The following is a 55,474-nucleotide window of genomic DNA, read 5'->3' as shown; positions in this document are numbered from 1 at the left end:
ATGGTGTCGAGGCCGGGTACCGGCTCGTCGAGCGAGTTCATCGCGATCAGCGAGCCCAGGACCGGAATGTCGATCGCACCGACGACCTCCCCGTCGACCAAGACGCCGCCGAGCCGTAGTGGTGAGGGGCTCTCTGTGGTCTCCGCGAGCTCGAACGCCGCCAGCTTCGCTGGTTGCCGCTCGTCGAGGCCGGCGCCGAGCACGTGCCCGACAAACGGCTGAGTGAGCGCGGCGACGGAGGCGAACACGAACGGCACCATGAATCCCAGCCGGTGGTGGGCGTCTCGACGCCCGCGCAGCATCCCGACGGCGTAGACACCGGCGATGGTGAACCCGGCCACCATGTAGGCGCCGACCCACATGTGGGCGAACTGCAGGAACGCGTGCTGGTTGAACAGCACCGTCCACGGCTGGACGTCGGTGACCTCGCCGCCGACGATGCGGAAGCCGGTCGGCACGTTCATCCAGGCGTTGACGGCGACGACGCAGTAGGTCCCGACGATGCCGGTGACGGCCATCGGCAGCACCATCAGGACGTGCCGCTTGGGTGGCATGCGACCCCAGCCGTAGAGGTAGATGCCCAGGAAGATCGCCTCGAGGAAGAAGGCCAGCCCTTCGAAGGCGAAGGGAAGGCCGAGCACGTCGCCGTAGGTCCCCATCAGGCCCGGCCACAGCACGCCCATCTCGAAGCTGAGGACGGTCCCCGAGACCGCGCCGATCGCGAACAGGACTGCCGACACCTTCGCCCACCTCTGGGCCAAGGTGAGCGCGACCGGATCCTGGCGCCGGATCCCCCGCAGGTGAATCACGAAGATCATCGCCGGGAAGGCGACGCCGAAGCACGCCAGCACGATGTGCCACCCCAGTGACAGCGCCATTTGCTGACGGGCCGGGAGCAGGCCCGCTGGTTCGGCTCCCAAAGTGGCCTGCACGACGGCATCGAGGACGATCTCCGGAGTCAGCACGTCACCAACGCTACGGACTGGCGTTTGCCGCACCAGACTTTGTGAATGATTTCACGAACGTCTGTCAGAGGTCTCTCGATCACGCGCCCCGAAGGTCACCAGGTCGCTTCGTGACACTCGCGGGCGGGGTCGACCTCGACCTGGAGGGTCGCGTGCTCGATGCCGTGTCCGTCGCGCAGAGCCGCCTGGGCGCCGCTCAGCACGGTCTGGGTGTCGGCGCCGTCCTTCACCACGAGGTGGGCCGTGGCGACGTTCATTCCCGAGGTGAGCGTCCAAGCGTGGAGGTCGTGAATCTCGGCCACGCCTGGCAGAGCCTCGAGGTCGCGCACGACGGCCGCGAGGTCGACATCGTGCGGCGCGTGCTGGCCGAGGACGGCCACGACCTCGCGTCCGAGGATCACGGCACGAACGGCGACGAACACGCCGATCGCCACGGCAACCAGGGTGTCCCACAGGCCGGCGCCAGTGAGGCCGACGAGCACGCCGGCCACGAGGACGCCCACGCTGCCGGCCGCGTCAGCCATGACTTCGAGGTAGGCGCCCTTGACGTTGATCGACTCCTGGGCGCCGCCCCGCAGCAGCACGAGGCAGACGAGATTGATCGCCAAGCCGGTAGCGCCGACGACCATCATCGGACCAAAGGCCGGCTCGACGGTCTCGCCGATACGAGTGATCGCCTCCACCACGACGTAGACGGAAACCCCCAGCATGATCAGGACGGTCAGACCGGACGCGAAGACCTCAGCCCTGTAGGAGCCGTAGGTACGACGTCCCGACGCATCCGGCCGAGTGGCGATCTTGGTCGCCACCAATGCCGCACCCAGCGCGACCACGTCCGCGGCCATGTGACCCGCGTCCGAGATCAGCGCCAGCGAGCCGCTGAGGAGTCCCACGACCAGCTCGACCACGAAGAAGCTCGCGACCAGACCGAAGGCCAGAGCAAGGCGCCACCGATGACGACCGCCCGCGTGCCCGTGACCATGACCGGCGCCCATCAGCGATGACCCCCGGCCGTCGGGCAGTCCGTGACGGCCGCACCGGTCGCCACGAGCACTCGTTCCGCCGCCGTCAGCACGTCTCGCACGGGGACCCCCAGGGTCAGCGAGAACACGGACGCGCGCCCCTGAGGCTGCGACTGCACCAGCCCGCAGTCGCGCAGACATGCCAGGTGCTTGGAAACCGTGGACTGCGCGAGCCCGAGATGGTCCACGAGGTCGCCCACCCGATGAGGGCCCAGGTGGAGGTGAGCCAGGATCGCCAGCCGCGACGGATCGCCGAGGGCGCGGAACAGGGCGGCTGACGCCTGCGCGCCCTGCTGTCCCGTGATTCGCGCATCATCATCGCCTACTGTCGACATCATCGTCATACTGCGATGCTAGCGGTCCTGCGTTGCCAACGTCCATCCACCCCGAGTCCATCCACCCCGACGCGATTGCTACTATCTCGCATAGTAGACGAGCGAGAGGTGGAGACCAGTGCGGAAGCAGACCAAAGGGGCCCTCGGGGCCGCCGCGATCGTCGTGGCGGTGCTGGCAACCCTGCTGCTCGTGGGCCAGGCCCGTGACGACGACGGCGGCGCAGCCGCGGTGGAGACGCCGGCCCAGGAGAGCGCCGTGGTCCGCACCGATAGCCGCATTCTCGGCGAGGAAGGATCCAGCGACGTCACCTTTGTGGAGTTCCTCGACTTCGAGTGCGAGGCGTGCCGTGCCGCGTACCCGATCGTCGAAGACCTCCGTGACAAGTACGCGGGCGAAGTGACCTTCGTGATCCGCTACTTCCCCCTGCCGGGCCACTTCAACTCCGAGCGGGCCGCGCGTGCCGTGGAGTCTGCTGCTCGGCAGGGCGAGCTCGAGGCGATGTACAGCAAGATGTACGAGACGCAGGAGAGCTGGGGTGAATCCCAGGAGCCGCAGGACGACCTCTTCCGGAGCTTCGCCGAAGAAATCGGTCTCGACATGGAGCAGTACGACGCTGACTACGCCTCGGACGAGGTAGCGGACCGGGTGGCGCGTGACCTCGAGGACGGCACCACCCTCGGCGTCCAGGGGACCCCGACGTTCTACGTCGACGGCGAGCTGTTCCAGCCCGAGACCGTGGACGACTTCTCGACCGCCCTCGACGAGGCGCTCGCGGAGTGAGGCAGGAGCGGAGGCTCGCCGCGGGTCTCGTCGTCGCCGGGCTGGTGGGTCTGGTGGCCTCCGCGGTGCTGTTGATCGAACGGATCCGGTTGGCCGAGGACAGCGAATACGTCCCCACCTGCAGCATCAATCCGATCATCAGCTGCGGTTCGATCATGGAGTCGGCGCAAGCCGCGCTGCTCGGCTTCCCGAACCCCTTGATCGGCGTGGCCGCCTTCCCGGTGGTGGTGGCCACCGGCGCTGCGCTGCTGGCCGGCGGACGACTTGCCCGCTGGTACTGGCTCGGCCTCCAGGCCGGCGTGACCGCGGCGCTCGGTCTGGTGGCGTGGCTGGTGTTCCAGAGCCTGTACCGGATCGGGGCATTGTGCCCCTACTGCATGGTCGTGTGGGTGGTGGTGATCCCGACGTTCTGGTACGTGACGCTGCGCAACCTCGCCAACGGAGCGTTCGGTCAGAAGGCAGCGTCAGCCCGGGCGACCACCATGGCCCGCGAGTGGCATGCGCCGGTCTTGCTGTCGGCGTACGTGCTGGTGATCGCCCTCGTCGCCGTCCGGTTCTGGACCTACTGGTCCACCCTGCTGTGACGGCTGAGGACTGATCATGATCGGCGATCTCCAAGGGACGGTCCTCGACGGCTCCCTGCTGGCCGCCCTGCCCATCGCACTCGCCGCGGGGCTCCTGTCCTTCTTCACTCCCTGCTCCCTGCCGCTGGTGCCGGGCTACCTCTCCTACGTCGCGGGGATGGCCGGCGTGGAGTCCGAGGTGACCCGCGAGCTGCGGGGGGGCCGTCCGGCGCGCCGTTCCCGGACGGTTCTGGGGGCGGCCCTGTTCGTGCTGGGGTTCGCCGTGGTGTTCACCGGCTACGGGGTGGCGTTCGGCTCACTCGGGTCGCTGCTCCTGATCCACCAGGAAACCATCTGGCGCGTCGCAGGAGGCTTCACCATCGTGTTGGGCCTGCTGTTCGCCGGCGCCGCGGATCGGCTCCCACTGCTCGGCCGCACCGTGCGGCCGCGACTGACCCCGCGGCTCGGCCTGGCCGGCGCGCCACTGCTGGGTGCGGTGTTCGCGGTCGGCTGGACGCCGTGCATCGGTCCCGCCCTGGCCGCCGTGCTGACCCTCTCCACGACATCGGCCACCGCCGAGAGGGGAGCCGTCCTGTCGCTCGCCTATGCCCTGGGTCTCGGGCTGCCCTTCCTGCTCGCCGCCGTCTCACTGACGCGGGCGATGAGCGTGTTCGCCTGGGTGCGGCACCGCTCCCTGTGGATCACCCGCGGCGGCGGTCTGCTGCTGGTCGCCGTCGGGCTGTTGCAGGTCTCCGGCGTCTGGTCTGAGATCGTGGCCGCCGCGCAGACCCTGGTTGCTGGTTGGCAGGCCCCGTTGTGAGGGCGGTAACGAGGTTCGCGGTCTTTCTGGCCGCCATCGGCCTGACTCTCGCCGCAGTGGCGTGGTGGACCTCAATGTCTCGGTCGGGCACGTCCACCCCCGGCTCCACCAGTGGGAGCTTCGACGGCACTGACGTGGTGCAGCAGTATGAGCCGGAGGACCGGCGCCCGCTAGCGCGCTTCACCGCGTCGCTGCTGGACGGGACCCAGCTCGACAGCGACGACCTGCGCGGTCGACCGGCGGTGGTCAACGTATGGGGCTCGTGGTGCGGGCCGTGTCGGGCCGAGGCGCCGGCCCTCGCCCGGGTCGCACGCGACTTCGAGGGCCAAGTCCGCTTCCTTGGGCTCAATGTCCGCGACAGTCCCGACGCAGCGCGTGCGTTCGAGCGGGCCTTCGAGGTCCCCTACCCGAGCGTGCACCCGGACGACAGCGCCCGCGCGATCCTCGCCTTCGGAGGCGCTCTCACCGCCACGGCCGTGCCGACGACCGTCGTGCTCGACAGCGACGGCCGAATCGCCGCCCGAGTGGTGGGCCAGGTGGACTTCTCCACCTTGAGCGGTCTCGTCACCGACGTGCTCCAGCAACCCACCGACCCTGCGGACGGGTCGAAGAACTGACGCCCCCGGCGACAGGCCAACGGGCTCCAGGTCTTTCCCGCACCACGTGACCCACGGTCGTCTGTATGCGCCGGTGGAGTCTGTCAGCTCCGAGCGGGAGGTGCCGCCAAGGAGCAGCAGTCCCTCGTGGCCGCTTCGATCGCCGGGGCCAGGGCGAGTCCCACAGGGAGAGAGAAAGCAGCGACCGCTGCCACACCCACCACAAGACCCATCCCGTGGCGCCGCGGCTCGGACGGGGCGGTCAACCGCTTGACACGCAATAGCGCGGCCGTGTCGCTGGCCGCCAGGGCGGCCTGCGGGCGCACGCCCGTGCTGAGTGCTACTAACGCCGTGGCCAGGGATCGGCGGTCGGCGACCCCGCACGCCGCATCGTCTGCTGTCATCTCCAGGAGCACGCTCACCTGCTCGTGGGCCTCGGCGAACAGCGGGACCCAACGGAACGTCCGCCGTAGGGCATCGGCGTAGGCGAGCGCGAGATGGTGCCGGGCACGCAGGTGCCGGTGCTCGTGGCCGAGCACCAGCTCGCGCTCACGATCGGTCAGGATCTCCAGGGCCCCCGTCGACAGCACGACGGTGCCCGATCCTCCGGGCAGGCAGTAGGCCACAGGAACGGCGTGGTCGACCACGGTGAAACCCTCGGGATGGCGGCTGCCCACCAGGCGCAACGCCGCGCGCTGCGATCGACGCAGACGGGCCGTCGTGCCGAAAGCACGCGTTGTCGTGACCGTCAGCAGTCCGGCCCAGACAGCGACCACGCCCAGGCCGGCGACCCCCGGCCAGATCCCGAGTGGGGTCTCGTAGTGCTCGACCACGGTGATCGTGTGTGCGTCGAGCAGGTAGGCCACCGAGAACCGCATCGGAAGGAATGGCAGGGCGAGCGCTACCGCGGCAAGCAGGATCGCCAGGAGCACGGAGCTGGACAATGCCTGCCACCCCACGATGGCGGCGCGGGGCGCACGGGAGGACCAAGGTCGTCGGAGAAGGCTCGCACCGATGGCACCGACGCTGGAGGCGTAGAAGAGCAGAAGCAGCGCCGCGATCACGAGGGTCCGTCCGCCCGTTCGGTCAGGGCCGCGAGCAGCTCGGCCGCTTCCTCGGACTCCATCCGACCGACCAGGTGCATGAGCGCTGCCGTGCGGTCCTGGCTGTCGGCCAGCACCTCTTGCAGCATCTCCGCGGTGTGCTCGGCACGCGAGGACACCGGCGCGTAGGCGTAGGCCTTGCCTACCTTCTCCCGCTGGACCAAGCCCTTGGAGTGAAGGTTGTCCAGGACCGTCATCACCGTGGTGTAGGCCAACGGTCGGTCGTGGCTGATCTTCTCGAGCACCTCGCGCACCAGGGCAGGGCGGTCCAGCCCCCACAGGTGCTGCATGACCGCTGCCTCGAGCTGGCCCAGCTGCTTCACGAGCGCCCTCCCGATTCTCCACTGTCTGCGTCACTGTTGGTGTGGCTATGAGGGACCATCGTAGGCGGCGTCGGTCGTCGCGCAGGATCGGCGCTGCCGAGGTCCCTGAGGTACGCGTTGTACGCCGTCAGCTGTCGATCATGCTCTCGATCCTCCCGACGGTCGAACCGACGCCGCTCCCGACGATCTGCCTGCACCCACGAGACCAGCAGGGCCGCTGCCATGACGGCCAGCGGGTACTCCCCCAGGGCCCAGCCCAGTGAGGCTCCGAGGTACTGGTCGTCGAGCAGGGAGGCCCCGTTCCTGTTCAGGAGTCCGAACCACTCCTCGGCCAGGACGGTGTCGCTGGCCATCAGGCTGACGGCGAAGAGGGCGTGGAACCCAAAGGTCACCATCAGGAGCAAGGCCCGCAATGGATAGGGCGGACGCGGCAGCCCGGGGTCGGCGCCCACGACGACTTCGGCGAAGAGGTAACCCGAGAACAGGAAGTGCATCGTCATCAGGACATGGGCGGTATGGGACTCCAGCGACGACTCGAACAGCGAGGAGTAGTAGAACGCCACCATGCTCACCACGAACATCCCCGCTGCCACGATCGGGTGACCGAGCAGCTGGACAGGCAGGGAGTGGACCAGCCGGAGCAACCACTCGCGGGGGCCGTCGGAGCCATCGACGCGCCGCCGGAGCGTGCGCAGCGCGAGGGTCACAGGAGTGCCCAGGACGAGGAAGACGGGCACGGCGGTGGCGATGGTCATGTGCTGGACCATGTGCATGCTGAACAGCACCCGGCCGTAAGCGCCCGGGGCGCCGTTGGTGGCCCACAGGAACAGGAGGCATCCGAGGACCCAGCACGCGGTGCGCAGCCACGGCCACGCCACCCCGCGCCGTCGCAACCGCCGGACCGACCAGAGGTACCACCCGAGACCAGCGAGCCCGAGCGGCAGGAACAGGGTGTCGATCTCGAGGGACGTGAACCAAGCGCTGGCGTCCAGTGGGCCTGGCAGCGGGCGTCCGAGCAACGACTCCGCCGTGGAAAGCGGACGAGGACTCCCCTGCGGAGCGGGAGTGGCCGTCCTGCTCAGCGCCACGCCCAACCCCGCCGCACCGAACAGCACGGCCAACTCGACGCCGACGAGCCGCCAGAAAGCGCCCGGCGCACCGGCCTCGAGGTTCCGCAGCGTCCTGCGGCGGTGCCACCACCCCGCCCCAGCGAGAGCGACCATGGCGGCGATCTTGAGCCCCAGGAGCAGTCCGTACGACGAGGCCACGGAGTTCAGTGAGGGCAACCGCAGCCAGGCGCCCACCAGACCCGAGGCAGCCACCACGACCAGGCACCATCCGGCCAGAGTCGAGTACCGCCCGACGGTGGACCCCAGTTGCTGGCCCACGTGCCGTCGTACGACGACCAGCGCCAGCAGCCCGCCTGCCCACACGGCGATGCCGAGCAGGTGGAACATCTGGAGGTTGACTGCCGCGTCGTGGTCGAGCGTGCCAGCCGCGTGACCTGTGAGAGCGATCGGCCACAGGGCAGCCACGGAGAGGAGAGTGGTGACCCCGAGTCCGAACGGGCGTCTGCTGAGGGCACCGCTGAGCGCCACCAGCGCGGCGAGACCGGCTCCCCAAAGCGAGTACCGGCCGATCTCGAAGCTGGTGCCGAAGTAGGTGGCCTGCTCGAGGAAGCCCGAGGAGCCCAGGGCAGCGCCGGAGGCGTCGGAGTAGACCAGGGCCACGAGCGCGCCGCTGGTGACGGCCCAGAGGGCGGCCGCGAGCTGAGCCACCGCCACGAGTCGCAGGCGAGCACCCGTGAGCCTCTTCTCGTCGCTGCCCGGCGACGGCGCGACGCAGGTCGCCGCAAGGACGAGAGCTCCGACGGTCGCCATGGCCGAGACGTCCCGCAGTGCCTGAACGAGCGGCAGCCCCACGCGAGTCGCGGTCCCGGGATCAGGCAGCCCGTCGACGCCCAGCGGCGCCAGGGCACCGGTCAGTCCGGCGGCGAGAAGCGCGACGCCGACGGCCCACGCCGGAGCGGCCAGCGCCACCAACGAGGTCGCTCGTGACCAACGGTCCGCTTCCGCGGTGCTCACGCCACCTCGTCCCGGCCGAGCAGCCGCATCACGGCCACCACGACGAGGGCGAGCACACCGAGCACGGCGACGGGGGTCGCGATCAGCAGCCAAGGGACGCCGTCCTCGTCCTTGTCCGGCTCCGGGCTCGACGTCGCCGTCTGGGTCTCTGGATCCTGCGGCGCTGGCCTGACTCCCTGCCCGTCGGGGTCGTCGGGCAAGCTCACGATGAACGACGTCTTCCCTGCCACCGGATGTCCGTCGGCAGAGACCACCCGAAACGCTGCGCGCCAGCGCGAGGTGTCCCCCGGCTCCGCTGCCGGGGGGGCCGGTACCGTCGCCACCAGCGTGCTGGGCGAGCGGCCCTGGTCCACCTCCAAGCGCGTGGAGTCGCCACCGTCGATAGTCAGCGTCACGGTGCTGAGCCCGGGGTTCATCTCCTCCGAGAACTCCAGGACGAGCTGGCCCGGCGCCCCGTCGAGCCGCGAGCCGTCGGCGGGGTCCACCGAGATCAGGTCGGTGTGGGCTGACGCGGGCGCACCGAGGAGGAGGACGCCCGTCACACCGCAGGCCATCGCCAGCCTCACGGGCCACGCCGTCCATTTGCGGCTCACCAGCGGGCCCTCGAGATCAGGTAGAGCGCCAGCAGAGTCGCAACCAAGGTGAAGAGCGCGATCACGATCGTCGAGAGACCCGAGAGATCCATCCGTCACACCCCTGCGTACGAGTGAAGGCCCGGGATCCACAGGTTGACCCCGAAGAAGTTGAACACGAAGGCCAGGAAACCGGCCACCGCGAGCAACGACGCCCCACGACGCCACCCGACCGTCGACAACGCATGGAGGTGGGCGGCGTAAAGGACCCAGGTGATGAAGGCCCACGTCTCCTTGGGATCCCACCCCCAGTAGCGTCCCCAAGCGTTCTCGGCCCACACCGCGCCCGCGATCACTGCGAAGGTCCAGATCGGGAAGGCGACCAAGTGCACCGTGTGGGCCAGGTCGGCGAACCGGTCATCGTCGCCGGCACCGCGCCGGCGGCGCACCAGATGGGCGACCGTGGCGACGGCCCCGACCGTGAAGAGGGCTCCGGAGACGATCGCCGCCGCCACGTGGACGACCAACCAGCGAGAGTTCAACACGGGCACCAGGTCGTCCACCGGGGTGTAGAGGGACGTGATCGACACACCCAGCAGCACCAGCACGACGGCGACCAGCCACGCCGCGATCCCGCCCACGTCGCGACCGCGAATGAAAAGGAGGAAGACGACGGCGACGGCCGCCGAGCCTGTTAGCCCGAACTCGTACATGTTGCCCCAAGGCGCCCGTCCCGCGGCGAGTCCGCGCGCCACGACCGCGAGACACACCAGGACGGTGCCGAGCACCACCAGGGCCGTACCCGCACGACCGATGCGGGCAGCGCGACCCGAGGGCATGCTGACCTGGTCCCCCACGTGATCGGCGCCGCTTGCCCAGCCGCCGACCGGAGCCAGGACACGTAACCCCGGGGCGCCGACAGTTCGTGCCAGGGCCGCCGCCGCGGCGTAGAGGACGAGCGCCAGGGAGAACACCGCCAGCGCGGAGGTGACCAGGACATCGGAAGCACCTGCCAGGTCGAGTTGCTGCGTCATCGCTCCTCTTCTCGTCGTCCGTGTGTGTCGCCTCGCAGGCCAACGGCGCTCGCCAGTGTGGTCAGGTCCTCGGGGGGAAGCGGCCGGCGAGACAGCGAGCGACCGGCCAGCTCGAGCGAACCGTCGTCGGCGCGCCGCACCCAGACCCGCCTTCGGCGTACCGCCAACGACGTCGTCAGGCCGAGGAGCAGCAGGACCGCCGCCGCCAGCGAGATCTCCTTGCCCGGATCGCGGGCGACCTGGAAGTTCGCGAACTGGGACACTCCGTCGAACGTCACCGAACCCAGTCCATCAGGCAGCCGGACGGTCTGCCCCGGCGCGAGCGACGCCCGCCACGGCTCGCCGTCGTCGCGCGCGACCCGGTCGAGATCGGTGAAATCGAGGGTGAAGACAGATTGTGGGCTGCCGTCGTCGAGACCCAGGTCGCCGGTGTAGGCGCTGAGCTGGACGATCGGGTTCGCCAGCCCCGGGTATGCCGAGACACCCATCCCCTCTGGTCCCTCGACGCCCGTGGGGAGGAACAGTCCCTGCAGGGCAAGCGACGTCGGCCGCGCGTCCGGAACCTTCACCACGCCGTCGGAGGTGAAGGTCTGGTCCACGGGAAGAAAAATCGTCGGTCCCGATGCCGCCACGTCGCCGTTGCCGTCACGCACGGTCAGCTCCGGGGCGTAGCCGTGGCCGGTCAGGAAGAACTTCGTCCCGTCGATGTCGAGCGGCCGGTTGGGGCGGACGGCGAGGGTGCCCTCACCTTCGTCATCGCTGCGGTAGGACACGGTCGCGTCGAAATCACGAGGCTCCCCGAACCTGGGGCCCTCGGTCTCGAACTCGGCGGTGAAGTCCTCGAGCGTCAGCTCCAGTGGTTCGAGTGCCGCCAGGTCGGCCCACGGCGCGGGGGTCAGCGCGTCGTACGACGAGGCGACGTTGGCGAAGGTGGACCCCTCGACCACCGCGACGCGCCCCTCGTAGCCGAAGAGCCGGCCGCCGGCGACGCCGACCAGGAGCACGAGCAGGGACAAGTGGAAGGCCAGGTTGCCCAGCTCGCGGACCTGCCCCTTCTCGGCCCGGACCTCGTCGCCGTGGCGCACCACTCGGAACCGCCGACGACGCAGGTGGCGGACCGCCGTCTCGAGGGCGTCCTCGACCTCGTCCACCTCTCCGCGCGCGTACTGGTCCTCCTTGCTGAGGCGGCGGGGCGCCGCCGGCGGGAGCGAGCGGGCTTCCCGCCAGAGTTGAGCGCACCGGGGGACAACGCAGCCGGTCATGGAGATCAGGAGCAGCACGTAGATGGCGGCGAACCACGGTGCGCTGTAGACGTCGAAGAGTGAGAGCCGATCCAGCCACGGCGCCACGTCGGGGTGCTCGCGATAGTAGGTGGGCACGGCGGAGGGATCGCTGGCGACTCCGCGCTGCGGCAGCAACGAACCGGGGATCGAGGCGGCGGCAAGCAGGATCAGCAGCACGACTGCCGTGCGCATGGCGGTGAGCCGGCGCCAAGCCCATCGGGCCCAGGCGGCCAGCTCGGACGGCCGCTTCGAGTGGGTATCGCGGTCGACGTCCGGCAGGGGACGCTGCGCGACCCCCTGAGCGCCCGGTGCGCGCGATTCTCGCGATTCCACTCCGACATACTATCCGGCATAGTAGATGTCGGGGTCAGGAGGTCGGATGGTCACGCGGGGCGAGGCGATGGCTGCAGCTGTGGTCGGTGGGCTCACCCTCGCAGCGGCCTTCCCACCCTGGTCGGTCCCCCTGGTGGCGCCGCTGGGAGTGGGCGCCTTCTTCCTGGCGGTGAGCCGACGCGGCGTTCGCAGTGGAGGGGTGACCGGGGCTGTCTTCGGCGTGGCGTTCTTCGGCCCGACCTTGTGGTGGTTGAGCCCGTCGATCGCACCTGCAGCGTGGGTCGCGCTCGTACTGCTGCAGGCGGGCTGGCTCGCCGCGTTGGGGGCCGTGACAGCGTTGGTTCGACGCTTGGCGTACTGGCCCGTGTGGGTAGCAGCGCTCTGGACCACGGTCGAAGGCGCCCGGTCGACCGTCCCCTGGGGTGGCCTGCCGTGGGGCCGCCTCGGCTACACGGCCGTGGACACCCCTTGGGCCATCCTGCTCGCCCTGGTGGGCGTGGCCGGGACCAGCGCCGTCGTGGCTCTGGCAGGCGCCGCAGTGGCGGGAACCGTCGAGGCCGTCCGTGCGCGACGTCCCGTCGTGGTTGCGACGCGGCCGGTGCTCGTCGGGTGCGCCGTCGGCGGGGTCCTGCTGCTGGTCCCGGTGGCCTGGCTCCCGGAGGAGCGCGCCGAGGCCGCTGCATCTCGGCTGAAGTCGGTCAACATCGCCGTCGTCCAGGCAGAGGTGCCCGGTGATGGCACCGACGTCGCCGCCCATCACCGGGAGGTCACCAGCACACTGCTCCTCGAGACGCGGCGGCTGGCTCGCACGTGGGGCGCCGCCGGTCCGGCCCCGGACCTGGTCGTGTGGCCAGAGAACGCCACAGCCGTGGACCCCGCCACGGACGGCACCGCGCGGGACACGCTCACGACCGCGGCCGCCGTCTCTGGCGCCCCGGTGCTGGCCGGCTCGATCCTCGACGGTCCGACGACCTCGACGGCGCTCAACCAGGCCGTCGCGTGGACCACCGAAGGTCCCGCAGGTCGCTACACCAAGCAGCACCTCGTGCCGTTCGGGGAGTACGTGCCGCTGCGTCCGCTCGCGGAGCGGATCTCTACCCGCGTTGCCGACATCGGGCGGGACATGGTGCCCGGCACTGCGCCCGCGCCGCTCCTGGTCGACGACCTGGCGCTGGCCATGGCCCTGTGCTTCGACGTCGCCTACGACGACGTCTTGCGCGAGCAGGTGGCCCAGGGCGCCCAGCTGGCCGTCGTCCAGACCAGCAACGCCATGTTCTTGGGAACCGCGCAGCAGGAGCAGCAGTGGATGCTCACCCGGGCCCGCGCCATCGAGTTGGGCCGTTCGGTCGTCGTGTCGTCGATGAACGGGATCTCCGGGGCGATCGCGCCCGACGGCAGTGTGATCGCTCGGCTTCCCGCGGCGCGGTCCGGGGCCACGGTCGTCTCCGTGTCCGCCGAGACGGGCACCACGCTCGCCGTCCGGCTGGGGGCGTGGCCCGCCCGCGCCGCCTACGCCCTCGCGGTCGCGGGCTTGCTCGCGGCCTGCTGGCGTACTCGCCGCGAGCGGGCTACCGGAGTGTGATCAGCCAGCGTGGCACCCGCGACGCATAGGCCTCGAAGTCGGCGCCGAACCGCGATCGCAACGCCGACTCCTCGCCTGGGATCTGGACCCGGTCGATCCACGCCACGAACCCGACCAGCGGAAGGACGGTACGAGCTCGCCCCAGCCACAGCGCGTGGGCGATCAGGACACCGGCCATCCCGAGGTACATCGGGTTGCGGGTGTGACCGTTCAGCCCGCCGGTGACCAGTGCGGAGGGTGCAGCCCCCGGGCGCGGGTCGACGGTCGTCCGCCGGGCGCGGAACCGCAGCACAGGTGCGACAAGCACGACTGCAGACGCTGCGGCGGTGGCGGCCGCCGCAACCGGTCGCCCCGCCTTGCGTCGCCTGCGGGACGGCCGTCCGAGCAGGTGTTGCGCCAGCGCCGCCGCCAGGCACAACCCCAGCGGTGGCACGCCCGCTCCGGCGTCAGTTCGGCTCATCGTCGCGGCGCACTGAGCGACGCGGGTTGCGGGACTCCGGGTGATGGCGTCGCCGGGTGGGTCTGAGCAGCGTCGCGACTCAACCGGGCCGCGCGCAGCCCGTTGAGGATGACGAGCACCTCCGCCAGCTCGTGGACCAGCACGACCTCCGCCAGCCCGAGGGTTCCCGTCAGCGCCAGCGGGACCAGGACGACGATGATCGCGACAGCGAGGCCGATGTTGCCGGTCATGATCCGGCGTCCGCGGCGGGCGTGGTCCAGGGCGAGTGGAATCTGTCGTAGGTCGTGACCGGTGAACGCCACGTCGGCCGACTCGACCGCCGCTGCGGAGCCGGTTGCGCCCATCGCGATACCCACGGTGGCAGCGGCGAGTGCGGGTGCGTCGTTGATGCCGTCGCCGATCATCGCGATCGGTGAACGGCTCGCGCGTGAGGCCACCTCGTCCGCCTTGTCCGCGGGAAGCTGCTCCGCGCGCACGTCGGTGATGCCGGCCTCGTGCGCGAGTGCCTCCGCGGTCCGCTGGTTGTCGCCGGTGAGCATGAGCACCTCGATGCCGCGCTCACGCAGCATGGAGACCGCCGCTGCGGCCTCCGGTCGCAGCTCGTCGCGGACGCCGATGACGCCCGCCACCTTCTCCTCGACCCCCACGACGACGATGCTCATTCCCTGCGCAGCCATGCCGTCCGCGTCTCGCTGTAGCACTCCAGGCGCGACCCAGCGGGGACTGCCCACGCGTACGACCCGGCCGTCAACGGTGCCGACCACCCCGCGCCCGGCGTGCTCCTCGACGCCGGTCGCTCGCACGGCTGCCCTGCTGGCAGCGCGGACCGCTTCGGCGAGCGGGTGGGTGCTGGTCGCCTCGAGCGCTGCGGCGTAGCCGAGCACCTGATCGCGCGAGAAGCCCTCTGCCGGGGCCACGGCGACGACCTCGGGCCGGTTGCGGGTCAGAGTGCCCGTCTTGTCGAGCGCCACCGTGGTGATGGTCCCCAGCTGCTCGAAGGCCTGTCCGGACTTGATGACCACACCCAGCTTGCTCGCCGAACCGATCGCCGAGATCACGGTGACCGGCACTGCGATGGCCATGGCGCACGGCGATGCCGCCACGAGGACGACCAGCGCCCGCTCCAACCACATGCCCGGGGCGTCTGTCAGCAGACCGAGGAACGCGACGCTCGCCGACAGGAGAAGCACACCGGGGACCAGCGGCCGGGCGATGCGGTCGGCGAGGCGCGCCCGGTCGCCCTTCCGGGCGTGGGCCTGCTCGACCAGCCGCACGATCTGCGTCAGCGAGTTGTCGGTACCGGCGGCGGTGGCGCGGATCCGGAGCGTGCCGGAGCCGTTGACGGATCCGGCGGACACCTCGTCCCGAGGCCCGACCGCGACCGGGATCGACTCGCCGGTGATGGCGGCAGTGTCCAGGCTCGATGCGCCCTCCTCGACGACACCGTCGGTGGACACTCGCTCGCCTGCACCGACGATGAGGACGTCGCCGATCTCGAGGTCGGCTGCCTTCACCAGGTGCTCGTGGCCCTGGCGCTCGACGCGGGCAGTGTCGGGGATGAGGGCGAGCAGCGCGCGGAGGCCGTGCTGGGCCTTGTCCATGGCGCGCTCCTCGAGCGCCTCGGCGATGGAGAACAGGAAGGCCAGGGCCGCCGCCTCCCCGAATCGTCCCAACGCCACCGCGCCGACGCCCGCGATCGTCATCAGGAGCCCGACACCGAGTCGGCCACGTCGCAGCCGGCGCAGGGCCCCGGGCACAAAGGTCCACGCCCCGGCCGCGAGGGACCCGACCTCGAGAGCCAGCTGCACCCGTTCGGCGTCGAGACGGCCAACCACGAGGCTGCCAGCGAGGAGCACGCCGGACAGGGCGGGAAGCAGGAGCGTCCGCTCACGCCACCACGGCGTGAGCTCCTCGTAGGTCAAGGGTGTGTCGGCCGAGACCGCCCGCGGTCCGCAGCAGTCGTCGTCCGGGTCATGCCCAGACGGGACGTCGTCGCCTCCTGCGCTCACCGGCGGCCCACCCAGCAGCGCGAACGTCGGTCGCCCGTCAGCAGACGGAGTCGGCTCGTCCGGGCCACAGCACTCGCGACTCACCGCTGGACCTCCGCGCCGCAGCAGCCCAGGGGGCATGCCTCGCCGAGACACCCGGAACCGTCGTCGACGGCGACCACCACGTCGAGCAGCAGCGAAATGGCCTCGCCCAGGTGGGGATCGGCGATGCGGTAGCTGGTGCGCCTGCCCTCCGGCTCGGCGACCACGAGTCCACAGCCCAGCAGGCAGGCGAGGTGATTGGACACGTTGGTCCTCGTCAGGTCCAGCTCCTGCGCCAGCAGCGCCGGGTAGCCGGGTTCCTCCACGAGCTTCATCAGTATCCGGGCACGCGTCGGGTCGGCCATGGCTCGCCCCAGACGAGTCATCACCTCAACCCGGGAAGTTATGGTCAGCACACACTGACCATAACTCCGGTCCGGACCGGTCAGCAAGCGCTGACCTGTTCGACGAGCGGCGCGCCAGCGGTGAAGGCTTCTTCCGCAGGCCGACTGTCGCACCGTCACACAGGCTGCGCGGGCGCTACTGCGTGACGAACTCGGTGAAGTAGATGTCCATGAGCTCCCCCTCGTACAGCTCCAGGATGCGCTCCTCCAGCTCTGACCTGAGGGCCTCTCGCGACTTGGTGTTGGCGACCTCGTCGACGGGCAATCCCGAGAAGACCTCGATGGCGGCGTCGAGGGCACGGCTGCCGTCGACCTCCTCCTCCACGTCCAAGGTCGCCTGAAGAGCGATCGCCACTCGCAGGTAGTGACCGTCGGCCAGATTGACCTGGATCGGTTCCAGGGCCACCACTTCGCCTGGCTCGGGGGCTGCTTCTGGAGTCGGCCTGAGCAGGAACCAGTAGGCCACTCCCCCGACGACGGCGATGAGGAGCACCGCGACGATCAGCTTCTTCCGGGAGGCGCCCTTGCGACCCTCGGTTGCGACCTGCGATGCGTCGACCATGTCTCCTACCTCCACCTCATGGATTCCTTGGGATGCGTCACCCCAACGTCATATCGGCCGAGAGTCGCCGAATCTGAGGCATCTACTATCTGGCATAGTTGACCGCCTCGGCCGGCCAGTGCTTCACTCGGTGACCTCTCGGGCGTCCACGGCCAAGCGCCTCGACGTCTACCCCCGTCAGCAACAGCGAAGGATCAGCGCTGTGGCCACAAGCGGGACGCCGATGCCCGCCGTTTCCGTCTGCCTAGGACGCCGTTCGTCTCCGGAGGACTGGCCGTCCTCACCACGCTCCTCTCCGTCGGCGTCGGCGTGGTGGCCGCGAACTCTGGGACACAAGACGTGCTCGTCGCCAGCGGCTCCAGCAGCGTGGCCCTTGGGGTCGACGCCGACGTCGGACCGGCAGCCGAACCCCTTGCGCGTCAGCCCGTCGTGTCCCGCTCCCAGGGCGCTTCACTCGCGAGGAGCCTTGGCTGGAGATGCTCGAGGAGCCGGCCGTCGCGAAGGCCGTTCGCGGCGCAGATGACCGACTCTTCACTACGGCTCCCCTCCGCCTGTGGACGGATCCCGGCGCCGATGCTGCGAAGGTTGGACTCCTTCGGGAGTCCAAGAAGGTTCTCGTCACCGGTCGCGTGGCAGCGGGGAGGATCGAGGTCGTCGTCGACGTTGAGGCTCGCTGGGTGACCGAGGGTTGCCTGACCGACGAGAAGCCCGACGCCCTCGACGATGCAGACGGCGCCCGTTCCTCCGGGCGACGCGACCGGTGCCACGTGCAGCAACGGCACGTCCGTGCCCAGTGGGGTGAGCCCGAAAATTGCGGCCGTGCATCAAGCCGTGTGTGCCAACTTTCCGGAGATCGCGACGTACGGCACCTTCCGGGATGATGGCGAGCACGCTCAGGGCATTGCCGTCGACATCATGGTCAGCGGGGCCCGTGGACAGGAAGTCGCCGACTTCGTACGGGCCAACTTCTCCGAGCTCGGTGTGAACTATGTGATCCACGCGCAGCAAATCTGGTCAGTGGACCGCTCCAGCGAGTGCTGGCGGTTCATGGAAGACTGCGGGTCGGTCACGGCCAACCACTACGACGACGTTCACGTCACCACCTAGTGTGCCCCCCCGTCGATTCGACTCCGCCTCGGCATCAATAGGCGTGGTCGTGTGTCCAGCGGGATGCACGGCCTGCTCGAAGTCCCCTCGAGCGTGAACGCCGTGGACGCGCCCGAATCCGACTTCCGCTGCCTCGGGCTCCGAGCAGTCACCTCCGTCTAACGCTCATCCTCGACCACACGGATGCGCCTCGTCTTCGCCCTCGTCGAGGTCGACGAGCTGCCCCCTACTCGACGTCTCCGAGGGCGCCGCCAACCACTAACTGCTAATCCCTGTCAGGACAGAGGGGCCGGTCCAACGGCAGCTGTCGGGGCGCGGTTCCCTACCGGCTCGCAGTTGGCGTCTCAGAGCCAGCTTCAGAACGGCCTGCCGCGTCTCGGCGAGATCGCTTCGACCTCGCACGAGTCCGGAACGAGATGGCTATCTCCTGGCCTCCAGCGGTCGCGCCGACAGTTACCACTGCCAATCCTCGAACCCTGCTACCGGCAGCTTCTTGACACAGAGGGGAGCCATGTCCGGACGCGCTCAGACGGTGGATCGGGGTGAGTACATGATGACGGCGACCCCTACCAGGCAGATCAGTGCGCCGGCGATGTCGTAGCGGTCGGGTCGGAAGCCGTCGGCGACCATGCCCCACGCCAGTGACCCGGCGACGAACACCCCACCGTAGGCAGCCAGGATGCGTCCGAAGTTGGCGTCCGGCTGCAAGGTGGCGACGAAGCCGTAGAGTCCGAGAGCGATGACGCCAGCGCCGATCCAGATCCAGCCTCTGTGTTCACGGACTCCCTGCCAGACGAGCCAGGCGCCGCCGATCTCGGCGACGGCGGCGAGGGCAAACAGCAGCAGGGATTTGGCGATGAGCATGCGGGCAGTGTGCCAGCGGAGACAGTCACAACGGTGGTTGCTGCAACGGCCGCACGTCCGTGGGAGCGAGCAGGTCGCGGCAGATCCCGATGGTGCGGCCAGAGCCGGCCTTTAGGATTCCTCGATAGGGAAGCCTGAACGATGCATCACGACGATCCCTGGGCCATGGGAGCACCCAGCGGAACACGCTGAGGACGGGGCGTCGGCACCAACAGTCATCGGCACAGTGACATCGCCTCGCGCCGGCGACCTCCGCGACTTTGTTCTCACAGCAAGCAGCAGGTAGCCGCCAAGCAGGAACAGAGTGACTCGCTTCAAGACAGTGCCTCTACCAATTGCGCCAGGCTGGGCGATCCAGCGAGACCCTGCGGTGTCGCGTAGACCCGGCAAGCCAGCCCCACTTGCTCATCACCTGTCGCGAATGGATCTCGTCCATCAACGAGAACTGTGGGTGAGCCGGTGAACCGCACGGCGATAGCGTTCTGCTCAGTCTCCACCTTGCGCCGGTGCACCGTGACGTCGTCGAGTGACACCACTCGTAAAGCCTCGGCGAGGCGCTCGTCGGCCACGGTCCAGTTCGGGCACCCATCGAAGTAGAGCAACTCAACCTTCATGACTCACCCTTCACGTTGCCGGGTCGGTGACCCATGTGTCAGAAGTATCCACCCAGTTCGTCGGCATCAAACGATGCCTGGATTTGCCCCGGTCTTGTTGGTGCCAACTCAACCGGGGGCAGACCCCCATCAGCTACAGGCTTTGCCAGAATCCGACGATGCTGGCAACGATCAAGGTGCTCGCCATCGTGACCGTTCACGTTCTGGGCGTCATCGCGGCGCACGACAAGACCATCGAGGTGCTCCCCCCTCGACACCAGGTCACCGGGCACCAGGGCGGCCTCCAACAACACCGCCCGGGACTCGGCCCTGGACTCCCTCGCCTCGACGTCCTCGGCGCGCTCCTGGTCACCGCCGCGACCGGCACCGCGATCTACGCCATGATCGACGCCGGCGAGTCCGGGTGGCTGGAGCCGAGCACCTGGGCCTGTTCGCGGTCGCGATCGTGGGCTACCTGCTGTTCGGCCTGCGTCAACGCACCGCCCCCCCTGATGGACCTCTCACTGCTGTTCCGTCGTCCCGCCTTCGCCGGGGTGTTCACGATCGGCATCGCGACCGCGCTCATGGTCGCGGTCTTCTTCTTGGGCTCCTTCTACCTGCAGCAGGTCGCCGACCTCGGCCCGCTGGCTACCGGGCTGCTGTTCCTCCCGGTCGCACTGTTCACGATGGCCGACGCGAACCTCGGCGGCCGGTTGATTGGCCGCACTGGCGGCCGCAGCCTCGGCGTGGCCGGCTTGGCGGTCGCCGCGATCGGGCTCGCGGTCCCGGCCCTGTGGCCGACCACCGTCGGTGTGGTCGTCGGCATCAGCCTCGGCGCGGCCGGCATCGGCGGCCTGTTCGTCGTGGCCGCGGCCACCGCCCTGGGCAACGTGGCGCCGCACGAGGCCGGCATCGCCTCCGGGGTGCTGTCAACGTTCCACGAGTTCGATGCCGCGTCACCGCGTCGAGCCCCCCAGGGGTGGCGGCTCGTCGCGCTCATGGGCGGCTCGCACGGGCGGTTTGCGTCACCGGTCGACCCCGGGCTCAGGCGAGCTGGTAGCCCGCCTCCTCCACGGCCGACCTGGCGTCGGAGTCGCCCACTCCCTGCTCGCTGGTGATCGTCACGAAACCGGACTCCAGGACCACGGACACCTCATCGACGCCCGGGATCTCCTGCACCTCCTCGGCCACGGAGGCGACAGAATGGCCACAGGTCATACCGGTCACGGTGTAAGTCTGGATCTGACTCATCAGCTGCTCCTCGTTGTCGGGCTGGATGGGCTCTCGAATCCACGCACGGGGCCTACTCCCTCAGGAGCGGACCAGGCGGGCGATGGCGTCCGAGGCCTCCTTCAGCTTGAGGTCGGCCTCGGACCCGCCCTCCTTCACGGCGTCGGCGACGCAATGCGCGATGTGCTCGTCCAGCAGCCCAAGTGGCACCGACTGCAGGGCCTTGGTCATCGCCGAGACCTGGGTGAGGATGTCGATGCAGACTGCTCCTCCTCGACCATCCGCTGCAGTCCGCGGGCCTGACCCTCGATCGACGCAGGCGCTTCAGGTAGGCGTCCTTCGCGTGGAGGTAGCCGTGCTGGTTCTCCGATTCCATGACCTCGGAGCGTACCCCCTGCGGGTATCGCCTCCTGGCCGCCACTCTCAGCCCGCGGGGGTGACCTCGTGGCGGGCGCGCGTGGACCCCGCCCCTAGCATGGCTGGTGATGGCCACACGAACGCCGCGACGCGAGAAGCGTGAGAGGGCCCGTCCCCACGGCCCTGCTCCGCGGTCGCAACGCGCGCGCAAGGCGTTGCGTCACCGTGCGGTATCGCTCGGGCCCGGTTGGTGGCTGGCCGTCGCTGTAGTCGCGGGCCTGTTCGCGATGCACGGACTCGGCATGCACGGCCTCCACTCCGCTGAGGGAGCCTCGTCGATGCACTCGGCGTCGACCTCGGGCGCCGTGATGTCCAAACTAGACACCGCCACGGCGGAGGTGTCGACCGCGCAGATGAGAGTGACCGGGCACGATGCGGGTGCCGCCGCACAAGCCGAAACCTCGCCCGCCTACCTCGACGCCACATCCCTCGAGTCAGCGACAGGCTCGTCACACAAGCCATCTGGTGGTGCTGCGCTTCTGGGGATGTGCCTGGCGTTGCTGGCATTCGGCGTCCTGTGGCTCCGCCGGTGGACCAGGGGTCGCCGTGCGTGGACGATCCCGCGCCGCGCCTTCACCTCCCGCGTCGCCCAACTGCCGGTGACCGCGCGAGACCTGAGCCCTCCGCTGAGGGCGGAACTTTCCATCTGGCGGTGCTGAGGGGCACGCCGCTCGGACGCCACCGCGGGTGTCCGGGCACTCGTGCCTGCCCAAAGCACAGACCCGAAGGAGAGAGAAGCATGATCAAAACCAAGCACAAGACCGTGAAACTCGTCGCCCCGTTGGTGGCCCTGGGGTTGGCGTTGACCGCCTGCGGTGGTGACGACAGCGGCAGCGGAGCCGCCTCCGAAGACCACAACGACCAAGACGTCAGCTTCGCGACCGACATGATCCCCCACCACGCCCAGGCCGTGCAGATGGCGGAGATGGCCGTCGAGAACGCCGAAAGCCAAGAGGTCAAGGACCTCGCCGAGGACATCAGCGCCGCGCAAGGACCCGAGATCGAGACGATGAGCTCGTGGCTCGAGGCCTGGGGTGAAGACGTCCCCGACACCGGCGCTGACGTGGGCGACATGGACCACGGCGGCATGGACGGCATGGAGGACATGCCGGGCAGGATGTCGTCCGACGAGATGGACGAGCTGGAGTCGGCCTCCGGACCGGCCTTCGACGGGATGTTCCTATCCATGATGATCGAGCACCACGAAGGCGCGATCGAGATGGCGCAGACCGAACAGGCCGACGGCGAGAACCCCGACGCCATCGACCTCGCCGAGACCATCGAGGAGACGCAGACCTCCGAGATCGAGACCATGAAGGAGCTCATCGGGTCGTAGCACGTCTCGGCAGACGCGCACACGGACTGCGCTTGGGTCCCGGCAGACGCGCCGGGACCCAAGCCGGTTCAGCTTCCTAGATGCGGTTGTGCATCGATCAGAGGTTGCCCAAGGTCGCGGCGCAGGACCTCGATGGCGCGCATTCGCCGGCACTTGCCGCGCGTGGGCCTGAGCCTGATCACCCGATCGGCGACGATGCTTGGCCGTCGGACAGGGTCTGGCCAACCTCACCTCGGCCGCGCTGGCCCTCGTCCTCCGGGTCGGGGCGCCGACCGCCGCCACCCACCGCAATAAGGACTGACCCGCACCGGGTTCCTACTGCTTCAACTCTTGCGCTCCGCAGGAGTTCAGGGCGAACCGCGATCATTGACCGGTGTCCACAACGTTCACGCACTCAACGTAGGATGCCCACTCGTTACAAGCGTGGTACAAATGGTCGAATATCTTCGACGTTTGCGCAGGTCAGCATGGGTCAGTCAGTCAGTACTACGACCTGTAGTCACTTCTCACGTAGAGCTCGAACTCGCTGTTCGAACTCAGAACTCGGCCACGAGGGCTCCAGCTTGTGCTGGGGCCCTCGTCGTTCTCGCGAGTGACGGTAGGCGAGCTACGACGTTCGGGGGGAGTACATGATCACGCCGACGCCGGCGAGGCAGACGAGAGCGCCGATGACGTCGTACCGGTCGGGTTTGAAGCCGTCCATCGCCATCCCCCAGGCGAGTGAGCCGGCGACGAAGACGCCGCCGTAGGCGGCGAGGATGCGGCCGAAGTGTGCGTCCTCCTGAAGGGTCGCGACGAAGCCGTAGGCGCCAAGCGCCACGATGCCGGCGCCGATCCAGATCCAGCCGCGGTGCTCTCGGACGCCTTGCCAGACAAGCCAAGCGCCGCCGATCTCGGCGACGGCCGCGAGCACGAACAAGCCCACGCTACGAAGGACTTCCATGATGGGCACTTTATGGTGAACGTCAGGCCGCGGTCGCCGCGGGGCGATCGCCTGAAGTCCGGGTGATGGCGAGTACGGCGACTGCCGTCGCCGCGAGATGGGGCGCCAACGTGAGACTGGCAAGCGCCGCCACACCGCTCGCGTTTTCGTCGAGCTGGTGCGCGACCTCACGGACGTCGAGGGCCGCGAACCCGAGCAGGAACGCAGTGGCGACTGCGAACACCTCGCGTCGCGGCCACCGCAGAGCGGCTCCCGCCAGCGCCAACGACAGCAGGGCACCGAGAACTATCAGTGGGGTGCCCTCGACGTCGATGCCCGCGATCGTCTCCGAGTTCTCCGAGGTTTCCGAGTGCGGTTTGGCCCCTTCGGTCTCCTCGCTGGCGCCTTCGTGGTGTGTCTCGGATCCTTCGTCGGTGTGGGTCTCGGACACTGCGGCCTCGGAGTGCCCTTGGCTTCGCTCCACGGTTGTGCCGACCACGAAGGCCGCGGCCGAGAGCACCATCAGCATTGCGAACAGCGCTGCAAGTCGTCGGGGCGTGTTCATGCGTCGCCTCCGAGCCGCTTGACCGTGAGCTCGACGTCGACCGGGCCCACCACCTCCGGTGCACACGCATCACGTCGGCGTTGGCGTCGCTGATTCCAGACCGCGAGCAACGCACCAGCCGCCACGACCAGTCCGAACACGATCCCGGCGAAGACGAACGTCGCCACCGTGGCCGCAGCGCCCGCGACTCCAAGGAGGGTCAGCAGAGGAGCGGCGCAGCACACCGCGCAGGCTGCGGCACCCGCCCCAAACAGGTGGCGATCCTTCAGGGACGGGTTCACGCGTTGCTCTCTTCTGGGCGGAGGCCGATCTGGACGAACGGGATGGGGCAGCAGTCCGACTGCGCGCACTGGATCAGGTCGTCACAACCCGCGTCGCGGGCCCGCGATCAGGCTGGCGCGGATCACCTGGAGGTCGGCGATCTTCTGCTCGACCTCGGCGAGCTTGGCCTCGGTTCGTGACTGCAACCCTCCGCCCGCACCGTGGTGGTGGCGTCCGGCCTCGAGTAGCTCGGCGACCTCGTCGAGGCTGAAGCCGAGGTTCTGGGCCGCCTTGATCACCCGCAGGGTGGTGACGGTTTCCTCGGGGTAGAGGCGGTGGCCGCCCAGGCTCCGGTCGGGTTCGGGGATGATGCCGCGGCGTTCGTAGTAGCGCAGGGTCTCGACGTTCACCCCGACTGCCTCGGCGACCTGTCCGGATCGCAGCGCAGCACTCACGAACGGGACCCGACCTTTGCCTGCGCGCGCTCGGCCAGCGCCGCAAGGACGGCCCCATGTGCTGGTTCTGTCGACACGGTCATCGAGACCGTGCCGTCGGTGATGGTGAGGCCGAAGGTGAAGAACGAGCAGCAGCCGGTCTCCTTTGCAGCCAGGCCGGCGGCCCGGGCGGCCACCTCGGCGTCGGGGCGCAGTTCGAACCGGACCTCCAACGGTGAGGCCTGATTGATGCTGAGGACGTCCTCGGCGAAGATGTCATCGAACTCCGCCCGTCGCAGCGGTTGCTCGGCCGTGGGCAGGGTGCACGCGGCGGGGACCCAGTCGTCGTCCACCAGGAGGTTGTCGGTCATGACTCGACTGTAAACCCGTACCTAGGTACAGGATGCAAGCGTCGCCTCATCACGGCTCACAACGCTCGCGATTTAGACTCGCCACTGTGAGCCGCACGGTGATGCAGCGCCACAACCCACGCAACCGCGAGTGTGGATGCGACGCCGACTGCTGGTGCCGCCGTACCGCTGTCGGCCGGGCGGTCAAGTGGTGGTTCCCCGCCCGACTGTTCGGGATGCAGCACAAGAGTTCCGCCACCGAGCAGTGGAAGCGCGACCAAGACCTGTCCTGACGGCCGGCTGCCGGGATTGATCGCCACGGGTTGACTCCGTAGTCGGGTACAGGGTTCACGATGGGGGCATGCGGACAAGAGAGCTGGCGGATCGAGCTGGCGTGAACAGCGAGACCCTGCGCTACTACGAACGCCGCGGCCTGCTCGCTGAACCACCGCGCACCGCGAGCGGCTATCGCGACTACCCGGCGTCAACGGTTGACCTGCTCGTGTTCATCAAGCGTGCCCAGGAGCTCGGGTTCACCCTGCAGGAGGTCGATGAGCTCCTGCACCTGGATGCCGGCGGCCCGGACAGCTGTGACGCAGCTCGCGGCCTGGCCGAGCAGCGCCGGGCCGACCTCAGCCGGAGGATCTCGGATCTCCAGCGGATGCGCGACTCGCTGACCGCCTTGGTCGACCCGTGCGAGCTCCCCCGGGCCGACCGAAGCTGCGCCCTGCTCGACGCCCTCGCAGCCACGAAGGAGGCGGTCGTATGAAGCTCGAGGTGCTGCACGTCACCGACTGCCCGAACCTGGAGCCGATGCTGGACCGGTTGGCCCAGGCCACAGACCTCCCGATCGACATCCGGGAGGTCACCACGGACGCAGAGGCCGCCATGCTCGGGATGAACGGATCGCCGACGCTTCTCATCGGTGGGATCGATCCGTTCGCGTCACCCGATGCATCTGTCAGCGGAGTGTCCTGCCGCCTTCATCGCGATGAGGACGGCAGGCTCGTGCCCGCCCCGTCGGTGGACCAGTTGCGCGTGGCGTTGGCGCAGGGGGATGCAATCGATCTTGGAGCGGTTGGCGGTAGAGCCCAGCGAGGGCCCGAGCGCCTGGCATAGCCGAGCCGAGTCCCTCGGCCCTGTCGATAAGGCGGTGCATCGACGGATCCCACGCTCCTTTGCCGCATCGGGATCACCCCTGATCCCAGCAGAAGCACCGCATCGTGGGGGCTGCCCAGCTGCCCTACGGGACCGCGTGGAACCACTCGATCCCGAGCAGTCGGCGGGCCAGTGGTCGAGGCAGGGCGAGGATCAGGCCGATCGTGCGGACGCCGCCCCCGGTTTGCGAGGTGTGGGCCGCCAGAGCGGCGCGCTTGGCGTCGACGTGGCTGCGGGTGTCGACCCTGAGGGTCAGGTCGGTGCGAGGGGTGTAGATGTCGTCGCCGGGGAGGGTCAGGCCTGGGCCCCACCGTCCGAGGGGTCGGAGAATACGAAGGATGCGCAACAGCCACGTCTGGTCGAGGGTGGCCTCGAGCAGCAGCGGGCGACGCGAAGCGAGCTGCTGTGCCTTACGGGCAACCCGGTGCACATGGATATGGTCGGGGTGTCCGTAGCCGCCGTTGGCGTCGTAGCCGGTGAGAATGTCGGCGTCCTCCTCGTCGAGGATCACCGCAACTGCGCGGGCTGCGTCCTCGATCGGTGCGTCAACCAGTCGGCCACTCCTGGTCGTGGGCGCATCGGCCATGCCGGAGTCCGCGTAGCCGAGCCAGGCGATGCGTGCGGTTCCGAGTGCTCTCGCGGAGGCTGCGGCCTCGCGGCGCCGTGTCTGCCCAAGCGCCCCTACGGAGTACTTGGGGGCCGCGAGCCCGGCGTCGCCATCGGTGGCGAACACCAGCACGACGCGGTCACCGGCGGCGGCACGCTGGGCCAGCCAGCCGCCCGTCAACAATGCCTCGTCGTCGGGGTGCGCATGCACGGACACGATGGTGGACATGGCGAGTTCAGGCTTCCGCCGCGAGCGCATACGGGGCGTCAATCGTGGGGGCTGCGGCGCCGACGTGGTCGGCGGCCTTCTGGTAGAGCGCATCAGTGCGTCGAAGGACATCGCTCCAGTCGAGCTTGGGGGCGCTGCGCCGGTTGTGCGCCGCGATTCGAGTGCGCAGGCGGTCGTCGCGCACCAGGTCGGCGATCGCGAAGACCATCTCGGTGTCGTTGGCAACCAGCATCCCGTCGGTCCGGTCGCCGATGAACTCGCTGACGCCGCTGCGGCTGTTCGCGACGACGGGTAGGCCGGCGCACCGCGCCTCAAGTGCGGCGATTCCGAACGACTCCTTGGGTGACGGGGCGATGTAGATCGCCGCGGCGCGCAGTTCGTCGAGCACCCTTGTTCGTGGAATCCGGCCGGTGATCCGCACAACCTGGTCGAGTCCGTGGCGTTGAACGTAGCGTTCGGCACGCCGGCGCAGGGGCCCGTCGCCGACTACGACGAGCTTCAAGTCGCGGTCGGGAAGGAGCCGGCGAACCTCGGCGAACATCTTGAGCAGCGCTAGCGGGCGTTTGCGCGGCATGAGGCGCATGACGCTCACCAAGATGATCGGTCCGTTCTCGGGCGTCCCTGCCGCCTCACCCCGCCGGTCTCGGTAGTCGGGCCGCCAGTTGCCGATGTCGATCGCGTTGGGCAACACGGCGACGTCGGCGTTGCCCAGCGACCGGCGGAAGGCCTCGGCCGCGGCCGTGCTGACCGCGGACCAGGCGACGGGCCACCGGCGGAGGCTGGTGAGGGAGACCAGGCGGAGGAGTCCGCCGGCGCCTGCCCACATCGAGTGCACCGTGATCAGGGTGGGGATGCCGGCGGCCATCGCGGCGCGGGCAACGCTCACGCCGTAGGGAGACCACATCGAGATGTGGACGTGGACGGCGTCGTAGTCGGTGACAAGGCTGCGCACTCGAGCGGCGGGTAGGCGATGTACCCAGGCCGGGTTGGGGCCGGTGCTGGCGGTAGGGGTGAGCACGTGGGCGTCGAGGCCGGATGCGCGCTGGTGTCGGACGAGGTCGTCGACGTGGGTCTCAATGCCGCCCAGGCGCGGCAGAAAGACATCGGTGACGTGCGCGACCCGGCGGATCGAGCCGATCGACCGCACCGAATCAACCGTTGGCCTGCGAGTAGAGCGCTGCGCGAGGAACCAGAGTCCCAGGACCCCACCGCCGACGGGGATCTCGATGGCGAAGATGAACAGGCGGTACAGCAGGGCCGCAGCGCTGACGCCTGCCGGGTCGCCGCCCAGCGTCAGCAGCACACCGACCAGGCCCAGATCCGCGATACCGACGCCGCCCGGGGTGAGTGGGACGATCGTGAACAGTCGCTCGACGGCGAACCCGGCGAGCACTTCGGGCCAGGTGGTTCCCGCCCCGGTCAACTGCAGGCAGAACCCGAGCAGGAGCCACTGCAGCGCGACGTACCCGCAGATGCCGGTCGTCATCCGAACCCATCCGCTGGCGACCAGGCCCGCGCACTCCCGCCGGACGTCGTTGAGCAGGTCCGGGAATCCCGGGGTGTGGTCGCGACCGATCAACCGCAGCCCGAAGCGCAGCGTCTGTTCGATGGCGCGCCCGAGCAGACCGGTCCCTCGTGGGCTAAGGAGGAGCACCAGTGCGAAGGTCGCGAGGGCGGCGAAGGCGGCACCGGCGAGCAGCGACATCGTCGTGAGCTGCGGCGTGACGGTCTCACCCGCGCGAGCGAGCACGATGACGCCGATGATGGGCAGGAGCAGCTTGGAGCCGACGTCCCACAGGTTGGTCAGGAAGGTGTAGCCGGTGAAGGAGCGGGTGTCGATGCCCCAGGCCTTCATCATCCGACGGTTGAGCTCGACTCCGGCGGCTCCGCCAAGGGGGACCACGTTGGCGAGCGCGCTGCCGGTCACGTTGAGAGTCATGGCACGCCGGTGTGTGAGGGCGGGTGCCGCCGCCGTCAGAACGAAGGAGTGGACGAAGAGCCCGAGCAGCCACAAGACGACGAGTGCGAGGAAGGCGGGCCAATGCACGGATCGCAGCACCGGGAAAACGCCCGCCCAGGACTCATCGACGGTCTGTGGGAGGACAACCGCCACCAAGGCGAGGGCGAGGAGCCAGGATGCAAGGAACCTCAAGCGCCCCCACGCCGGCGGACGGCGCACGGGCGAACTCGCGGCTGCGGCGAGCGTGTCGCCCCGTTGGCCGGGCAAGTCCGTCAGGGTCATCGCGACGCCACATTGCTCGATTGGGCGCATGGGGCAGGCGGCGCGTCCTTGGTGCGGTGCGTGATCTCGCCAAGCCGCCACTGCAGCACGAGGGTGGCGGCCTCGCGGGCGACCTCGGGGCTCATCTTGGAAGCGCCGGCGGTGCGCTCGGTGAAGGTGATCGGATGCTCGGCGACCCGCAGGCCGAGCCGTTCGCTGCGCCAGGTGTTCTCCACCTGGAACCCATAGCCGTTGGACGTGGTCTGCAGGACTCCGGCCGCGACCAGTGCGTCGGAACGCCAGGCCCGGAAACCTGAGGTGGTGTCTCGCGTTGACAGGCCGAGCAGGTGGCGCGCGTAGAAGTTGGCGCACCATGACAGGACCCGGCGGCGAAGCGGCCAGTTCTCCGTCGCGCCCCCGGTGACATACCGGGAGCCGAGCACGACGTCGTGTGTGCGCAGCAGCGCGAGCATGGCCGGAACGGCGGTGGCCGGGTGGGAGCCGTCGGCGTCCATCTGGATGATCGCGTCGTAGCGGTCGGTGATGGCTGCGGCGAAACCGGCACGATACGCGGCACCGAGGCCCTCTTTGGACGTGCGGGTGAGCAGGGTTAGCCAGTCTCCGAAGGCCCGGTGAGAGCGCACCAGCGCCCCGGTGCCGTCGGGGCTGTTGTCATCGACGACCAGGACGTCGAGCGACGTGTGCTGGGTGGTGGCCCTGACCGCATCGAGGGCACCCAGAAGCGCTGGGAGGGTCGCTGCCTCGTTGTAGGTCGGAATGACGATCGCGCAACGCATAGCCGGACCGTAGGCGGGGGCCCATGAAGCGAACATGAAGCCACCACCCACCAGGGCGGTCAGGCCTCCAGCCGTTGGGCCGCGGACGGTGGACGACGTACACCGATAGTCCGCGGAGCCAGCCACCAGGCCAGTGAGGCGATCGCGAGGCCGGCGGGGATGTCGACGGCGAAGTGCCAGCCGAGGTAGACCGTGGCCACCATTGTCCCGGCCAGAAACACTCCGAGCGCGATGGTCGTGCGCCGCAAGCGATGCCACCACGCGAGCCCCAGGATCGTGGCCGTCACGCCGACGTGCAGGCTGGCGAACGCAGAGACCTGCGCGAACGCGTCACCGGCGTGCGGGTGCGCGAGCAGGTAGTCACGCTGGGCCAGGTAGCGGGCCTGGGTGTCCTGGATCATCATGTGCGGCAGTCCGGCGAAGTCACCCGGCTCGGCCTGGAACGGCCCCAGCGAGGGGATCAAGTAGTACGTCGCGGTGCCGAGGATCCACACCCACACGAACGCCGCGATCCCGACGTACGCGTCACGCATTCGCCTGGCCATCACGACAGCGGCTGGGAACGCGACCACTACGAGACTCGGGAACGACTCGTACCAACCCATCAGCACCCACGCCGCGGCATGGTTGCCCAACACGTCGTGGAGCAGGACCGCGGGACTGTGACCGAAGAACAGCCACCGGTCCCACTGGGTGAGCATCGCGTCGCGCGAGGCGTTGAAGACGTCCCAGCTCTTGAGGTTGTGATAAGTGAAGTAGGTCAGGTGGTAGGCCAGGAGCGCGGTCCACGCGAGTGCCAGCCGGCTCGGAGTCCACCGCAGGTGGATGGTCGCCCACACCCGCCGTGCTGTCCGGGGGCGACCGGTGCGGATGAGTCCGTCCAGGGCGAGGAGCCCAAGGAAGATCCCGAGGGTCAGGAGCACGCGGCTGACCAGGAACGCACCGTGCGGGTCGCGGAACGGGATACCGACCTGGACTGACCGCGCGATCCCGGCCCCGAGGAAGCAGGCGACGACGGCCCACAGCCGCGCCGCTCGAAACCACGATGAGCGCGGTGCCTCGCGGACCCTGCTGACCGGTTTGGCGCTCGACTGCTGGAGGGCGCTCATGGACTCAACTCCTTCACGCCGGGAACCTAGACGCCCAGGCATGAAGACCGGATGAACCGCCACCGACAGGTGCGCCACTACCCCTCTGGCTGTGTCCCGGATGCGTCGGTCAGTACGGGTGCCGTCGGCAGGAGCACCGTGACTGTCATCGCCGGCCCGTGCGTGCACGGCACCGAGGCGACGCGCCCGTGCGAGGAGTGCCGACCCTCGTGGCAGAGCCGTAGTTCGCCGCTCGCTCCGGTGACCAGCGCCGCGACCAGGGAGAGCCCGAGCCCCGAACCGGGTCGAGGCCGCGCCTCATCGGCTCGTACGAAGCGCTGGGTCGCCGTGGCTAGCAGTGCGGGCGACATGCCGTCGCCGGAGTCTGCGACCATCAGTCGCGCCCACCCCGGCGCCGGTTCGTCGACGCTCACCTCGACCGGCGGCGCCCCGTGGACACCGGCGTTGTCGAGGAGGTTGGTGACCACCCGCTCCAGCTCGAAGTCGGCCAGCGGCACCATCAGGTGGTGCTCGGGGAGGGTGACGGTGAGGGTGCCCGCGTGCTCTGGATCGGCCAGTCGTCGCTGGTTGATCGTCCGGCTGGCGACGGTCACGAGGTCGCTGTGACCGGCGGTGTTACTTGCGTCTACTCGGCCGAGCTTCAGGAGCTGGTCTGAGAGCGCGGCGAGCCGATCGAGGTCGACCTTGAGCTCGGTGAGGATGCGTTCGTGCTCGGCCGGGGTGCGGGGCCGCCGGAGCGCGAGCTGGATCCGGCTGGTCAGCAGCGTGATCGGAGTGCGCAGCTCGTGGCTGGCCTCGGTGACGAACTGCCGCTCACGGTCGAGGGCACCTTCGAGGGTGGTGAGCATCTCGTTGAAGGTGTGCCCAAGACGGGTGATCTCGTCATCGCGCAGGGGAGGCACGTCGAGCCGCAGGCTGGTGTTGCCGGCCGCGATCGCCGCTGCGCGACGTCGGTAACGTTCGACGGGGCGCAGCGCGGCGCGGGCCAGCCGCTCGCCAACCAAGGCGGTGACCAGCAGCGCACCGAATCCCGCGAGGGTGAGCTGCACGAGGAGTTCTCGCAGCGCCTCGTCGCGGTGGTCACGCCGGACCCCCACCAGCAGATAACGCCGCGGAGACGCCGAGAGCTGGACAACCTGCAGACGATACGGCTCGCCCGAGACGGGTAGGAAGTCGCCCACGTCGAAGGTGCGGGGCGTCGTGGCCACTCGCTCGAGCTGCCACGAGCTGAGCAGTGCGGTCGCCCCGGCGGGGCCACCGTTGTCGAGGATGGTGCCGTCGGTGTCCAGCACCTGCCAGGCCACACCGGTGGCATCGGCCGGGGACCGGCTGCTCACCTGTCCGTCGGGTTGAACAAGTGGCTGGAGTGTCTGGCTCGCTTGGGTCAGCTCGGTGTCGAGTCCGCGGTCCAAGGCGTACTCGACCCTCCAGTAGACGAAGACACCGGCCGCGACGAGCACAACGAGACTCGCGGCGGAGAACCCGGCGACAAGGCGGACCCGCAACGGGAGACGTGAGAGCCGTGAGCGGAGCTCGCTCATCGTTTCGCTACCGGGGTCTCTAGTCGGTAGCCAACTCCGCGCAGGGTGGTGATCGTGTCGGTGCCAAACGGCTTGTCGATCTTGCCGCGGATCGCGGCGAGGTGGACGTCGATGACGTTGCTGCGCAGGTCGGTCTCGCCGTCCCAGACCTCGTCGAGGATCGTCAGCCGGGTCACCACCTGTCCGGCGTGGGAGGCCAGCAGGTAGAGGATGTCGAACTCGCGCGCGGACAGGGTGATCTCGACACCGCTGCGGGAAGCCCGACGAGCCACGGGGTCCACCACCAGGTCACCGATCTGCACCGGCGCCTCCCCGCTGAAACCGCCCCGGCGGTACAGCGCACGCAATCGGGCGAGGAGCTCGTCGAGGTCAAAGGGCTTGGGCAGGTAGTCGTCGGCCCCCGCATCCAGGCCGTCGATCCGGTCGCGCACGTCTCCACGGGCGGTGAGCATCAAGATCGGCGTCGCCATCCCGATGCCGCGCAGGCGTCGTGCCACCGTCACGCCATCCATGCCGGGCAGCATCCAGTCCAGGAGCACCACGTCGAAGCTCGTGTCGGTCAGGAGCCGGTCGTAGGCGACGCGACCGTTGTGCACGACTTCAACCTGCCACCCGGCCTCGGCCAGCGACTCCTCGAGCAGGCCAGCCAGGCGGACGTCGTCCTCGGCAACCAGAATCCTCATCGGGTCGCCTCGTCCTCGCGTTGCCAGATGTGCCAGTCGCCGTAACTCACCCGCTCAACGTAATGCCGCTCCAGATACAGCTGCGCCTCGCCGGCATCCAGCCCCCACGTGTCGAGGCTGTCGCCGGCCACGACCAGCCACCGCGGAGCCGATGGCCCGGCCATCACCTCCCGCAGCTCTTCCAGGCGTGGGTCCCGAACTCGCACGGGCAGGCTCCACAGGTGCTCGTACGGGCTTTGGAGCCCGCTGCCGGCGACGATGTCGGGATGTCCGAACCCGACCACGACCCCGTCGGAGGCCTGCGCGTGCTCGCGCAGGTAGGACATCACCTGCGCATCCGACGAGACGGAGGCCGGGGTGGCAACGTGGTGCACCCACACGGCCAGGCTCGCCGCCGCGGTGTAGGCCACCGCAACCGTCAACATTCGCCTGGACCACAGCCCGGGCCGGGCGATGGCGATCATGAGTACCAGGCCCGGGAGCAGGCCGGTTAGGTAGTGCAGCCAGTAGCTGCCGCCCAGTAGGGCCCCGCACAGCTCCCAGGCGACCAGCGCGACCACCGGCCACGTCAGGCCGGCGGTCGACTCGGACGGATTCGCAGCAGCCGGGGCCGCCTGTCGCCGCGCACGCACCATGCGCGTCAGGACCGTCGCCGCCGAAACGGCCAGCACCACTGCGGCGCCACTGGTCAAGAACGCAACGATCAACCCGGTCATGCGCTGCGGAGTGGCCTCCGAAGCCGAGGAGCCGATCACCCCCGAGGCCTGGATGCGGAACACCACGATCGCATCCCACAGGTCACCGACCGATGTGCCCTGGGCCCAGGCTGCTGCGACCGCCGCGCCGAGCATCCCCGCAGCTCCTGCAACAAACGCGGCCGCGCGTCCCCCGAGCCGGCTCACCCGGCCCCGCGACAGCACCACGAGAACGACTCCGAACACGAAGACGTCGATGACGTTCTGCTTCACCAGCGCCGCGGCCATGCCGGACGCGCCGGCCCCGACGGCGAGCGCGAACACCCGCGGTCCCCACGGCCGGCGCAGCGCCGCGAGCAGACACACCAGGCCGAGGATGACGAACGGCACCGCCAGCACCTCGCCGTCAGTCTCCGGCATCCCGAACAGCGGGCTGGACAACAGCGCGGCTGCCAGCACCACGGCCGTACGGCGGGCCCACCGTGCCTCTGGGGCGAGCTGGCGGGCCAGAACGCCAACCAGAATCATCGACGCCCCGCTGGCGAGGGCGCCGAGCACCTTGACACCTGGCGCGGTGACCCCAGCCGCCGTCGCGCTGGTCGGTCCGAGATGGGCTGCCACGGAGAACAACCACAGCAGCAGCGGAGGCCTGTCGACCCAATAGTCGCCATACAACGAATGGCCCGGGCTCCAGTGCTGGGCGAGCAGCAGGAACCCGCTCTCGTCCGAGGTCAACGGGCTGTGCAGGAACGGCAGCCACGCGGCCGTCGTCAGCAGCGCCGCGAACAGCAACCCCGAGGTTGCCCAACCCCGCCTGCTTGCGCGCGCGCCGGCCTCCGCTGCGGGGATTGCCCGAGCCGGTCCGGACGTGCGGTCGCTGACAGTAGTGGTCACACGGGGACCGTAGGAAACCGTGGATGAAGGGGCGGTTAAGCCGGTTGCGCGACGTCGTTGACGAGGGTCGAGGACGCTGCTTCGATCGCGGACGCGTCGCCGCCATCCGCGTCACCGACCGCACCAGCCGCGGTGCTCTCACCGACGCGCGCCCGGCGACGGCGGATCGCTCGTGCGGTCAAGAGCATCCCAATTACCCCGAGCGTGACTCCGATGCCCACGACCGAGATGTAGTGGTCGACGGTGTGCCAGCTGTTCCCGGCGAGGTAGCCGGCGAGGACCATCGCTGCGCCCCACAAGGCGCCGCCGGTGACGTTCGCGATCGCGAAGCGCCGGTACGGCATCCGCGCCATCCCCGCCAGTCCGGGGATCATCACCCGCAATGCGACGGTGAACCGGCCCAAGAAGACCGCCCAGCCGCCGCGCCGGGACAAGGCGCCTTCGGCGCGATCAAGATGCTCGGCGTTGACGAAGCGCCCCAGCGTGGAGTCCAGAATCCGCCGCCCCCAGCGGCGACCCACCAGGTAGCCGATCGCGTCACCCGCGACCGCGCCAGTGACACCGGCAGCCATCACTGCGGCCAGCGGCACATGGCCCTGGCTGGCCACCACGCCACCCAGGAGCACCGCCATCTCTCCGGGGAAGATGAAGCCCAGGAAGGCCGAGGACTCCAGGGCCGGCAGCGCGAACACCACCAGCAGCGCCAGCCATGCCGGAGTCGCCAGCAGATGCTCGATCAGGCCGGTCATCACGCAGCCCTCGGGGATGCGGTCAGCAGCGCTCTCACCGGCGTGCGTGCCAACAGCTCCACCAACCACAAAACGAGAGGTCGAGCAACAAGGTAGGAGCCCACCGCCACGACTGCACCGACGAGCAGCCCCGCCGCGACGTCGAGCGGGAAGTGCGCGCCGATGTAGACGCGCGTAAAGGCCATCGCGAGCGCAAGTCCGGCCGTGACCATGCCGAGGCGACGATGCGCGAGCAGCACACCAGCCGCGACCGCCCCGGCCATGACGGCGTGGTCACTCGGGAAGGAGTAGTCGCTGCTGCGCGAGCCCAGTACCAGCGCGTGCGGGAGCACCGTGTAGGGCCTGGGTTCGGCCACGGCGGCGACGAGGAACTGGTTGACGCCCAGAGCTAAAAGTGCGCCGATCGGAGCCCACAAGGCAGCGGTGACCCGCCGCAGATCCCCGTCGCGGCGTACCAGCCACCAAGACAGCAGGAGCAGAGCGGCGAACATTCCCACGCCGTACTCGGCGTACAGCCGTGCCGGGATGTGCAGCCACGGCGTGACGCGTGCCAGGCGATTGACTGCCTCGAACCAGTCTTCCTGGACCTGAGCCCACACCACCGATCCAGTGCTCGCGCTCACGAGTTCGTCCTCCGTCCCGCAGACCCAGCGGCCTGCATCCGGTCGAACCGTAGGCACAGCCGCATGAAGCAGCCATGAAGCCAATGCCGGGCGCAACTGCGACCTTCACGTCTCCTTCACGGGGCGCCGTCACGCTGTCGACCATGAGTGAGGTCACCCACCTTCCGAGGGCACGAAGGGGATCAGCGGCGTGTCGTCGCGGCGCGCAGCGACTGGCGACGACGCCGAGCGCGCCCACTGCCGCGATCTTTGGCCGTGCGGCCCGACGGGATCGCGGCGCCGGCGGATGACGCGTCTCGTCATCCCGTTGCTGCTGGGCGTGAACTGGATGAGTCCGGACTGGCTGCTGCAGCAGTTCGGTCAGAGTCTGGTCTGGGTGAGCTTGCTGATGATCTTCGTTGAGTGCGGGCTGCTGTTCCCGTTTCTGCCCGGAGACACACTGCTGTTCGCACTGGGCCTCTTTGTCGCCACCGGTGACCTCTCTGTGATCTCCGACGACAATGGCGTCGGGCTGGCTCTCGCGCTCTCCCTGTTCTCCCTCGCAGCCTTCCTCGGCAACGTCGCAGGTTATGAGATCGGACGCCTGGCCGGGCCGCGGCTCTACCAGCGCGACAGCCGCTTCTTGAGGCGCCGCCACCTGGACAAGACGCAGGCGTTCTTCGAGCGCCACGGCAACCGCGCCATCCTGCTCGGGCGCTTCGTCCCCTTCGTCCGCACCTACGTCACGCTGGTGGCCGGCGTGGGTCGGATGGAGCGACGCCGGTTCCTGATCTGGAGCGGCGCGGGGGCGATGTTCTGGGTCGCCACCATCACCCTGCTCGGGTACTTCCTCGGCAACACAGTTCCGTCGCTGAAGGACAACGTCGACTACGCAATCCTCGCGATCCTGGCCTTCTCGGCCGCCCCGGCCGGCTACCACTGGTGGCGACGCCGCCGCCAAACCCAGGCTTGAGGCTTGCGTCGCGGACCGCCGGCGACGAGTCCCCGCCTCGCCTTCATGGGGGCTTCACCCGACGGCAGTCATCCTCGCCGACATGACCACACAGACAGCTCCTGCCGCGGCAGTGCCGCTGCTCACTCTCTCGCCGGGGGCTGCAGCACCCCGTATCGCCGTGATCACCGGCAGTTACGGCGCGGGCCACAACTCTGCTGCCCGGGAGCTCGCACGCGTCCTCACCGCCTTGGGCTGTGAGGTCGAGATCCACGACATCGTGACGCTGTTGCCATGCAGGCTCGGGCCGGTTCTTCGCAGGGCGTACTACGCCCAACTGCGGCGTCGGCCCAACTCCTGGGGAACGACCTTGAAGCTGCTCGAGCCGGGCCGTGTAGCGCATCGACTGGTGACACGGCTGCTCGCGTTCGCCGCTGCCCCGGTTGTTGAGGCCACCCGTGGTTGCGACCTCGTCGTCACCACCCACCCGTTCGGCGCCCAGACCCTCGGGCACGCTCGCTTGTCCGGCCAGCTCGCCGCGCCCGCGATTACCTACCTCACCGACACCTCCGTCCACTCACTGTGGATCCACCCCGGCATTGACCTCAATCTCGCCATCCACGACGTCGCAGCGGCCGAGGCACGTCACTGGGGCGGAGCAACCGAAGTGGTCCGGCCGCTCCTTCCGGACAGCGCACCTGGTGTTTCCGGCACCGAGAACGGCGAACAGCCACTAGTCGGCGAATTTGTGGGGCCGTGGGCTCTGGTCACCGGCGGCTCACTTGGCATGGGGGAACTGGAGGAAACCGCCCGCGACCTCGTCAACGATGGGCAGATGACGCCGGTGGTGCTGTGCGGCACCGACACTCGGCTGCGTGACCGGCTCTCCAAGATCCCCGGGGTTGTCGCGCTCGGATGGCGCGATGACGTCCCTGCACTCATGGCAGCTAGCGACTGCATCGTGCAGAACGCGGGCGGGTTCACCTCCCTGGAGGCACTGGCCTCCGGTTCGCCCGTCTTGACCTACCGCCCATTGCCCGGCCACGGTGTCGCGAACTCGATCAACCTGGAGACAGCTGGGCTTATCCCGTGGGCCCGCACCTCAGATGACCTCGCCCGCCTGCTCACGCTCGCTATGACGGCTCCGCGACACAGCCGGCTCCCGGTCGACGCACCCCAGGTCCTCGACCTGATCACCAGGCTCGCGCCGGCCATCATTGCCGCATGAGTCGACGAGCGGCCGCGCTGGGCGTCGGGGCGCTCACAGTCGCGGCAGGCCCCGCGCTGACTGCGATCGGCCCGTTGCGGCGACACGCCTGGCCACGCCTGTCCGGAGCCTCAACCACAGCCCACGTCGCGCTCACCTTCGACGACGGCCCAGACCCGGTCAGCACCCCCGCGTTCCTCGAGTTGCTCGCCGAGCACCAGCGGACTGCCACCTTCTTCGTGCTCGGGTCCCAAGCTGTCGACAACCACGCCCTGGTTCGCCAGATCAGCGCGGAAGGACATGAACTTGCCGTCCACGGCTGGACGCACCGATGCGTCCTCGCGACGCCTCCTACCCGGCTCGCTCGGGAGCTCCGAGACGCACGGCAGGCGGTCGAAGACATCACCGGGACGGCGCTCACCTGGTACCGCCCTCCATACGGCGTGCTCAGCACCGCATCTCTGCACGCGTGCCGCACCCTTGGCCTGACACCCGTGCTCTGGACCGCATGGGGCCGCGAATGGGAGCGGTCCATGACATCCGCCCGGATCGCCGCAACGGTCCAGCGCACACTGGATCCTGGCGGCACCATTCTGCTCCACGACACCGACCTCCACGCCCCCCGCGGCGACTGGCGACGAACCCTGGCCGCGACTGCTCAGCTCCTGGCCGGCCCCCTGTCCACCGCGAGCGTGGGTCCGCTCCGCGACCACTGGAGCACCGGCACCTGTCAGAATCGGTCCACGTGACGCAGACATCCCCCAGCCGCGGCGCAGCACCCGATGCCACGTCCGGGACCTGGACGCCCTGGCGGGCGGTCATCGCCTTCGGCCTCGTCAGCCTCGCAGCCGACATGGTCTACGAAGGCATGCGCGCCATGGCCGGACCCCTCCTCGGCACTCTCGGCGCCTCCGCGCTCACCGTCGGCCTGGTCACCGGCGCTGGCGAAGGCATCGCCCTCGTGCTCCGGCTGGCGACCGGCGTCTGGGCCGACCGCAGCCACAACCACTGGCGGCTAACCGTCCTCGGGTATGCCATGACAGCCGTCTGCGTTCCCCTCCTCGCGATCACGCCGTTCATCGGAAGCGCCGGCCTCGCCGTCGCGGCAACCCTGATCCTGCTCGAACGCACCGGAAAAGCCGTCCGGAGCCCAGCGAAGTCGGCCCTGCTCGCACGGATGGCCACTGCCACCGGCCGCGGCAAGGGATTCGCCGCCCATAAGGCCCTCGACCAGATCGGCGCCTTCTCCGGCCCGCTGCTCCTCGCCAGAATCGCAGCCCTCACCGGTGTCCTATGGCCAGGCTTCGCAGTCCTGGCCATCCCCGGTGCGTTCGCGCTCCTGCTCCTGGCCCAACTGCGCCGCCGTGCACCTATCGTGACCGAACCCGGGCACGACGAACGCCCTGGCCCCTCACCCGCACCAAGCCCGATCGCAGAACTCGGTAGGGCCGTGGTCGGCAGTGACCTGCCTCGCACGTTCCATCTCTTCGCCGCGTCCGCAGCCATGACGACCGCAGGCCTCATGACCTTCGGTGTCATCTCCTTCCGGTTCGTCCAAGAGGGTCTCGTCACCCTGGCAGCGGTCCCACTCGTGTACGCCCTCGCGATGGCGGTCGAGGCCCTGGCCGCGCTCGGCACCGGCCATCTCTTCGACCGCCGAGGTGGCCGCATCCTCATGATCGTCCCCGTGCTCGTCGCGATCGTGCCCTTCTGCGTCTTCGCCACCGAACTGTGGCTGGTGCTTGTCGGCATCGTTGCGTGGGGGATCGCCACGGGTATCCAGGACTCGACGGTCAAGGCCTACGTTGCCGACCTCGTTCCCGCTCCGCGTCGAGCCACCGCCTACGGCGTCTTCGCCGCCGTACAGGGACTCGGAGCCCTTACCGGCGGCGCGCTGGCCGGCGCCCTCGTCGAGCACAACAGGGGTGGCTTGGCCATCACAATTGCACTCCTCCAGGGTCTCGCACTGCTTCTCCTCTGGAACACCACGCGGACCGCCGCCGCAGAACCGACCTGAGATCTGTGGAGCGCAGGCGCAGCGGGCGACCCGGATGGGCGCTACCCGTTTTGGATCGTCGGCGCCGTGTTCAAGTCCGTGCCCACGCGCATCGCCGGCGCCCTGGTCACCCTCGTCGCCTCCTCCCGGGGGCCTTCGAACGAAGGCGTCCAGATCCAGCTCACCCACGAACAACTCGCCGCCGCGCTGCGCCATCCGCTGGCATACATGCCGCGGATACCGGGAGCGAGCTCGGGTTTCGACTCGGTCGCGATCCGCGCACCGTCGTTGGCGTCGGCGTTGGCCGCGAGTGGTGTCTACGAGAACGCTGTGGATATTTGAGAGATTCGTCATGACCCAACTTCGCCGGTGCTCGCGAGAACGCGCGGAGGGCGGCGGCAGGTGCGTCGGGGAGCCTCCGAAAGGAAGGTGTGTGCCAGCGTGTTCATCCCGATCAGTTGCCACCGCGGAGGCTCAACTCTTCGCCCCGCTCAGATCCGGGCAGGGCGGCCCGCACCCGTTTAGTTTAGTGGGTGCGGGCCGCCCAGGTGGGGTCAAGCCGCCTCCAGCGCTGCCTCCTCTCGGTTTTCGGTGCGGTCGACCTTGGTGATCGTCAGGTAGCTGACGAGACCGAGGATCGCGGTGAGGAAGATGAGGCTGGTGCCGGTGGTGCCGAGACTGAGTCCACCGTTGCTGGTGGGCTGGCTGGTGAAGTCGCCGATGGAAGCACCGAGGGGTCGGGTCAGGATGTAGGCGGCCCAGAAAGCAGTGACGGCGTTGAGACCGAGCTTCTTCCACGCGACCGTGATGGCGCCAATCATGCCTCCGAAGATCAGCACCGACGGGCCGTAGCCGAAGGCGAGCTTCTCGGCGAAGAGGTCGCCGGCAGCGGTGCCGAGGGCGAAGGTGAGCAGCACGGCGAGCCAGTAGAAGGCCTCACGCGGGGTGGTGGAGATGGTGTGGATGGACAGGGTGCGCTCGCGGGCGTACCAGATCCCGAAGGTTGCGGCCAGTGCGGCAGCAAAGACGCCCGTGGAGACGAAGAGAGAGACACCGAGGTTGTCGGTGAGGTTGTCGGTGATGAGGGTGCCGACCACGGAGATCAGGACCACGGAGATCCAGTAGATCGAGGGGATGTAGCGGCGCGCTCGGAACTGCGCGGTGAGCGCGACGGCGAGGAGGCCGGTCATGATCGCCGAGGTGGCGGTGAGTCCGAAGCCCAGGGTGCCGTTGAGGTAGTCGGCGGCGGTTTCTCCGACCGTAGTGCAGAGGATCTTGATCAGCCAGAAGTACAGCGTGACCTCTGGGACCTTGTTGAGCATGGCCCGCGCGTCGTGGCGCCGGGCGGCGGTACTGGTTGTGGTGGTCATGCGCCGTACGCTGACCGGGTTTTCTGACATCTGGCTGACAAGCCGTCAGATGCAACGAAGTCTTCGTCCCTGTCAGGACTCGGGCGCTCGTGGAAGCCTGACCACGAAGCAAGCACCGCCGTCAGCGCTCTCCTCGACCCTGGCCATCCCGCCGTGTGCTTCGACCACGGTCTTCACGATCGCGAGGCCGAGCCCGGAACCCCCGGCGTCCCTGGCCCTGGCTTCGTCGAGCCGGGCGAACCGCTCGAAGATGCGGTCGCGGTCGGGACTCGGGACGCCAGTCCCGTCGTCCTCGACGGCGAGGACGACGTGAGAGACGTCCTCGTGCAGCGAGACCGTAATCATCGAGGCGGCGTGACGCTCGGCATTGGCCAGCAGGTTGGACACCACCTGGCCCAGCAGCACGGGGTCGCCGAGGACCTGACCCGCACTGACGGCGCTGATGTCGATGCTGGTTGAGTCTCTTGTACGACACCGCCCTACTTCGTCGAGCACGAGGTCGTCCAGGTCGACGAGCTGGCTACGCGATGCCGAGCTGTTCTCGACCCGCGCGAGCGTCAGCAGGGCCTCGACGAGGGCTTCCATGCGCTCTTCCTCGACCATGACCCGAGAGGCCAGCTCCGGGACCGAGGTCGACGTGGGTTGCCGCTGGGCGGTCTCGGCGGTCTGCCGCAGGTTCGCCAGCGGCGATCGCAACTCGTGGGAGGCGTCCGCGACGAAGCGGCGTTGCGCCTGATGGGCGGCGTCGATGCCGTCGAGCATCTGGTTGAGGGTCTCGGCCAGCCGCGGGATCTCGTCGTCCCCGGCGGGCACGGGTAGGCGTCGGTGCAGGTGCTCGGAGGTGATGGTCTCCGCCTCCTCGCGCATGCGTTCGACCGGGCGCAGCGCCCGGCCGATGGCGAGCCACACGACGACTCCGACCAAGGCGATCCCCACAGGGACGGAGATCGCGAGGAACTCGGTAGCGATGCGCACAGCGCGCTGTTGCTGCTCCTCGGAGACACCCACCACGACCAGTCTGTCGCGGGTGCTGGCACGCGTGTGCACCGCATAGGTGTCGACCAGGGGGCTGGCGGACACACCCTCGACGTCACCGGCGGCGGTCTGGAGTGCGGTCGTGACCTCGGGGTGGTTGGTGGCCACGATGCGGCCGTCGGCGGTGATGATCTGGACGATCAGGTCTTGCTTGGCCGACACCACGGCATCGTCAGGTGCCGCGCCCGAGCGAAGCTGCGCGTCGACGGTCCCGGCTTGCTGTGTCCCCGCAGTGATGAGCGCTTGCTCCAGACTCTCCTGCAGCCCTCCGACGAACACGACTGAGCCGATGACGGCACCGATCAGCGCGACGGTGGTCGCCGCCGTGGTGACCCGGACCCGGACCCGGGCTCGCCTTGTGGGGTCGCGGGAGATGGCGCTTCTCATGAGGAGTCGCGGATCCGGTAGCCGCTGCCGCGGACGGTCTCGATGCACGGCGTCGCGAACGGCGCGTCGACCTTGCGTCGCAACCGGCCGACGTAGACCTCGACGATGTTGGGGTCGCCCTCGAAGTCGAATCCCCACACAGCTCCGAGGAGCTGTTGCTTGCTGACGACCAGGTTGCGGTTGCGCATCAGGTGTTCGAGGATCGAGAACTCCCGAGCCGTGGTGGCGAGGACGTGACCGTCGCGCCGTACCTCGCGGGTGGCGGGATCCAGGTGCAGGTCGGCCACGGCGAGGACCGGCGGCCTTTCGACCACGTTGCGCCGGGCCAGAGACCGGAGACGGGCCAGGAGCACGTCGAAGCTGAAGGGTTTGGTGACGTAATCGTCAGCGCCGGCGTCCAGCCCATCGACCATGTCAGGGTCTGCGTCACGCGCCGTGAGCATGAGCACGGGCGTCCAGTTGCGCGCCGAGCGCAGTCGGCGACACACCTCGAAGCCGTCCAGGACCGGAAGCATCAGGTCGAGGACGATGACGTCGTAGTCGTTCTCCTCCGTGAGCCACAGGCCCTCGGCGCCGTCGGATGCCACGTCCACGGAATGGCCCTCCCCTCGCAGCCCTTCGGCCAATGCCGTCGCCAGCGGCACTTCGTCCTCGACGACGAGAACTCTCATCGCGCCGTTCCTTCCATCCGGTGGCCGCTTCCGGCTCCTTCGAACTCTGTCAGGCCACTGACAGGTTCGCCGACCATCCTGGGGTGACCACCTGATGGAGGACCCCATGACTGCTGCACTCGTCGCCATTCTCGCTTCGGCCGGCCCCTGGGCCTTGGTCGTGCTCGCGCTCACCGTGTTCGCCGAGACCGGCATCCTGGCCGGCTTCTTCCTGCCCGGTGACTCCTTGCTGTTCGCCGCGGGCGTGATGACCGCAGCCGGTGTCCTGCACGCCCCGCTCCTCGTGGTCATCGGGGTCGTAGCGATCGCGGCCTTCCTGGGCGACCAGCTCGGCTACGCGATCGGTCGGCGCGCCGGTCGGCGGGTGCTGGACCGTCCGAGGCGATTCCTCACTCGTGACCACATCTTTCGCGCGGAGGCGTTCTTTGCCCGCCATGGATGTCGAGCGGTGATCCTCGCGCGGTTCGTTCCGTTTGCCAGGACCCTGACACCGGTGCTGGCCGGTGTGGGTCGCATGGACCGCCGCCCTTTCGTGGGGTTCAACCTTATGGGGGCGACCGTGTGGGCGTCGCTGATGCTCACGGCTGGAAGCCTGTTCGGCGGTGTTCCGCTGGTCGCCCAGCACATCGACCTCGTCACCGTCGGCTTGGTCGCCCTGTCCCTGGCCCCTGCGACCGTCGCGTTGTTTCGGCACCGAAGCGCGGCGCGCCGCGTGCCTGAGGCAAACCTGGGTGTGGCGAGCCTGGAGCACGCCGCCTGAGCTGAGGGGTGGGGGCGCGATCCAGAGGGTCGAGGTCAACGCGGGGTCGCCGGGATCGTCAGTGCGAACCGGGCGCCTGTGTCACTGTCGACCAGCTTGAGGGTTCCCCCGAGGGACTGAGCGATCTCGCGGGCGATTGGGAGTCCGAGGCCGGTGCCGCCCTGGGTTCGGGCCCGACTCTGGTCCAGGCGCACGAACCGGTCGAAAACACGATCGCGGTCGTCCGGTGGGATACCGGGGCCGTCGTCGATGACCTCGATGGTGGCCGAGTCGTCGGCCTCGGTGAGGCGCAGCTCGATCCGGGAGTGGCAGTGGCGTGCTGCGTTGTCGGTGAGGTTGCGTACCGCGCGGGCGAGCTGATGGCGGTCAGCAACCGCGCGGACCGGGGGTGCATGCAGGGTGACGTCGAGCCTGTGCACGCGTCGTAGTCGGTCGGCTTCCCGGTGGAGGATGTCGTCGAGGTCGACCTCTTCGAAGGTGAGCGGGATGCCGCGCTCGTCGGCTCGGGCGAGTAGGAGCATGTCGGCGACGAGCCGGTCGACGCGGTCCAGCTCGCTGAGGACCTCCTGCCCGGCCTGATCCCATTCCTGGGCCTCTGGGTGCAGGGCAGCGATCTCGTGGACGGCCCTGATGGTGGCCAGGGGGCTGCGCAGCTCGTGGGAGGCGTCGGCGACGAACTGGCGTTGGCTCGCGCTTGCGGCGTCGAGACGGTCGAGCATGCGGTTCATCGTCTCGGCGAGTCGGCTGATCTCGTCGTGGGTGTCCGGGACGGGGACCCGGTCGGTGGCCCTCGATGTCCCGTGAATGCCGGCAACGTGACTGCGGATCCGTTCGACCGGCGCGAGCGCGCGGCCGACCAGCCAGTACGACGTACCCGCCACCGCGAGCAGGACCAGCGGGTAGCCGACCAGGAGCAGACCGACGACGATGGCGGTCGACTCGCTGACCAGCTCCAGACTCTCGGCCACCAGGATGGTCACCGGTCCGTCCGGGGTGCGTGCGCCCCGCGCGACCACGACGAAGTCGCTCCCTTCGCCGATGGGCAGCGTGCTGGTCACGCGTGTCTGGGTGGTCCCGACATCGGGCTTGGCCGCGAGGATGGGCTGCTCACCGTCGACTGACGGGCTGGCGGCGATGACGTGCCCCTGCGCGTCGACGATCTGCACCAACGACTGGTCGCCCTCACCCGTGCTGAGGGCACCAGAAGGCGTCGCCGCGACGATCTGCCGGGCGAGGTCGTCGGCCTGCTGTCGCGCGGCGTCGGCCACGGCGTTCTCCAGCTGTTGACGCTGGAGCAAGGCGAACCCGACCGCGCCTCCCGCGAGGAAGAGGGCCACGACAACAGTGGCGGCCGCGGTCGCGCGTACGCGCACACTGCGTGTGCGGATCATCCACGGCTTCACGCCGCGCCTCCCACGAGCCGGTAGCCGGCACCTCGCATGGTCTGGATCGTGGTGGTACCGAAGGGCTGGTCGATCTTGCGCCGGAGGTAACCGACGTAGACCTCCACGACGTTCTCGTCACCGTCGTAGTTCATGTCCCACACGCTCTGCACGATCTCGGTCTTGGACAACACCTCGCCGGGGTGACGCATCAGGAACTGCAGCAGCCCGAACTCGCGCGGGGTCAACGTGATGTCGGTGCCGCCCCGGCGGACGACGCGGGTCGCCGGGTCGAGTGTGAGGTCACCAGCGGTGAGCACCGAGGGACGTTCCGGGGCGCCGCGGCGCACGAGCGCACGCAATCGTGCCACGAGGACCACGAACGAGAACGGTTTGGTCAGGTAGTCGTCGGCGCCCAGGTCGAACGCGTCAGCCTCGTCGTACTCGCCGTCCTTGGCGGTCAGCATCAGGATCGGCACCCACACCCCCGCCCGCCGCAGCTCGCGGCACACGTCGTAGCCGTTCATCGAGGGGAGCATGATGTCCAGCACGATTACGTCGTAGTCACGCAGCTGGGCTTCGGCGAGGCCCTCGGCACCGTCGTGGACCGTGTCGACTACAAAGCCCTCGGAGCGCAAACCGCGGCTGACCGTCTCGGCCAGCCGTACCTCGTCCTCCACCATCAACACCCGCACACCACACCTCCTCGATCCGTCGCCTCAGTCTGCGTGATCGCGATTGTGAAGACGCTGAGGACGGCTCTCAGCGGCTCTCAGCGTCGTCACAGCGCATCTCACGCACTCTGGATTCATCGAGGTCGCCACCAAGGCGGCCCGAACCCCCAGGAGGCAACCATCATGAAGACCACCAGCCCGTTCCGGCGCAACGCCGCTGTCATCGCGGCCGCCGCGATCGTCGGTGGCCTCGGCATCGGGGGCCTGGCCACAGCGAACGCCGACTCCGGCAACACCGGGCCCGCCCCGAGCCAGGTCCAGAAGTCCGACGGTGACGGCGAGGCCAACGACGCGACCGAGGTCGAGGGCCAGGAGGGCGCCGAGGAGGCCAACGACGGCGCCGACCAGGGCCCGGACGCCAACCCCAACGAGCCCGGCCACCAGGACGCCGACGAGTCCGGCGAGGCCGAGGGCACCGAGGGCGCCGAGGAGGCCAACGACGGACCCGACCAGGGCCCCGACGCCAACCCCAACGAGCCCGGCCACCAGGACGCCGACGAGACCGGCGAGACCAACTGAGCGATCACACCCCCGAGATCGACAGAAGGTCGACATAGTCGAGTCACGTCGGCAACACGAGGGGTCCCGCCGCGAGAAGCGGTGGGGCCCCTCCCCCGCGTCACGACGACACAGCCCAGTACGCGCTCTCATCGCGACACTTCTGCTGCTTGCCACGGTGGTCGCGTGCGGCCCCTCCGGTGAGCCCACCACTGATCGCGCATCGCGACCAGCACCGAGCCTGCAGCAGGAGCCAGCAACACGGCTGGCCTTCGCCGGCGACACCGGCACAGGAGCGGGCAGCGCCATCGAGGCAACGGTCCAGCAGATGCTCGCCCAGGACGACAGCTACCGATACGACGCCCTGGTGCTGCTCGGCGACCTCATCTACCCCGAGGGCGACGCCGCACAGGTGCCGACGCGGATCAGCGGCGTCTTCGCCCCCCTGACCCAGCGGGGTGCCCGCCTGCTGCCCGTGCTGGGCAACCACGACTACATGAGCGACGAAGAGGAGCAGATCCTGGATCAGCTCGGACGCTCCACGTCCTGGTACACCGAGACCATCGGAATCGTGCGGGTGGTCGTCCTCGACACCGAGCAGGTCGACGACCCCGACCAACTCGCCTGGCTCGAGGACACCCTCGCGGCACCCAGCGAGGCGGCGTGGACGATCGTCGCCATGCACAAACCCGCCTACTCGGCCGGCTACCACGGCTCCGATGAGTCGATCCAGCAGGCGTGGGTCCCGCTTTTCGAGCACTACGCCGTGCCGCTGGTGCTCGCCGGCCACGACCACGACTATCAGCGCTCCAAGAAGATCAACGGGGTCACCTACGTCGTCTCCGGGGGCGCGGGCACCCTGCGGCCTACCGGCCGCCAGGACTTCACCCAGGTGAGCGCGTCAGTGCGCCACTTCCTCGACCTGGTCGCCTCGCCCACTACTCTGACCGGCCGGGCGATCGACCAGAACGGGGGCCTTCTCGACGAGTTCACGCTGCACCGATGACCGTCCGACGCCAAGCACGGCAGGCGCGAGGACGAGTACGGCTATGCCACAGGAGCCAGCGACTGCCGCTCCGGGCACCTGGACGGCCGGGATCCCTGGGCCGGGATGCCTCCATGGCGTTTGACCGATGGCGTGTGATGACGAACACGGGTCGGTGATGCCGCATCAGGCCCACGTCAGCGCCACGGACGGCGAAGCTGCATCGGATTCTCCTCGCCGCACGACGCAGGCTTCCTCACCTTGCGTCGAAGGTCGAGCCGCAAGGCTGGCCGTTGCGCCGAGATTGCGCGTCCGAGCCGAGCGCCGCTGACTCGCGCTGAGAGGACGCTGTGAGCCCGAGGTCCTCTCAGCGTCCCCACAGCGGTGGCTCCGCACGATGGGCTTGTCCGTTCCACGACCGAGGTCGACCGACGCTGGAGGTCCCGTCCATGAACCCGCTGCCCGAGTGCACCACCGATGTCCACTCATCAACGCGAGCCCGAAAGCGGCGACGCCGCTCGGCTGTCGTGATCGCCGGGGTGGCTCTCGCACTCGCCGCTCTGCTGGCCGGGTGCGGCGGCTCGTCGTCCAACCCAGGCTCCGGCTCAGAGTCAGGCTCGGCGACGGTGAAGGAGTACAGCCCGCCTGGCGACATTCCCGATGACCAGGTGTTCGTCGACTACACCGACACCTCGGGGCGAGTAACGATCAAGGTCCCCGAAGGGTGGGCACAGTCGGACACCGCGAACGGGGTGAGCTTCACCGACAAGCTCAACACCATCCAACTGGAGGTGATGGACGCCAGCAGCCAGCCGACCCAGGACACCGTCAAGAACACGGACCTACCGCAGCTGCAGAGCTCACTGAGCAACTTCTCCGGCGGCGAGGTGTCCAGCGTCGACAGGGCCGGCACCACCGCGATCCTGGCGACCTACGAGGCCGACGGCCCCAAGAACGACGTCACCGGCAAGACCGTGACCGACGCGTTCGAGCGGTACGTCTACGTCAAGGACGGCGTCGAGGCAGTCCTCACCCTGTCGGGACCGCAGGGGGCCGACAACGTCGACCCGTGGCGCCTGGTCAGCGACTCGCTGAGCTGGAAGTGACCCTGTGACCACCACGACCTCGCGGCCCGCTACCCCGGTCACCGGACCCGAGCCCCACACACCCGCGGTGGCGGCGGAGAACGTCTACCGCTTCTTCCGGTCCGGGGAGGAGGAGACCCTTGCGCTGCGGGGTGTCAGCCTGCGCGTCGAGGCCGGCGAGTTCGTGGTGGTCACCGGGCCGTCGGGGTCGGGCAAGTCGACCTTGCTGGCGTGCATCACCGGGATGGACGAACCCTCGGGTGGGACCGTCCGCATCGCCGGAGAGCGGATCAACCACCGTTCGCAGCGTGACCGCGACAGGATCCGTTCGCAATACGTCGGAGTGATGGCACAGTCGGGCAACCTGATCAGCCACCTACGCATCCGCGACAACCTGCGGCTCGCCGCGCACCTCGCCGACAGCGGCCGAAGCGAAGCCCGCGCGAACCGGCACAACGGCCACGACAAAGACGTCCCGGCGCCGTGGGCGGCGACCGCGCAGCGGCTCGGGATCGGGGACCGGTTGGAGGCCTGGCCCGAGGAGCTCTCGGGAGGCGAGTCTGCTCGAGCGGCCCTGGCCGTCGCCCTCGCCGGCGCGCCGCTCGTGCTCGTCGCCGATGAGCCGACCGGCGAACTCGACGCCGACACCGAGGCTGCCCTGATCAGCCGGCTGCGGGCAGTCGCGTCGGCCGGAGTGGCGGTGATCGTGGCCAGCCACAGCGAAGCTGTCGCCGCCGGGGCGGACCGAATCGTGCGCCTGAACGACGGACAGGTCCTCGGGTCATGACCACCACCCTGGGAAGTGCTGCCGGGCGACCGACGTCGACCCCGCCGGGAACGGTCGTCAAGACCCACGAGGCCTCGGTGACCTACGGCCGATCCGAAGCACCCGTACACGCCCTGATCGGTGCCACCGGTCGCCTCCGCGCCGGCGACACGGTCGCGGTCCGCGGGCCGTCAGGCTCGGGCAAGTCGACGCTGCTGCACCTGGTCGCCGGCCTCGTGACACCGACCACCGGAGCGATCACCTGGCCCGGCCTCGACCAGACCGTCCCGCTGCGGCAGCAAATCGGGGTGGTATTCCAGGCGCCGAGCCTCGTGCCGTCGCTGACCGTTGTGGAGAACGTCGAGCTGCCGCTGCTGCTGCACGGGACCATGTCCCCCGCTGAGGCCCGCGATCTCGCCCGCGCGGCCCTGCACGACCTCGACCTCGGCGGTCTGGCCAGGGCCCTGCCCGAAGAGATCTCCGGCGGCCAGGCCCAACGCGTCGCCGTCGCACGCGTCCTGGCGAGCAGACCACGGTTGATCTGCGCCGACGAGCCCACCGGTCGCCTCGACCTCGACCACGCTCTGGTCGTCACCGACCTACTGCTCCGCGCCGCCGACCAGCTGGGCGCACCCCTGCTGCTCGCCACCCACGACCCCCGCATCGCCGAACGGCTCGCGACGGTCTGGCCGATCGCGGACGGCCGCCTCAGCCCCGAACAGGACCGCGAACAGACCCACGACCACGCCGAGGAATCACGATGAGCACCCTGCTGCAGGGAATGCGGGAACAATTCGCCTGGGTCTCAGGAACCACACGGCGCCGACGCGGCCGGTTCCTCGCCGCGACCGTCGGCGTCGCCCTGACCGTCACCACCCTGGCGTTCCTGGCGATGTTCATCAGCGCCTCACGCGCCACGATGACCGACCGAGCCGCCAGCAGCGTCGCCGTGGACTGGCAGGTCGCCCTCGACAACCCCGCCGACGTCGGCCGCGTCACGGACACCCTGACCGCCCGCGGTGGCGTGGCCGCCGTCGATCCCGTCCAGTTCTACGCCGCCCGCGGCCTCGAAGCGACCACGGGCGGTACCCGCCAGGTGACGGGGAAGGCGGCCGTCCTGGGCCTCCCCGCCACGTACACCCGCGACTTCCCTGCTGCCGTCCGGACGCTGGTAGGTGCCGACAACGGCGTCATGCTGGCCCAGCAGACCGCCGCGAACCTGCACGTGCAGCCCGGGCAGGACCTCACCGTGCTGTGGGGCGACAAGCCCGCCACGGTCACCGTCGCCGGGATCGTCGAGCTCCCCCAGGCCGACTCGCTGTTCCAGAAGGTCGGAGCCCCGCCCCAGTCCCAACCCCTGGCGCCACCGGACAACGTGGTGCTGATGCCCGACACCCTCGCCCAACAGCTGGCCGCCTCCTCGGGTGTCACCCGGAAGACGCAGCTCCACGTCTCCCTCACCGATCGGCTCCCCGCCGACCCCGCAGCGGCGTACGCCGCGACACTCGCCGACGCCAACAACCTCGAAGCCGACCTCTCCGGCTCGGTGAAGATCGGCAACAACCTCGGCGCCGCGCTCGACGCAGCCCGCGAGGACGCGGCGTACTCCCAGATCCTCTTCCTCTTCCTCGGCGCCCCCGCAGCAGTGCTCGCCGGCTTGCTGACCGCCGTCGTGGTCGGTTCCGGCAGCGAGCGTCGCCGCGGTGAGCTCGCCCTGCTGCGGCTGCGAGGAGCGCGACGCCGCACCGTGCTGAGCCTGGCTGCGGCCGAAGCCGCCGCCGTCGGGATCCTCGGCACGCTCACCGGAGTCGGCGCAGCCATGCTCGCCGGCAGGGTCACCCTGAACAGCCTCACCTTCGGAGCAACCGCAACCGCAGGTCTCGTTTGGTTGCTGATCATCGGCGCCGTCGGCCTCCTCACCGCCCAAGCGTCCTACCTCTTGCCCGCCGCCCGGGACCTGCGCACCCTCACCGTCGCCGAGAGCCGACGAACGCACGACCGTGCCGGCGGATCCACCAGGTTCGTCGGTCTCGGGGTCGCGCTGGCCCTTCTCCTCGTCTCCGCGCTGGTGTTCTGGGCTACCTCACGCAACAAGTACGCACTCGTGCTCGCCCCCGAGGGCGTGCCGAAGCTGTCGATCAGCTACTGGGCCTTCGCCGCACCCGCACTGCTGTGGATCGGCGCCTACCTGATCACCCGAGACGGCAGTTCCCTCCTGCTCCGCCACGGGCGACGACCACTGAGCACGGTTCTGGCGCCGATCAACCGCCGGACCACCTCGACCGTCGTCGCCGGCATCGTCCGCAACCGTGCCGTCATCGCCCGGGCCTCCACCCTGCTCGCGCTCGCGGTCGCGTTCGCGATCTCCGCGGCCACCTTCAACAGCACCTACGCGCAACAGGCGGAGGTCGACGCCCAGCTCACCAACGGCGCTGACGTCCAAGTCGTCCTCCCCACCTCAGGATCCGCCGCCGATCCCACCGCGGAACAGGCGACCTCTGAGCAGCTCGCAGCCATCCCCGGCGTCCGACATGTTGAGCAGATGCAGCACCGCTTCGCCTACGTCGGCAACGACCTGCAAGATCTCTACGGCATCAACACCACGACCCTGCCCACCGTCACCACCCTGCAGGACGCCTACTTCCAAGGCGGGACCGCCAGCCAGATCCTCACCCGGCTGCACGACACCCCCTCCGGGGTGCTGGTCAGCGCCGAGACCGTCACCGACTTCAACCTCAGCCTCGGGGACCACCTCAACCTGCGTCTCCGCGACGCCTCAACGGGCAAGCTTCAGCCGATCGAGTTCACCTACGTCGGCGTCGCCAACGAGTTCCCCACCGCCCCCAAGGACAGCTTCCTGGTGGCCAACGCCGCCTACGTCGCCGAGCAGACCCACGACCCGACCACCGGTACGTTTCTCCTCGACACCACCCCGGGCCAGGAACGTGCCGTCGCCAGCGTGGCCGGCAACGACCTAGGAACCACCGCGGTGGTCACCGACATCACCCAGACCCGGGGACTGATCGGGTCCAGCCTCACCGCCGTCGACCTTCGCGGCCTCACCCGCGTCGAGCTCGCCCTCGCAGCCATCCTCGTCTTGGCCGCGGCAGCACTCGTCACCGGACTCCAACTCGCCGAACGCCGCCGCACCTTCGCGATCGCCTCCGTCCTCGGCGCCCGACGCCGACAACTGGTCAACCTCGCCGTCAGCGAAGCCGCCCTCACCAGCACCCTCGGGCTGGGCGCCGGCGCACTCATCGGCTGGGCGATGAGCCACATGCTCGTCAAGGTGCTCTCCGGAGTCTTCGACCCCCCGCCCGCCGCACTGGCGATTCCCTGGGACTACCTGACAATCATCGCGATCGCGGCCCTCGCCGCCGTCGCTGCAGCCACCGCGGCTGCCTCCCGGCTCACCACCAGCGCCACCGTCGCCGACCTACGCGACCGAGATTGAATAGGGCGGCCTGAGCAGCGCCAACTGCACGAACCAGGGCCTTTGGCTGGCAGTGACACCTGAAGGGCATGCTGCACAGGAATCGGTGACATCTTGACTTCGCCGCCAGGATCTAAGCCCGGATCCACCGTGTGAGTCGGTGAGGACGGTGGGGTCGGCTCGATCGAGGACCCTCAGCGCTGATGTCGGTTCCGGGCGTGCGGGAACTGCCGGTCTGCCGGCTTCTCCGAGGTCCTGGACGTAGGTGCGGGGCGGAAGGTCAACAGGCCAGAGGGATCGCCGCGATGTTGAGGAGCGCTCGTTCGATGGCGGTCGCCCATGGCCAGGACTCCGGTAGTCGTAGATGTCGCCGTCGGCCGCTGTGCACGAGGCGGCCGGGCACGGTGAAGACCACTCGTTGCAGGGTGCTGGTGGTGGCCTTCTCCAAGTCGGCGCCGGCGAGACGTCCGACGGCGCGGCCGAGGTTGTGGGCCATCACGGCCAGGGCCAGCCAGGCGGCGTTGGCCATGAACTTCCCCGACGGCAGGTGGGCCAGGCCGGCGCTCTTGAGCTCGGCGATGCGCTGCTCCACGACCGCGTGCCGTCGGTGGTCGGCTTCGACCTCCACGAGGTCGCCGGAGCGGTTGGTGGCGAAGGCGTGGTAGTCCCAGGTGGTGAACAGCGCCAGCTGGCTGCCCGGGGTGGGGCGGACGCGGCGCACGACCAGCCGCACCTCGACCGGCTCGGTGGCGGCGAACGCGGTGTAGCGGGTCTCGGCGACGTCGGCGCCGGAGACCTCCGGGGTCGAGAGCCAGTACGGGATCGGGGTCCACGCGTCTTCGTCGATGGCCTCGATCGCGGCCCGGATCTTCTTGTCCTGTCGGGCGGTCACCGAGAAGTCCACGCCGAGCTTGACCGCGGTGCCGAGTACGGCGCGGCTGTAGAAGGCGCTGTCGGCGCGGACGGTGAGCTGCCCGGTGGCGCCGGCGTCGCGGACCCGGCTGACGGTCTCGGTCAGGAAGCTCTTCGCACCCCGAGCGGCGCCGGCCGACCCGCCGCGGAGCCGGCTGAACAGCACCATCCCGGTCTGCGCACACGTCGCGAACTGGGGGTGGTAGCCACGGACCTTGGTGTAGCCGAACGCCGCACCCTGCTTGGCCCGGCCGTAGACCTCGACGATCGAGGAGTCCAGATCGATCGTCAACGGACCCGCCAGATCGTCCGGGCCCGCGCCAGCGGACCACAATCGGGCCAGCAGCTCGCGGCTGACCGCATCGAGCTGGCGCACGTTGGACCACTTGTGTGCCCGCAGCCACGACCCGACCGTCGAGGGCGCCCGCGTGTCGTCGAACAACGCTCCGGCCGCCCCGGCCCGCAGCACCGCCGTGTCGTCGATACTGTCGCCATCGGCAAGCATCGACCCGATCACCGTCAACGCCTTCGCGCCGCTGTTCGCGCCATGCTGGGCCAGCCGAAGCCGCTGGGCGACCAGCTCGCCCAGCCCGATCCGCTCCGCCAGCGCCGCGGCCGGCAGCAGCCCGGCGTTCGGCACCAGATTCTTCTCGGTGAAGCCCACCGAGACCCTGCTCAAGTCATGAGATGCTCGCACCTGTCAGATGCCCTCTCGTGCGGGTTGATGTTGTCCGTCGCAAGACACATCGTCCCTCCTCAGAGGGCATCTGCACGTTCACGGCACGCCCCTAGGCCGTCAGTTCGGCGGTGGATCCGGGCTAAGCCACCTAGAAGCCTGCCCGTCTCTAGATCAATCTAGGCCGCGCACATCAGTGTCCTCGACGTCACAACAAGAGGTACCTTGTTACAAGCCCGGTACAAACAGCCAGCCACCCTCGACGTTTGCGCAGGTCAGCATGGGTCAGTCAGTCAGTACTACGACATTTAGCCACGCGTGGGTGATGCCCACCGGCTAGGTGCCTGAAAATGGCCCCTGACCTGCGAAGACACCTTCCAACGTCTTCCAGCGTCAGGGGTCGTTTTTCG

59 protein-coding genes and 2 pseudogenes (1 of these 61 cut by a window edge) are annotated in these 55,474 nt (G+C 69.1%); 23 read left to right on the top strand and 38 right to left on the bottom strand.

Going from position 1 to position 55,474, the window contains the following annotated elements; all coding sequences use genetic code 11:
• The 3 genes from ACYQ0U_RS19465 to ACYQ0U_RS19455 form a co-directional block, all read right to left on the bottom strand.
• Positions 1-965, bottom strand: the 5' portion of a protein-coding gene (locus ACYQ0U_RS19465) for a cytochrome ubiquinol oxidase subunit I (RefSeq protein WP_459975539.1). It extends 439 nt beyond the left edge of the window; only the first 965 of its 1,404 coding nucleotides appear in the window; the start codon lies at positions 963-965; its stop codon lies beyond the left edge, outside the window.
• Positions 966-1,060: 95 nt separating this feature from the next.
• Positions 1,061-1,960, bottom strand: coding sequence for a cation diffusion facilitator family transporter (locus ACYQ0U_RS19460; RefSeq protein ID WP_459975538.1), 900 nt, complete (start codon positions 1,958-1,960; stop codon positions 1,061-1,063).
• Positions 1,960-2,331, bottom strand: coding sequence for an ArsR/SmtB family transcription factor (locus ACYQ0U_RS19455; RefSeq protein ID WP_459975537.1), 372 nt, complete (start codon positions 2,329-2,331; stop codon positions 1,960-1,962). The genes ACYQ0U_RS19460 and ACYQ0U_RS19455 overlap by 1 nt, the downstream gene beginning before the upstream one ends.
• 109 nt (positions 2,332-2,440) lie before the next feature.
• Here ACYQ0U_RS19455 and ACYQ0U_RS19450 point away from each other — a divergent pair, with 109 nt between their 5' ends.
• The 4 genes from ACYQ0U_RS19450 to ACYQ0U_RS19435 all read left to right on the top strand — a co-directional run bounded on the left by ACYQ0U_RS19450 (position 2,441) and on the right by ACYQ0U_RS19435 (position 5,103).
• A complete protein-coding gene (locus ACYQ0U_RS19450) occupies positions 2,441-3,103 on the top strand; it encodes a DsbA family protein (protein ID WP_459975536.1) in 663 nt (220 codons plus the stop codon).
• Positions 3,100-3,687, top strand: coding sequence for a vitamin K epoxide reductase family protein (locus ACYQ0U_RS19445; RefSeq protein WP_459975535.1), 588 nt, complete (start codon positions 3,100-3,102; stop codon positions 3,685-3,687). Before ACYQ0U_RS19450 ends, ACYQ0U_RS19445 begins: the two co-directional genes overlap by 4 nt.
• 16 nt (positions 3,688-3,703) lie before the next feature.
• Positions 3,704-4,486 (top strand): cytochrome c biogenesis CcdA family protein, encoded by a 783-nt coding sequence (locus ACYQ0U_RS19440; protein ID WP_459975534.1) that lies wholly within the window; start codon positions 3,704-3,706, stop codon positions 4,484-4,486.
• Positions 4,487-4,620: 134 nt separating this feature from the next.
• The gene (locus ACYQ0U_RS19435; protein WP_459975533.1) at positions 4,621-5,103 is read left to right on the top strand and encodes a TlpA family protein disulfide reductase; all 483 of its coding nucleotides are present in this window, start codon (positions 4,621-4,623) and stop codon (positions 5,101-5,103) included.
• 83 nt (positions 5,104-5,186) lie between these two features.
• Here the strand turns inward: ACYQ0U_RS19435 and ACYQ0U_RS19430 are convergent, their stop codons facing one another.
• From ACYQ0U_RS19430 to resB, 6 genes are all read right to left on the bottom strand, one after another.
• Positions 5,187-6,146 carry a M56 family metallopeptidase gene (locus ACYQ0U_RS19430; protein WP_459975532.1) on the bottom strand — a complete coding sequence of 320 codons (960 nt, stop codon included), beginning with the start codon at positions 6,144-6,146 and terminating at the stop codon, positions 5,187-5,189.
• Complete coding sequence (locus ACYQ0U_RS19425) at positions 6,143-6,508, bottom strand: BlaI/MecI/CopY family transcriptional regulator (RefSeq protein WP_459975531.1); 366 nt, start codon at positions 6,506-6,508, stop codon at positions 6,143-6,145. The genes ACYQ0U_RS19430 and ACYQ0U_RS19425 overlap by 4 nt, the downstream gene beginning before the upstream one ends.
• Positions 6,505-8,592, bottom strand: a complete 2,088-nt coding sequence (locus tag ACYQ0U_RS19420) for a bifunctional copper resistance protein CopD/cytochrome c oxidase assembly protein (protein ID WP_459975530.1) — start codon at positions 8,590-8,592, stop codon at positions 6,505-6,507. Before ACYQ0U_RS19420 ends, ACYQ0U_RS19425 begins: the two co-directional genes overlap by 4 nt.
• The gene (locus ACYQ0U_RS19415) at positions 8,589-9,158 is read right to left on the bottom strand and encodes a copper resistance CopC family protein (protein ID WP_459975529.1); all 570 of its coding nucleotides are present in this window, start codon (positions 9,156-9,158) and stop codon (positions 8,589-8,591) included. Before ACYQ0U_RS19415 ends, ACYQ0U_RS19420 begins: the two co-directional genes overlap by 4 nt.
• 122 nt (positions 9,159-9,280) lie before the next feature.
• Positions 9,281-10,198, bottom strand: a complete 918-nt coding sequence (gene ccsA, locus ACYQ0U_RS19410; RefSeq protein ID WP_459975528.1) for a cytochrome c biogenesis protein CcsA — start codon at positions 10,196-10,198, stop codon at positions 9,281-9,283.
• The gene (gene resB, locus ACYQ0U_RS19405) at positions 10,195-11,673 is read right to left on the bottom strand and encodes a cytochrome c biogenesis protein ResB (protein ID WP_459975527.1); all 1,479 of its coding nucleotides are present in this window, start codon (positions 11,671-11,673) and stop codon (positions 10,195-10,197) included. The genes ccsA and resB overlap by 4 nt, the downstream gene beginning before the upstream one ends.
• Positions 11,674-11,839: 166 nt before the next feature.
• Between resB and lnt the strand changes: the two genes are divergently transcribed.
• Positions 11,840-13,396: an apolipoprotein N-acyltransferase gene (gene lnt, locus ACYQ0U_RS19400; protein ID WP_459975526.1), complete on the top strand. Its 1,557-nt coding sequence runs from the start codon at positions 11,840-11,842 to the stop codon at positions 13,394-13,396.
• Here lnt and ACYQ0U_RS19395 read toward each other — a convergent pair.
• From ACYQ0U_RS19395 to ACYQ0U_RS19375, 5 genes are all read right to left on the bottom strand, one after another.
• On the bottom strand, positions 13,383-13,703 hold the full coding sequence (locus tag ACYQ0U_RS19395; protein WP_459975525.1) for a methyltransferase family protein: 321 nt from the start codon (positions 13,701-13,703) through the stop codon (positions 13,383-13,385). The genes lnt and ACYQ0U_RS19395 overlap by 14 nt on opposite strands.
• Positions 13,704-13,852: 149 nt before the next feature.
• Positions 13,853-15,778: a heavy metal translocating P-type ATPase gene (locus ACYQ0U_RS19390; RefSeq protein WP_459975543.1), complete on the bottom strand. Its 1,926-nt coding sequence runs from the start codon at positions 15,776-15,778 to the stop codon at positions 13,853-13,855.
• 167 nt (positions 15,779-15,945) lie between these two features.
• Positions 15,946-16,302, bottom strand: a complete 357-nt coding sequence (locus ACYQ0U_RS19385) for an ArsR/SmtB family transcription factor (RefSeq protein ID WP_459975542.1) — start codon at positions 16,300-16,302, stop codon at positions 15,946-15,948.
• A gap of 124 nt (positions 16,303-16,426) precedes the next feature.
• Complete coding sequence (locus ACYQ0U_RS19380; RefSeq protein WP_459975524.1) at positions 16,427-16,852, bottom strand: flagellar basal body-associated FliL family protein; 426 nt, start codon at positions 16,850-16,852, stop codon at positions 16,427-16,429.
• A 419-nt stretch (positions 16,853-17,271) separates the two neighbouring features.
• Complete coding sequence (locus ACYQ0U_RS19375) at positions 17,272-17,634, bottom strand: hypothetical protein (protein WP_459975523.1); 363 nt, start codon at positions 17,632-17,634, stop codon at positions 17,272-17,274.
• A gap of 4 nt (positions 17,635-17,638) precedes the next feature.
• On the opposite strand from ACYQ0U_RS19375, the gene ACYQ0U_RS19370 reads away from it, so the two are divergent.
• Positions 17,639-17,959 (top strand): VldE C-terminal domain-containing protein, encoded by a 321-nt coding sequence (locus ACYQ0U_RS19370; protein WP_459975522.1) that lies wholly within the window; start codon positions 17,639-17,641, stop codon positions 17,957-17,959.
• Positions 17,960-18,484: 525 nt separating this feature from the next.
• Here the strand turns inward: ACYQ0U_RS19370 and ACYQ0U_RS19365 are convergent.
• Positions 18,485-18,823: a YnfA family protein gene (locus tag ACYQ0U_RS19365; protein ID WP_459975521.1), complete on the bottom strand. Its 339-nt coding sequence runs from the start codon at positions 18,821-18,823 to the stop codon at positions 18,485-18,487.
• Positions 18,824-19,137: 314 nt separating this feature from the next.
• Positions 19,138-19,437 (bottom strand): DF family (seleno)protein, encoded by a 300-nt coding sequence (locus ACYQ0U_RS19360; protein ID WP_459975520.1) that lies wholly within the window; start codon positions 19,435-19,437, stop codon positions 19,138-19,140.
• Positions 19,438-19,595: 158 nt separating this feature from the next.
• Here ACYQ0U_RS19360 and ACYQ0U_RS19355 point away from each other — a divergent pair, with 158 nt between their 5' ends.
• Positions 19,596-20,534, top strand: a complete 939-nt coding sequence (locus ACYQ0U_RS19355) for an MFS transporter (protein ID WP_459975519.1) — start codon at positions 19,596-19,598, stop codon at positions 20,532-20,534.
• Here the strand turns inward: ACYQ0U_RS19355 and ACYQ0U_RS19350 are convergent.
• A complete protein-coding gene (locus ACYQ0U_RS19350; RefSeq protein WP_459975518.1) occupies positions 20,461-20,667 on the bottom strand; it encodes a heavy-metal-associated domain-containing protein in 207 nt (68 codons plus the stop codon). The two genes, ACYQ0U_RS19355 and ACYQ0U_RS19350, sit on opposite strands and share 74 nt — an antisense overlap.
• 60 nt (positions 20,668-20,727) lie before the next feature.
• Positions 20,728-21,022: pseudogene (locus ACYQ0U_RS19345) on the bottom strand (metal-sensitive transcriptional regulator).
• Between the two features lie 693 nt (positions 21,023-21,715).
• Here ACYQ0U_RS19345 and ACYQ0U_RS19340 point away from each other — a divergent pair.
• Positions 21,716-22,399, top strand: coding sequence for a DUF305 domain-containing protein (locus ACYQ0U_RS19340; RefSeq protein WP_459975517.1), 684 nt, complete (start codon positions 21,716-21,718; stop codon positions 22,397-22,399).
• A 607-nt stretch (positions 22,400-23,006) separates the two neighbouring features.
• On the opposite strand, the gene ACYQ0U_RS19335 is transcribed toward ACYQ0U_RS19340, so the two are convergent.
• The 5 genes from ACYQ0U_RS19335 to ACYQ0U_RS19315 form a co-directional block, all read right to left on the bottom strand.
• Positions 23,007-23,342 (bottom strand): YnfA family protein, encoded by a 336-nt coding sequence (locus ACYQ0U_RS19335; RefSeq protein ID WP_459975516.1) that lies wholly within the window; start codon positions 23,340-23,342, stop codon positions 23,007-23,009.
• Positions 23,343-23,364: 22 nt separating this feature from the next.
• Positions 23,365-23,886: a hypothetical protein gene (locus tag ACYQ0U_RS19330; protein WP_459975515.1), complete on the bottom strand. Its 522-nt coding sequence runs from the start codon at positions 23,884-23,886 to the stop codon at positions 23,365-23,367.
• Positions 23,883-24,167: a hypothetical protein gene (locus tag ACYQ0U_RS19325; protein WP_459975514.1), complete on the bottom strand. Its 285-nt coding sequence runs from the start codon at positions 24,165-24,167 to the stop codon at positions 23,883-23,885. The genes ACYQ0U_RS19330 and ACYQ0U_RS19325 overlap by 4 nt, the downstream gene beginning before the upstream one ends.
• 81 nt (positions 24,168-24,248) lie before the next feature.
• Complete coding sequence (locus ACYQ0U_RS19320; RefSeq protein WP_459975513.1) at positions 24,249-24,602, bottom strand: MerR family transcriptional regulator; 354 nt, start codon at positions 24,600-24,602, stop codon at positions 24,249-24,251.
• Entirely contained in the window at positions 24,599-24,952 is a 354-nt protein-coding gene (locus tag ACYQ0U_RS19315) for a hypothetical protein (protein WP_459975512.1), read from the bottom strand. Before ACYQ0U_RS19315 ends, ACYQ0U_RS19320 begins: the two co-directional genes overlap by 4 nt.
• 86 nt (positions 24,953-25,038) lie before the next feature.
• On the opposite strand from ACYQ0U_RS19315, the gene ACYQ0U_RS19310 reads away from it, so the two are divergent.
• From ACYQ0U_RS19310 to ACYQ0U_RS19300, 3 genes are all read left to right on the top strand, one after another.
• Positions 25,039-25,224: a hypothetical protein gene (locus ACYQ0U_RS19310; RefSeq protein ID WP_459975511.1), complete on the top strand. Its 186-nt coding sequence runs from the start codon at positions 25,039-25,041 to the stop codon at positions 25,222-25,224.
• Between the two features lie 68 nt (positions 25,225-25,292).
• On the top strand, positions 25,293-25,700 hold the full coding sequence (locus ACYQ0U_RS19305; protein WP_459975510.1) for a MerR family transcriptional regulator: 408 nt from the start codon (positions 25,293-25,295) through the stop codon (positions 25,698-25,700).
• The gene (locus tag ACYQ0U_RS19300; protein ID WP_459975509.1) at positions 25,697-26,050 is read left to right on the top strand and encodes a hypothetical protein; all 354 of its coding nucleotides are present in this window, start codon (positions 25,697-25,699) and stop codon (positions 26,048-26,050) included. Before ACYQ0U_RS19305 ends, ACYQ0U_RS19300 begins: the two co-directional genes overlap by 4 nt.
• Positions 26,051-26,174: 124 nt before the next feature.
• Here the strand turns inward: ACYQ0U_RS19300 and ACYQ0U_RS19295 are convergent, their stop codons facing one another.
• The 9 genes from ACYQ0U_RS19295 to ACYQ0U_RS19255 all read right to left on the bottom strand — a co-directional run bounded on the left by ACYQ0U_RS19295 (position 26,175) and on the right by ACYQ0U_RS19255 (position 36,236).
• Positions 26,175-26,924, bottom strand: coding sequence for a PIG-L family deacetylase (locus tag ACYQ0U_RS19295; protein ID WP_459975508.1), 750 nt, complete (start codon positions 26,922-26,924; stop codon positions 26,175-26,177).
• A gap of 7 nt (positions 26,925-26,931) precedes the next feature.
• On the bottom strand, positions 26,932-29,166 hold the full coding sequence (locus tag ACYQ0U_RS19290; protein WP_459975507.1) for a glycosyltransferase: 2,235 nt from the start codon (positions 29,164-29,166) through the stop codon (positions 26,932-26,934).
• Positions 29,163-29,942: a polyprenol monophosphomannose synthase gene (locus tag ACYQ0U_RS19285; RefSeq protein WP_459975506.1), complete on the bottom strand. Its 780-nt coding sequence runs from the start codon at positions 29,940-29,942 to the stop codon at positions 29,163-29,165. Before ACYQ0U_RS19285 ends, ACYQ0U_RS19290 begins: the two co-directional genes overlap by 4 nt.
• Before the next feature lie 59 nt (positions 29,943-30,001).
• Entirely contained in the window at positions 30,002-31,051 is a 1,050-nt protein-coding gene (locus tag ACYQ0U_RS19280; protein WP_459975505.1) for a phosphatase PAP2 family protein, read from the bottom strand.
• Between the two features lie 77 nt (positions 31,052-31,128).
• Positions 31,129-32,556 carry a sensor histidine kinase gene (locus ACYQ0U_RS19275; RefSeq protein ID WP_459975504.1) on the bottom strand — a complete coding sequence of 476 codons (1,428 nt, stop codon included), beginning with the start codon at positions 32,554-32,556 and terminating at the stop codon, positions 31,129-31,131.
• Between the two features lie 32 nt (positions 32,557-32,588).
• Complete coding sequence (locus ACYQ0U_RS19270) at positions 32,589-33,275, bottom strand: response regulator transcription factor (protein ID WP_459975503.1); 687 nt, start codon at positions 33,273-33,275, stop codon at positions 32,589-32,591.
• Positions 33,272-34,864: an ArnT family glycosyltransferase gene (locus ACYQ0U_RS19265; protein WP_459975502.1), complete on the bottom strand. Its 1,593-nt coding sequence runs from the start codon at positions 34,862-34,864 to the stop codon at positions 33,272-33,274. The genes ACYQ0U_RS19270 and ACYQ0U_RS19265 overlap by 4 nt, the downstream gene beginning before the upstream one ends.
• A 35-nt stretch (positions 34,865-34,899) precedes the next feature.
• A complete protein-coding gene (locus ACYQ0U_RS19260; RefSeq protein ID WP_459975501.1) occupies positions 34,900-35,613 on the bottom strand; it encodes a DedA family protein in 714 nt (237 codons plus the stop codon).
• Entirely contained in the window at positions 35,613-36,236 is a 624-nt protein-coding gene (locus ACYQ0U_RS19255) for a phosphatase PAP2 family protein (protein ID WP_459975500.1), read from the bottom strand. Before ACYQ0U_RS19255 ends, ACYQ0U_RS19260 begins: the two co-directional genes overlap by 1 nt.
• 286 nt (positions 36,237-36,522) lie before the next feature.
• Between ACYQ0U_RS19255 and ACYQ0U_RS19250 the strand changes: the two genes are divergently transcribed.
• The 5 genes from ACYQ0U_RS19250 to ACYQ0U_RS19230 all read left to right on the top strand — a co-directional run bounded on the left by ACYQ0U_RS19250 (position 36,523) and on the right by ACYQ0U_RS19230 (position 40,712).
• On the top strand, positions 36,523-37,188 hold the full coding sequence (locus ACYQ0U_RS19250; RefSeq protein WP_459975499.1) for a DedA family protein: 666 nt from the start codon (positions 36,523-36,525) through the stop codon (positions 37,186-37,188).
• Positions 37,189-37,270: 82 nt separating this feature from the next.
• Complete coding sequence (locus ACYQ0U_RS19245) at positions 37,271-38,395, top strand: MGDG synthase family glycosyltransferase (protein ID WP_459975498.1); 1,125 nt, start codon at positions 37,271-37,273, stop codon at positions 38,393-38,395.
• Entirely contained in the window at positions 38,392-39,123 is a 732-nt protein-coding gene (locus ACYQ0U_RS19240) for a polysaccharide deacetylase family protein (protein WP_459975497.1), read from the top strand. The genes ACYQ0U_RS19245 and ACYQ0U_RS19240 overlap by 4 nt, the downstream gene beginning before the upstream one ends.
• Entirely contained in the window at positions 39,120-40,391 is a 1,272-nt protein-coding gene (locus ACYQ0U_RS19235) for an MFS transporter (RefSeq protein ID WP_459975496.1), read from the top strand. Before ACYQ0U_RS19240 ends, ACYQ0U_RS19235 begins: the two co-directional genes overlap by 4 nt.
• Positions 40,392-40,457: 66 nt before the next feature.
• The gene (locus tag ACYQ0U_RS19230) at positions 40,458-40,712 is read left to right on the top strand and encodes a hypothetical protein (RefSeq protein WP_459975495.1); all 255 of its coding nucleotides are present in this window, start codon (positions 40,458-40,460) and stop codon (positions 40,710-40,712) included.
• 212 nt (positions 40,713-40,924) lie between these two features.
• Here the strand turns inward: ACYQ0U_RS19230 and ACYQ0U_RS19225 are convergent, their stop codons facing one another.
• The 3 genes from ACYQ0U_RS19225 to ACYQ0U_RS19215 all read right to left on the bottom strand — a co-directional run bounded on the left by ACYQ0U_RS19225 (position 40,925) and on the right by ACYQ0U_RS19215 (position 43,833).
• Positions 40,925-41,740 (bottom strand): COG4705 family protein, encoded by an 816-nt coding sequence (locus tag ACYQ0U_RS19225; RefSeq protein WP_459975494.1) that lies wholly within the window; start codon positions 41,738-41,740, stop codon positions 40,925-40,927.
• A gap of 72 nt (positions 41,741-41,812) precedes the next feature.
• The gene (locus ACYQ0U_RS19220; RefSeq protein ID WP_459975493.1) at positions 41,813-42,937 is read right to left on the bottom strand and encodes an ATP-binding protein; all 1,125 of its coding nucleotides are present in this window, start codon (positions 42,935-42,937) and stop codon (positions 41,813-41,815) included.
• A 221-nt stretch (positions 42,938-43,158) separates the two neighbouring features.
• Entirely contained in the window at positions 43,159-43,833 is a 675-nt protein-coding gene (locus ACYQ0U_RS19215) for a response regulator transcription factor (RefSeq protein ID WP_459975492.1), read from the bottom strand.
• Positions 43,834-43,939: 106 nt separating this feature from the next.
• On the opposite strand from ACYQ0U_RS19215, the gene ACYQ0U_RS19210 reads away from it, so the two are divergent.
• Complete coding sequence (locus ACYQ0U_RS19210) at positions 43,940-44,593, top strand: VTT domain-containing protein (protein WP_459975491.1); 654 nt, start codon at positions 43,940-43,942, stop codon at positions 44,591-44,593.
• A gap of 35 nt (positions 44,594-44,628) precedes the next feature.
• Here the strand turns inward: ACYQ0U_RS19210 and ACYQ0U_RS19205 are convergent, their stop codons facing one another.
• A complete protein-coding gene (locus ACYQ0U_RS19205; protein ID WP_459975490.1) occupies positions 44,629-45,930 on the bottom strand; it encodes a sensor histidine kinase in 1,302 nt (433 codons plus the stop codon).
• Positions 45,931-45,992: 62 nt separating this feature from the next.
• Complete coding sequence (locus ACYQ0U_RS19200) at positions 45,993-46,670, bottom strand: response regulator transcription factor (protein WP_459975489.1); 678 nt, start codon at positions 46,668-46,670, stop codon at positions 45,993-45,995.
• Between the two features lie 162 nt (positions 46,671-46,832).
• On the opposite strand from ACYQ0U_RS19200, the gene ACYQ0U_RS19195 reads away from it, so the two are divergent.
• The 6 genes and pseudogenes from ACYQ0U_RS19195 (at position 46,833) to ACYQ0U_RS19170 (ending at position 53,497) form a co-directional block, all read left to right on the top strand.
• Entirely contained in the window at positions 46,833-47,228 is a 396-nt protein-coding gene (locus tag ACYQ0U_RS19195; RefSeq protein WP_459975488.1) for a hypothetical protein, read from the top strand.
• Between the two features lie 157 nt (positions 47,229-47,385).
• Positions 47,386-48,213, top strand: coding sequence for a metallophosphoesterase family protein (locus tag ACYQ0U_RS19190; RefSeq protein ID WP_459975487.1), 828 nt, complete (start codon positions 47,386-47,388; stop codon positions 48,211-48,213).
• 605 nt (positions 48,214-48,818) lie between these two features.
• A complete protein-coding gene (locus tag ACYQ0U_RS19185; protein WP_459975486.1) occupies positions 48,819-49,298 on the top strand; it encodes a hypothetical protein in 480 nt (159 codons plus the stop codon).
• A gap of 4 nt (positions 49,299-49,302) precedes the next feature.
• Positions 49,303-50,064, top strand: coding sequence for an ABC transporter ATP-binding protein (locus tag ACYQ0U_RS19180; protein WP_459975485.1), 762 nt, complete (start codon positions 49,303-49,305; stop codon positions 50,062-50,064).
• Positions 50,065-50,201: 137 nt separating this feature from the next.
• A pseudogene (locus tag ACYQ0U_RS19175) lies at positions 50,202-50,807 on the top strand (ABC transporter ATP-binding protein); the annotation flags it as partial.
• Positions 50,804-53,497, top strand: a complete 2,694-nt coding sequence (locus ACYQ0U_RS19170) for an ABC transporter permease (RefSeq protein WP_459975484.1) — start codon at positions 50,804-50,806, stop codon at positions 53,495-53,497. The pseudogene ACYQ0U_RS19175 and the gene ACYQ0U_RS19170, both read left to right, overlap by 4 nt.
• A gap of 259 nt (positions 53,498-53,756) precedes the next feature.
• Here the strand turns inward: ACYQ0U_RS19170 and ACYQ0U_RS19165 are convergent, their stop codons facing one another.
• A complete protein-coding gene (locus tag ACYQ0U_RS19165) occupies positions 53,757-55,067 on the bottom strand; it encodes an IS1380 family transposase (RefSeq protein WP_459975483.1) in 1,311 nt (436 codons plus the stop codon).
• Between the last annotated feature and the right edge of the window lie 407 nt (positions 55,068-55,474).

This window comes from Nocardioides pyridinolyticus, from assembly GCF_054653575.1.
Note: the sequence above shows the minus strand (reverse complement) of the source record. Positions and strands in the feature narration are given on the sequence as shown.

What these genes read in the sequence shown, in the direction of transcription:
- ACYQ0U_RS19460 (WP_459975538.1), bottom strand. Translation starts at nt 1,960, where the DNA reads ATGGGCGCCGGTCATGGTCACGGGCACGCGGGCGGTCGTCATCGGTGG.
- ACYQ0U_RS19455 (WP_459975537.1), bottom strand. Translation starts at nt 2,331, where the DNA reads ATGACGATGATGTCGACAGTAGGCGATGATGATGCGCGAATCACGGGA.
- ACYQ0U_RS19440 (WP_459975534.1), top strand. Translation starts at nt 3,704, where the DNA reads ATGATCGGCGATCTCCAAGGGACGGTCCTCGACGGCTCCCTGCTGGCC.
- ccsA (WP_459975528.1), bottom strand. Translation starts at nt 10,198, where the DNA reads ATGACGCAGCAACTCGACCTGGCAGGTGCTTCCGATGTCCTGGTCACC.
- resB (WP_459975527.1), bottom strand. Translation starts at nt 11,673, where the DNA reads ATGCGCACGGCAGTCGTGCTGCTGATCCTGCTTGCCGCCGCCTCGATC.
- lnt (WP_459975526.1), top strand. Translation starts at nt 11,840, where the DNA reads ATGTCGGGGTCAGGAGGTCGGATGGTCACGCGGGGCGAGGCGATGGCT.
- ACYQ0U_RS19380 (WP_459975524.1), bottom strand. Translation starts at nt 16,852, where the DNA reads ATGGTCGACGCATCGCAGGTCGCAACCGAGGGTCGCAAGGGCGCCTCC.
- ACYQ0U_RS19365 (WP_459975521.1), bottom strand. Translation starts at nt 18,823, where the DNA reads ATGCTCATCGCCAAATCCCTGCTGCTGTTTGCCCTCGCCGCCGTCGCC.
- ACYQ0U_RS19360 (WP_459975520.1), bottom strand. Translation starts at nt 19,437, where the DNA reads ATGAAGGTTGAGTTGCTCTACTTCGATGGGTGCCCGAACTGGACCGTG.
- ACYQ0U_RS19355 (WP_459975519.1), top strand. Translation starts at nt 19,596, where the DNA reads ATGCTGGCAACGATCAAGGTGCTCGCCATCGTGACCGTTCACGTTCTG.
- ACYQ0U_RS19350 (WP_459975518.1), bottom strand. Translation starts at nt 20,667, where the DNA reads ATGAGTCAGATCCAGACTTACACCGTGACCGGTATGACCTGTGGCCAT.
- ACYQ0U_RS19335 (WP_459975516.1), bottom strand. Translation starts at nt 23,342, where the DNA reads ATGGAAGTCCTTCGTAGCGTGGGCTTGTTCGTGCTCGCGGCCGTCGCC.
- ACYQ0U_RS19330 (WP_459975515.1), bottom strand. Translation starts at nt 23,886, where the DNA reads ATGAACACGCCCCGACGACTTGCAGCGCTGTTCGCAATGCTGATGGTG.
- ACYQ0U_RS19315 (WP_459975512.1), bottom strand. Translation starts at nt 24,952, where the DNA reads ATGACCGACAACCTCCTGGTGGACGACGACTGGGTCCCCGCCGCGTGC.
- ACYQ0U_RS19305 (WP_459975510.1), top strand. Translation starts at nt 25,293, where the DNA reads ATGCGGACAAGAGAGCTGGCGGATCGAGCTGGCGTGAACAGCGAGACC.
- ACYQ0U_RS19300 (WP_459975509.1), top strand. Translation starts at nt 25,697, where the DNA reads ATGAAGCTCGAGGTGCTGCACGTCACCGACTGCCCGAACCTGGAGCCG.
- ACYQ0U_RS19295 (WP_459975508.1), bottom strand. Translation starts at nt 26,924, where the DNA reads ATGTCCACCATCGTGTCCGTGCATGCGCACCCCGACGACGAGGCATTG.
- ACYQ0U_RS19290 (WP_459975507.1), bottom strand. Translation starts at nt 29,166, where the DNA reads ATGACCCTGACGGACTTGCCCGGCCAACGGGGCGACACGCTCGCCGCA.
- ACYQ0U_RS19285 (WP_459975506.1), bottom strand. Translation starts at nt 29,942, where the DNA reads ATGCGTTGCGCGATCGTCATTCCGACCTACAACGAGGCAGCGACCCTC.
- ACYQ0U_RS19280 (WP_459975505.1), bottom strand. Translation starts at nt 31,051, where the DNA reads ATGAGCGCCCTCCAGCAGTCGAGCGCCAAACCGGTCAGCAGGGTCCGC.
- ACYQ0U_RS19270 (WP_459975503.1), bottom strand. Translation starts at nt 33,275, where the DNA reads ATGAGGATTCTGGTTGCCGAGGACGACGTCCGCCTGGCTGGCCTGCTC.
- ACYQ0U_RS19260 (WP_459975501.1), bottom strand. Translation starts at nt 35,613, where the DNA reads ATGACCGGCCTGATCGAGCATCTGCTGGCGACTCCGGCATGGCTGGCG.
- ACYQ0U_RS19250 (WP_459975499.1), top strand. Translation starts at nt 36,523, where the DNA reads ATGACGCGTCTCGTCATCCCGTTGCTGCTGGGCGTGAACTGGATGAGT.
- ACYQ0U_RS19245 (WP_459975498.1), top strand. Translation starts at nt 37,271, where the DNA reads ATGACCACACAGACAGCTCCTGCCGCGGCAGTGCCGCTGCTCACTCTC.
- ACYQ0U_RS19240 (WP_459975497.1), top strand. Translation starts at nt 38,392, where the DNA reads ATGAGTCGACGAGCGGCCGCGCTGGGCGTCGGGGCGCTCACAGTCGCG.
- ACYQ0U_RS19225 (WP_459975494.1), bottom strand. Translation starts at nt 41,740, where the DNA reads ATGACCACCACAACCAGTACCGCCGCCCGGCGCCACGACGCGCGGGCC.
- ACYQ0U_RS19215 (WP_459975492.1), bottom strand. Translation starts at nt 43,833, where the DNA reads ATGAGAGTTCTCGTCGTCGAGGACGAAGTGCCGCTGGCGACGGCATTG.
- ACYQ0U_RS19210 (WP_459975491.1), top strand. Translation starts at nt 43,940, where the DNA reads ATGACTGCTGCACTCGTCGCCATTCTCGCTTCGGCCGGCCCCTGGGCC.
- ACYQ0U_RS19195 (WP_459975488.1), top strand. Translation starts at nt 46,833, where the DNA reads ATGAAGACCACCAGCCCGTTCCGGCGCAACGCCGCTGTCATCGCGGCC.
- ACYQ0U_RS19170 (WP_459975484.1), top strand. Translation starts at nt 50,804, where the DNA reads ATGAGCACCCTGCTGCAGGGAATGCGGGAACAATTCGCCTGGGTCTCA.